The 57,671-nt window shown below is 71.9% G+C and carries 43 protein-coding genes and 3 pseudogenes (1 of these 46 running past the window's edge); 27 read left to right on the top strand and 19 right to left on the bottom strand.

What is annotated here, in order from left to right:
- Positions 1–1,273, bottom strand: partial view of a UvrD-helicase domain-containing protein gene (locus tag ABZ261_RS21345; protein ID WP_356861387.1) — the 5' portion only. It extends 986 nt beyond the left edge of the window; 1,273 of the gene's 2,259 nt are visible here — the first part of the coding sequence; the start codon lies at positions 1,271–1,273; its stop codon lies off the left edge, out of view.
- Complete coding sequence (locus ABZ261_RS21340) at positions 1,270–8,184, bottom strand: DEAD/DEAH box helicase (protein WP_356861385.1); 6,915 nt, start codon at positions 8,182–8,184, stop codon at positions 1,270–1,272. The genes ABZ261_RS21345 and ABZ261_RS21340 overlap by 4 nt, the downstream gene beginning before the upstream one ends.
- A gap of 291 nt (positions 8,185–8,475) precedes the next feature.
- Here ABZ261_RS21340 and ABZ261_RS21335 point away from each other — a divergent pair, with 291 nt between their 5' ends.
- The 8 genes from ABZ261_RS21335 to ABZ261_RS21300 all read left to right on the top strand — a co-directional run bounded on the left by ABZ261_RS21335 (position 8,476) and on the right by ABZ261_RS21300 (position 14,096).
- Entirely contained in the window at positions 8,476–8,916 is a 441-nt protein-coding gene (locus tag ABZ261_RS21335) for a WXG100 family type VII secretion target (RefSeq protein WP_356861383.1), read from the top strand.
- Between the two features lie 55 nt (positions 8,917–8,971).
- The gene (locus tag ABZ261_RS21330; RefSeq protein ID WP_356861381.1) at positions 8,972–9,286 is read left to right on the top strand and encodes a WXG100 family type VII secretion target; all 315 of its coding nucleotides are present in this window, start codon (positions 8,972–8,974) and stop codon (positions 9,284–9,286) included.
- Entirely contained in the window at positions 9,286–11,031 is a 1,746-nt protein-coding gene (locus ABZ261_RS21325; protein WP_356861379.1) for an RNase A-like domain-containing protein, read from the top strand. The genes ABZ261_RS21330 and ABZ261_RS21325 overlap by 1 nt, the downstream gene beginning before the upstream one ends.
- Before the next feature lie 58 nt (positions 11,032–11,089).
- Positions 11,090–11,716: a hypothetical protein gene (locus ABZ261_RS21320; RefSeq protein ID WP_356861377.1), complete on the top strand. Its 627-nt coding sequence runs from the start codon at positions 11,090–11,092 to the stop codon at positions 11,714–11,716.
- A complete protein-coding gene (locus ABZ261_RS21315) occupies positions 11,706–12,428 on the top strand; it encodes a Fic family protein (protein WP_356861375.1) in 723 nt (240 codons plus the stop codon). The genes ABZ261_RS21320 and ABZ261_RS21315 overlap by 11 nt, the downstream gene beginning before the upstream one ends.
- Positions 12,421–12,738 carry an RNase A-like domain-containing protein gene (locus ABZ261_RS21310; protein ID WP_356861373.1) on the top strand — a complete coding sequence of 106 codons (318 nt, stop codon included), beginning with the start codon at positions 12,421–12,423 and terminating at the stop codon, positions 12,736–12,738. Before ABZ261_RS21315 ends, ABZ261_RS21310 begins: the two co-directional genes overlap by 8 nt.
- Positions 12,739–12,760: 22 nt before the next feature.
- The gene (locus ABZ261_RS21305) at positions 12,761–13,486 is read left to right on the top strand and encodes a contact-dependent growth inhibition system immunity protein (RefSeq protein ID WP_356861371.1); all 726 of its coding nucleotides are present in this window, start codon (positions 12,761–12,763) and stop codon (positions 13,484–13,486) included.
- Positions 13,487–13,601: 115 nt separating this feature from the next.
- Entirely contained in the window at positions 13,602–14,096 is a 495-nt protein-coding gene (locus ABZ261_RS21300) for a hypothetical protein (protein ID WP_356861369.1), read from the top strand.
- A gap of 194 nt (positions 14,097–14,290) precedes the next feature.
- Here ABZ261_RS21300 and ABZ261_RS21295 read toward each other — a convergent pair whose 3' ends face one another.
- Positions 14,291–15,184 (bottom strand): DUF2690 domain-containing protein, encoded by an 894-nt coding sequence (locus tag ABZ261_RS21295; RefSeq protein WP_356861367.1) that lies wholly within the window; start codon positions 15,182–15,184, stop codon positions 14,291–14,293.
- Positions 15,185–15,423: 239 nt separating this feature from the next.
- Between ABZ261_RS21295 and ABZ261_RS21290 the strand changes: the two genes are divergently transcribed.
- The gene (locus tag ABZ261_RS21290; protein ID WP_356861365.1) at positions 15,424–16,482 is read left to right on the top strand and encodes a peptidoglycan-binding protein; all 1,059 of its coding nucleotides are present in this window, start codon (positions 15,424–15,426) and stop codon (positions 16,480–16,482) included.
- A 253-nt stretch (positions 16,483–16,735) separates the two neighbouring features.
- On the opposite strand, the gene ABZ261_RS21285 is transcribed toward ABZ261_RS21290, so the two are convergent.
- From ABZ261_RS21285 to ABZ261_RS21270, 4 genes are all read right to left on the bottom strand, one after another.
- Positions 16,736–17,266 (bottom strand): ATP-binding protein, encoded by a 531-nt coding sequence (locus ABZ261_RS21285; protein ID WP_356861363.1) that lies wholly within the window; start codon positions 17,264–17,266, stop codon positions 16,736–16,738.
- Between the two features lie 433 nt (positions 17,267–17,699).
- Positions 17,700–18,338, bottom strand: coding sequence for a hypothetical protein (locus ABZ261_RS21280; protein WP_356861361.1), 639 nt, complete (start codon positions 18,336–18,338; stop codon positions 17,700–17,702).
- A 29-nt stretch (positions 18,339–18,367) separates the two neighbouring features.
- Positions 18,368–19,603: an AAA family ATPase gene (locus tag ABZ261_RS21275; protein ID WP_356861359.1), complete on the bottom strand. Its 1,236-nt coding sequence runs from the start codon at positions 19,601–19,603 to the stop codon at positions 18,368–18,370.
- A gap of 406 nt (positions 19,604–20,009) precedes the next feature.
- The gene (locus tag ABZ261_RS21270) at positions 20,010–21,140 is read right to left on the bottom strand and encodes a hypothetical protein (protein ID WP_356861357.1); all 1,131 of its coding nucleotides are present in this window, start codon (positions 21,138–21,140) and stop codon (positions 20,010–20,012) included.
- 398 nt (positions 21,141–21,538) lie between these two features.
- On the opposite strand from ABZ261_RS21270, the gene ABZ261_RS21265 reads away from it, so the two are divergent.
- Positions 21,539–22,354, top strand: coding sequence for a helix-turn-helix transcriptional regulator (locus ABZ261_RS21265; protein ID WP_356861355.1), 816 nt, complete (start codon positions 21,539–21,541; stop codon positions 22,352–22,354).
- A complete protein-coding gene (locus ABZ261_RS21260) occupies positions 22,351–22,554 on the top strand; it encodes a DUF397 domain-containing protein (RefSeq protein WP_356861353.1) in 204 nt (67 codons plus the stop codon). The genes ABZ261_RS21265 and ABZ261_RS21260 overlap by 4 nt, the downstream gene beginning before the upstream one ends.
- A gap of 67 nt (positions 22,555–22,621) precedes the next feature.
- Here the strand turns inward: ABZ261_RS21260 and ABZ261_RS21255 are convergent, their stop codons facing one another.
- The 4 genes from ABZ261_RS21255 to ABZ261_RS21240 all read right to left on the bottom strand — a co-directional run bounded on the left by ABZ261_RS21255 (position 22,622) and on the right by ABZ261_RS21240 (position 34,424).
- Positions 22,622–27,700 (bottom strand): class I SAM-dependent DNA methyltransferase, encoded by a 5,079-nt coding sequence (locus ABZ261_RS21255; RefSeq protein WP_356861351.1) that lies wholly within the window; start codon positions 27,698–27,700, stop codon positions 22,622–22,624.
- Between the two features lie 25 nt (positions 27,701–27,725).
- Positions 27,726–30,614, bottom strand: coding sequence for a DEAD/DEAH box helicase (locus ABZ261_RS21250; RefSeq protein WP_356861349.1), 2,889 nt, complete (start codon positions 30,612–30,614; stop codon positions 27,726–27,728).
- Between the two features lie 142 nt (positions 30,615–30,756).
- Entirely contained in the window at positions 30,757–32,019 is a 1,263-nt protein-coding gene (locus ABZ261_RS21245) for a protein kinase (RefSeq protein ID WP_356861347.1), read from the bottom strand.
- A gap of 197 nt (positions 32,020–32,216) precedes the next feature.
- Positions 32,217–34,424, bottom strand: a complete 2,208-nt coding sequence (locus tag ABZ261_RS21240) for an N-6 DNA methylase (protein WP_356861345.1) — start codon at positions 34,422–34,424, stop codon at positions 32,217–32,219.
- Between the two features lie 151 nt (positions 34,425–34,575).
- On the opposite strand from ABZ261_RS21240, the gene ABZ261_RS21235 reads away from it, so the two are divergent.
- The 5 genes from ABZ261_RS21235 (at position 34,576) to ABZ261_RS21215 (ending at position 41,092) form a co-directional block, all read left to right on the top strand.
- Positions 34,576–35,802, top strand: coding sequence for a DNA sulfur modification protein DndB (locus ABZ261_RS21235; RefSeq protein WP_356861343.1), 1,227 nt, complete (start codon positions 34,576–34,578; stop codon positions 35,800–35,802).
- A 106-nt stretch (positions 35,803–35,908) separates the two neighbouring features.
- Positions 35,909–36,475 (top strand): hypothetical protein, encoded by a 567-nt coding sequence (locus tag ABZ261_RS21230; RefSeq protein ID WP_356861341.1) that lies wholly within the window; start codon positions 35,909–35,911, stop codon positions 36,473–36,475.
- A 125-nt stretch (positions 36,476–36,600) separates the two neighbouring features.
- Positions 36,601–38,286, top strand: coding sequence for a hypothetical protein (locus ABZ261_RS21225; RefSeq protein WP_356861454.1), 1,686 nt, complete (start codon positions 36,601–36,603; stop codon positions 38,284–38,286).
- Positions 38,287–38,339: 53 nt separating this feature from the next.
- On the top strand, positions 38,340–38,993 hold the full coding sequence (locus tag ABZ261_RS21220; RefSeq protein WP_356861339.1) for a hypothetical protein: 654 nt from the start codon (positions 38,340–38,342) through the stop codon (positions 38,991–38,993).
- Positions 38,990–41,092, top strand: coding sequence for an Hsp70 family protein (locus tag ABZ261_RS21215; protein WP_356861337.1), 2,103 nt, complete (start codon positions 38,990–38,992; stop codon positions 41,090–41,092). The genes ABZ261_RS21220 and ABZ261_RS21215 overlap by 4 nt, the downstream gene beginning before the upstream one ends.
- Before the next feature lie 191 nt (positions 41,093–41,283).
- Here ABZ261_RS21215 and ABZ261_RS21210 read toward each other — a convergent pair whose 3' ends face one another.
- The 3 genes from ABZ261_RS21210 to ABZ261_RS21200 form a co-directional block, all read right to left on the bottom strand.
- A complete protein-coding gene (locus ABZ261_RS21210; RefSeq protein WP_356861335.1) occupies positions 41,284–41,619 on the bottom strand; it encodes a hypothetical protein in 336 nt (111 codons plus the stop codon).
- A gap of 111 nt (positions 41,620–41,730) precedes the next feature.
- Positions 41,731–42,333, bottom strand: a complete 603-nt coding sequence (locus ABZ261_RS21205) for an HD domain-containing protein (protein WP_356861333.1) — start codon at positions 42,331–42,333, stop codon at positions 41,731–41,733.
- A gap of 136 nt (positions 42,334–42,469) precedes the next feature.
- Positions 42,470–43,234, bottom strand: a complete 765-nt coding sequence (locus tag ABZ261_RS21200; protein WP_356861331.1) for a CDP-alcohol phosphatidyltransferase family protein — start codon at positions 43,232–43,234, stop codon at positions 42,470–42,472.
- Positions 43,235–43,341: 107 nt separating this feature from the next.
- Here ABZ261_RS21200 and ABZ261_RS21195 point away from each other — a divergent pair, with 107 nt between their 5' ends.
- The 5 genes and pseudogenes from ABZ261_RS21195 to ABZ261_RS21175 form a co-directional block, all read left to right on the top strand.
- Positions 43,342–44,331, top strand: a complete 990-nt coding sequence (locus ABZ261_RS21195) for a zinc-binding alcohol dehydrogenase (protein WP_356861329.1) — start codon at positions 43,342–43,344, stop codon at positions 44,329–44,331.
- A 111-nt stretch (positions 44,332–44,442) separates the two neighbouring features.
- Positions 44,443–44,841, top strand: a complete 399-nt coding sequence (locus tag ABZ261_RS21190) for a 6-carboxytetrahydropterin synthase (protein WP_356861327.1) — start codon at positions 44,443–44,445, stop codon at positions 44,839–44,841.
- Positions 44,838–46,019, top strand: coding sequence for a glycosyltransferase family 4 protein (locus ABZ261_RS21185; protein ID WP_356861325.1), 1,182 nt, complete (start codon positions 44,838–44,840; stop codon positions 46,017–46,019). The genes ABZ261_RS21190 and ABZ261_RS21185 overlap by 4 nt, the downstream gene beginning before the upstream one ends.
- A 299-nt stretch (positions 46,020–46,318) precedes the next feature.
- Complete coding sequence (locus tag ABZ261_RS21180; protein WP_356861452.1) at positions 46,319–47,224, top strand: class I SAM-dependent methyltransferase; 906 nt, start codon at positions 46,319–46,321, stop codon at positions 47,222–47,224.
- A pseudogene (locus tag ABZ261_RS21175) lies at positions 47,221–48,423 on the top strand (lysylphosphatidylglycerol synthase transmembrane domain-containing protein); the annotation flags it as partial. The gene ABZ261_RS21180 and the pseudogene ABZ261_RS21175, both read left to right, overlap by 4 nt.
- A 215-nt stretch (positions 48,424–48,638) precedes the next feature.
- Here the strand turns inward: ABZ261_RS21175 and ABZ261_RS21170 are convergent.
- Complete coding sequence (locus tag ABZ261_RS21170) at positions 48,639–49,418, bottom strand: creatininase family protein (RefSeq protein WP_356861324.1); 780 nt, start codon at positions 49,416–49,418, stop codon at positions 48,639–48,641.
- Between the two features lie 38 nt (positions 49,419–49,456).
- On the opposite strand from ABZ261_RS21170, the gene ribA reads away from it, so the two are divergent.
- From ribA to ABZ261_RS21150, 4 genes and pseudogenes are all read left to right on the top strand, one after another.
- Positions 49,457–50,128 (top strand): GTP cyclohydrolase II, encoded by a 672-nt coding sequence (gene ribA / locus ABZ261_RS21165; protein WP_356861323.1) that lies wholly within the window; start codon positions 49,457–49,459, stop codon positions 50,126–50,128.
- A 62-nt stretch (positions 50,129–50,190) separates the two neighbouring features.
- Positions 50,191–50,711, top strand: a pseudogene (locus ABZ261_RS21160) (FAD-dependent oxidoreductase).
- Positions 50,708–51,769, top strand: coding sequence for a saccharopine dehydrogenase (locus ABZ261_RS21155; RefSeq protein ID WP_356861321.1), 1,062 nt, complete (start codon positions 50,708–50,710; stop codon positions 51,767–51,769). Before ABZ261_RS21160 ends, ABZ261_RS21155 begins: the two are co-directional and overlap by 4 nt.
- 27 nt (positions 51,770–51,796) lie before the next feature.
- Positions 51,797–51,949 (top strand): annotated as a pseudogene (locus ABZ261_RS21150) (saccharopine dehydrogenase); the annotation flags it as partial.
- Between the two features lie 113 nt (positions 51,950–52,062).
- On the opposite strand, the gene ABZ261_RS21145 reads toward ABZ261_RS21150, so the two are convergent.
- Positions 52,063–53,286, bottom strand: coding sequence for a serine hydrolase domain-containing protein (locus tag ABZ261_RS21145; protein WP_356861319.1), 1,224 nt, complete (start codon positions 53,284–53,286; stop codon positions 52,063–52,065).
- A gap of 227 nt (positions 53,287–53,513) precedes the next feature.
- On the opposite strand from ABZ261_RS21145, the gene ABZ261_RS21140 reads away from it, so the two are divergent.
- Positions 53,514–53,951, top strand: a complete 438-nt coding sequence (locus tag ABZ261_RS21140; RefSeq protein WP_356861317.1) for a PPOX class F420-dependent oxidoreductase — start codon at positions 53,514–53,516, stop codon at positions 53,949–53,951.
- 241 nt (positions 53,952–54,192) lie between these two features.
- On the opposite strand, the gene ABZ261_RS21135 is transcribed toward ABZ261_RS21140, so the two are convergent.
- Entirely contained in the window at positions 54,193–55,071 is an 879-nt protein-coding gene (locus tag ABZ261_RS21135) for an NAD(P)-dependent oxidoreductase (RefSeq protein ID WP_356861315.1), read from the bottom strand.
- Between the two features lie 99 nt (positions 55,072–55,170).
- Here ABZ261_RS21135 and ABZ261_RS21130 point away from each other — a divergent pair, with 99 nt between their 5' ends.
- Positions 55,171–55,842, top strand: a complete 672-nt coding sequence (locus tag ABZ261_RS21130; RefSeq protein ID WP_356861313.1) for a TetR/AcrR family transcriptional regulator — start codon at positions 55,171–55,173, stop codon at positions 55,840–55,842.
- Here ABZ261_RS21130 and ABZ261_RS21125 read toward each other — a convergent pair.
- Both ABZ261_RS21125 and gnd read right to left on the bottom strand, forming a co-directional pair.
- On the bottom strand, positions 55,803–56,477 hold the full coding sequence (locus ABZ261_RS21125; protein ID WP_356861311.1) for a TetR/AcrR family transcriptional regulator: 675 nt from the start codon (positions 56,475–56,477) through the stop codon (positions 55,803–55,805). The two genes, ABZ261_RS21130 and ABZ261_RS21125, sit on opposite strands and share 40 nt — an antisense overlap.
- Positions 56,478–56,659: 182 nt before the next feature.
- The gene (gene gnd / locus ABZ261_RS21120; protein WP_356861450.1) at positions 56,660–57,538 is read right to left on the bottom strand and encodes a phosphogluconate dehydrogenase (NAD(+)-dependent, decarboxylating); all 879 of its coding nucleotides are present in this window, start codon (positions 57,536–57,538) and stop codon (positions 56,660–56,662) included.
- Positions 57,539–57,671 lie beyond the last annotated feature (133 nt).

The raw sequence follows: 57,671 nt of genomic DNA, 5'->3' as shown, positions 1-57,671 counted from the left end.
GCCAGACCTCGGCTCGCTCGGCACGGGTGATCGTGCGTCCCCGTCCGGCGCGACGCGCCCGGAAGTAGTCCGTGCGGGAGGTGACGGCCTGACCGAGGATCACCTGCGTCCACTCGTCGTTCAGGAACTCCGCGTCCCAGCCGTCCTCGCCGAGTTCGTCCAGCAGCGAGCGCCACTCGCGGACCGCTTGCGCCTCATCGATGATCCGCTTGCGGTTGCCCGGCTCCGCCTCCCGGACGGTGCGCAGCGCCAGCTGGTCGACGTGACTGATCTCGACACGGGCCAGCAGCGCCTCGCCGCCCAGGGCGAGCAGCCGCGAACGCAGGTCCGCCGCGAGGTTCTTGTTGTACGTGGTCAGCAGCACCGGCTTGTTCCGGCCGGGCGGGAGCTGCGCGACCAGGTGCTTGACCCGGTGCAGCGCCACGATCGTCTTGCCGGTGCCCGGCCCGCCACCGACGCGCGCGGGACCGCTGTAGTCCCGTGCGACCAGCTTGGCCTGGGTGGGGTGCAGGAACACCTTCCAGCGCCCGAAGTCCTCGCCCTCCAGCGCCTCGCGCAGCGCGTCGTCGGTCGTGGTGACGATGGTGGCGGGACGCTCGACGGCGGCCCGGAAGTCCTCGGGGTCCACGGGTTCCGGCGCCGCGACGGGGGCGGTGACCTGTTCCAGGACATCGTTGTACGACTTGCCGTCGTACAGCGCCAGCAGAACCTCACCGGTGAGCTGGGGCGCGTACTCGACGAGTCCGAGGAGCTGGTCCTCGGTGGTCAGCGCGGCGACGACCGGGATCAGAGCCGGGGCCACGCCCAGATCGGTGAGCTGCTGTTCCGACCACTGCGCGAACAGCGGCTCCGGCGCGGCGGGTTCGGCGGGCCGGGCGGGTTCAGCGGGAGCGGCGGGCCGCGGGGCCGCGGGACTGAGCACCTCCTGCCGTACGACCTGCAGGTCCACGTACTCGATGCCGCCGGTGACGCGGTTGACCGAGTACGTGAGCCGGTCGAGATGCGCGTACACGTCCTTGCGGTGCTTGACGGAGACGATAAGCCAGTCGTCGTCGGCCAGGCGCAGCAGCAGCGCGCGGTACTCGTCGTTGACGCGCGCCGAGTACAGCTTGTCGTGACCCTGCAGCTGCTTGAGGCGCAGGCCTGCCGAGTCGGGGTTGGTCTTGAACTTGTGCTGGAAGTCGTAGATCGCGCCCTTGACCGGGCGGGGGAGCTTGAGGATCTCCCGGTCCGCCTTGTCGAGCAGGCGCAGCGTCACGTTCTTGCCGCTCACGGCCGTTCGTTCTCCCCGCTGTCCGTGGTGGTGCTGTCCGGCTGGTTGCGACCTTCCCGGTCGCCGGATGATTGTGTGCCGTCGAGACGGTCCGCGAGCTCGTCCGGGGTCCAGTCGGCGGCGGGCCGCACCTCCCATCCGGCCGCGCCGAAGGCGCGATCGCGGTCGGCGGCCTCCGCGTCATGGTCCTCGCCCTCCGTCGGGCGGGGGCTGAGGACGACACCGACGCGTGCGTCCGGCCACGCCAGCTCGGCCAGCCAGCCGTTCTCGTCGAGTTCGTAACCGTCCTCGGGGACCGGGACACCGCGCGCGGCAAGACTCTCGGCGAGCGCGAGCAGACCGGGCTCGTCCGGGTCGAGGTACTCGATGACCCGGTCCCACGCCGCGTCCCGGCGGGGAGGAGCGGCAGCCGCCGTGGACGCCTCCGAGGCGGCCGGGACCAGCGGCGAGGGCGCGGCGATCCCGGCCCCCGCCGGTGTGCCGCCGGCGGGCGCGGTGGTGGCGAGCGTGGCGCGGACGCTCTCCAGGACGCCGCCCCCGCCCGTGACCGCCAGGGTCTCGACGGGGAACCCGTCGAGACGGCCGGTCGTGAGCTGGACGGCGTCACCGCCGCCGCCGTCCAGGAACTGGAGCAGGTTGGACCAGTACAGCCACGCCCGCCAACGGCGCTTGTGCGCCTCCTCCTCGGCGTGGACGCCGGGTGTGTCGTCGAGGAGGGCGATACCGGTCCACGCGGGGGGCTTGACCCGGGCGTCCGCGGCGAGCACCAACGGCAGCCCTGAGCCCTCGGTGACCGTGAACAGCTGCACCGGACCGCGGGGTCCCGTGGGCGTTCCGCCGTGCAGCGCCGCTGTGATCTGCTCCCCGAGCACGTCGGACGACAGAGCGACGGGGCGGACGCCGGTGCCCATGAAGCCCGCCAGGGCGGCCTCCGCCCGCCCCTGCCAGCGTTTCGCGTCCGGCCGGCGCAGATACTCCAGGAGCTGCACGGCCGGATTCACCCACACCGTCTCCGCGAGCTCACCGGGCAGTCCGCTCCACACCTTGGCGTAGTAGTCGCGTGCCTTGCCGCGGGCTTGGTCGCCGTACGGCTCCCACACCGGACGGACCGGGCCGGCGCCCGCGTGGCCGGTGTCCCGGATGCGCCGCTGCCACTCCTTGACGTCGCCGTAGGTGAGCTGGAAGACCCTGACGCCCTCCGCGCGGAGCCGCGTGCGCTTGTCGGCGTCGTCGCCGACCCGGTTGTGGTCCCGGCCGGCGTGGAACTCGTAGCCGTCCAGGAAGACCGCGACGCGCGGACCGGGCGCGTCGACCCGTTCGAACAGGACGTCGGGGCGGGTGCCGTCGAGGGCGCGCTGCTGCGACACCCGCCAGCTCAGCGTGGTGCCGTCCGTGGCGGTCAGCCGCAGGTCCAGCGCGTGCGTGCCGGCCGGGGTGATGTACGCGTCACCGCTCGCACGGCTCTCCGGCAGGCCGGCCCACTCGCGCAGCGTGTCGATGAACAGGACTTCGAGATCGCTCTCCGCCTGCCGGTGCATCGGGATGTGCTGGGTGGTGGCGACGGGCGAGGTGCGCCAGCGCTCGCCGTCCGCGCCGAGCAGCTCGTCGAGCATCTGCCGGACCTCGTTGCGGCTGACCCTGTCGTAGTCGGCCGGCGGCACGCGGCGCAGCAGGCAGCGGTGGCAGCCGTCGAGTCCCTTCTCCAGACAACTGCAGCTCTCGATCACCTCCCGGGCCTTCAGCAGGACCTCGCGGAAGCCGTCGGAGGTCGCCAGGCGGTGCAGGTACCCGGTGCCGCCGGGCAGCCGGTCGTACACCACGAGGAACCGCCGCGGCCAGTCGCGGTCCTCACCGTCCGGCATCGACGCGGCGGTGATGTCGATGTGGTCGGGGTCGCCGCCGTAGCGGGCCGCTATGCCCGCGAACAGCGCGGCGGTGAACGAGGCGAGACGCTCCTTGGCCCGCGCCACGGACGCCGGCAGCAGGATGCGGACGGCCTCCGTCGTCAGCTCGTGCGCCAGCAGCAGCGGCACGTCCAGCCCGGCTCCCTGCTCCTCCCCGGCACCGCGCAGTCGCCGGCGCGGGCACCACAGCTGGTGGTGGGCGCTGGCGCGGGTGGCGCGGGCGAGCGAGGCGGTGAGGGCGTGCTGCGACTGGTCGACGACCGGCTGCCCGTCGGCCGTCGCCCCACCGCAACTGGTGCACACGTAGAACGGGTTCAGACGGACGTCGTCTCCGGCCAACGGGACCGTGCTGCTGCCGTCCTGCCGGTCGATTCCCAGATTCAGGGTGCGGACGACGGCCTTGCGGGTGAAGTCGGCGCCGAAGACCGCGGTGTCGTGCCGCCACGATCCGGCCGCCAGATGCGCGGGGTCGATGTCGACGGTGGTGAGGACCGCGTACCGCCTCCGCTCCCGTTCGTCTCGGTCGTCCCGCACCCGTGCGTCGTCCCGCTTGTCCCGGGACATCACCCGACGGGGCTCCAGCACGCGGTGCACGCAGCCCGCGTCGGCGATCTCCCTTGAACCGCACCGCGGGCACGGCGAGGTGTCGTTCTGCGGATCACCGTGCGTACGGGCGTACCCGCAGGCCGGACAGAGGCGCCAGACGGCCCAGGCGCGCCGCTCGGGGCTGCCGATGTCCAGGGCGCGCACGACGTGTCGGTAGCCGTTGACGTAGAAGCTGTTGCCGGGCGCGAGCTCGGTCAGGGCCAGCTTGCGGGAACGGTCGTAGTCACGCACCTCGCTGCGGTAGACCCAGTTCCGGCGCGCGTCGTCGCCCTCGGAGGCTTCCGTGCCCTCGTCGTCCCCGGAGGCCTCCCTCCAGTAGAGCGTCGCCTCCAGCGACGTGGTCGTGTCGGTGAGGCTGTAGTTGGGCAGCAGGCCCAGCTCGACCAGGGCGCCGTGCGCGCTGGTCTGGCTCAGCTCGCGCAGCAGCTCGCCCGTGGCGCGCCGTTCGGCGAGCAGCTCGCGTCGCTCCGCGCCCTGTTCCCGGTCCTCGGCGAGCAGCCCGTCCACGGCGGTGTCGATGGCGGCGAGGCGGCGGCGCAGCTCCTCACGGCGCGCCGTCCACTCCTCCTCGGCCTCCTGCAGGGCGCGCGCGATGCCGCCGGTGGCGTACGCGCGCAGCTCGTCCGCGGCGTGCGCGGACACTCCCCGGTCGTCGTCCGGGCCGCCGGAGGCCCGAGGGAACAGCGCCAGGAACTCCTCCACCAGCCGCGCCCCGTGGGTGAGCGCCGCGTCCGACAGGTCCTGGCACCAGCCGGTCGTGCCGAACAGCGCCGACGACAGGCGCGGCACGGGCATGAGCGGCTCACCGTCTGAGGTGGTCAGCTCGCCGCGCGCCGCCCGGTCCAGCAGGTGCGCCGTGTACTGGCGGCGCAGGATCTCGACGGCCGACAGGTAGCAGCCCGGCGGCACGATGTCACCGGCGATCATCTCGGTCGGGTCGTCCAGGTAGTACCGGTCGCGGGCCCGGCGCCCGCCGAAGGCGACCACCAGGGCGTTGCCGGTCCGGCGCCCGGCCCGCCCGGCCCGCTGCACGTAGTTCGCCGGGCCGCCCGGCAGCGAGCCGAGCAGCACCGCCGACAGGTCGCCGATGTCGATGCCCAGTTCGAGGGTGGGGGTGCAGGAGAGCACGTTGGGGTCGGTGTAGTGGACGCCCTGCCGGAACGTCCGCTCCACCCGCTCCCGTTCGGGTCGGGTCAGCATGCCGGTGTGCTCGGCCGTGACGACCCGGTAGGTGCCTCCGGTCAGGTACAGGCGTCGGTAGTAGTCGGCGCGGTAGTCGCGTTCGAGCTTCCCGCCGAAGCCGCCAGTGCCCGCCCCGGTCGACGACATGCCGTGCTGCGGCGGGGTGAGGATGCCGGTGCAGCGCCAGCGCGGGCAGGGATGCCCGTACCAGCGGGTGCGCCGCTCGGGCGGCACCACCTGCTGCCAGCCGCACTCCTCGCAGGCCACGAACGCCTTGTTGACCAGGTCGTCCGTCAGCAGTCGCACGTGGATGCGGCCCGGCTGCAGCCCGTAGACGCGCGTCGTGCGGTCCTTGGCGGTGCGCACCGACAGCACGCCTTCTTCCGCGAGGACCGGCAGCAGCCTGCGCAGGTACTCGGTGGCCTGGGTCGCGTCCAGGCCGAGGCAGCGCCGCGTCCAGTCCTGGTACCAGTTGCCCTTACCGGTGATCGTGTCGAACTTCGTCTTCTCCTTGGGCCCGTCGAGCAGGAATCGCGGCGGTGCCACGTGACCCTCGGGGAAGGCCGGCATCCCCTCCGGTCGCTGCCCGGAGATCAGGTACTGGTTGACGCCCGCTTCCCTGATCCAGGTGTCCAGCCACCGGTGCCGTACGCCGCCGCGCAGCCGCAGCCGCTCCAGCAACCCCCGCACGTACGCCAGGTACCGGTCGGGCGTGGGCAGGCCGCCGTCCAGCCCCAACTGCCCGGGCAGCGTGAGGTGGAGATCGCGGGCGAGCGCGGCGATACGGTCCGGGTCGGCGACCACCACCTCCGCGGCCGTGGTCCGGGTCAGCTCCAGGGTGCGCCCGAGTCGGGAGCGCAGCCCGAACTCCATGACGGTCGCGAAGGCGAGCCGTTCCCCGATGAGCTTCCAGGTCCGTGCGTCCCCGGTGCCGCGCCCCGACAGCAGCCGGTCCACGCCCGGTTCGTCGTGCAGGTCCGGCGGCACGACCGCGGCCAGCGTCTGCGGATCGTCCACGGAGTCGAGAACGTCGCCGATGAGGTCGTTGAGGGGCAGCGACGCGCCGGCGTCGTCCAGTTGGTGCGCCAGCAGCGAGCGCAGCGAGAACTTGTACGAGGCGTTGGCGACGTATCCGGCCCGGTGCGCGGCGTCCTGCGTGGAGTCGTTGAACAACAGCGTCTTGCGTTCTTCCGGCGCCAGCGCGATCTCCTGGCCGCCGGTGAACAACTGGGTGACCGTGGCGGAGGCCAGCGCGGCGAGCGCGGTGCCGAGGAACCTGATGCCGTTGTCGGTGTTGCACGCCGGGCAGGTGTCGTCCTTGGCGGCCTGGTCGGCGGTCCTCTTGTCCAGGACGGCCCGCGCGAACCAGGCGTCCTGCAGCCCGTCCGCGTCCTCGGCGACGGGCATGCGGTAGGTGCCCTGCGCCCCGTCCAGCACCACCACGGACTGCGGATCCACACCGCCCGCCTGCTTCGGAGCGGTACCGCTCAGCGCCGCGAGGGCGTCCCGTGCCTCGGCGGGCGTCGCCGAGATGAAGTACCGCAGCCGCCGCTTGTCCCGTCCCACGGCGGCCTGCCAGATCCGCAGCGGACTGGTCTCCAGCTTCTGCGGATCGGCCTCGGGGGACAGAGCTGCCCAGCCCGAGCGGCCGCACACGCGGCAGTAGATCGCGGGCAAGTGGGCCTGGGCCGGGCGCTGAACGGTGTCCGCGCCGGGCAGCGCCTCGGGCCGCCGGGAGTCCGCCGCCGGCCATGCGTCGTCGTGGGACGGGTCCTCGGACGCGGACGCCGCGGTGAGCGCGGAGCGCCGCGCGACGGTCCGCTCGTCCTCGTACCAGCGGAATTCGGGCCGGGCGCCCACCCCGCTCAGGATTCGCCCCACCGGCCGGATCCACAGGTGAGCCTCGATGTGCAGCAGCGGTCGCGGGCGGCGCTCGTCGGACTTCGGGTCCCGCGCGGACGACAGCAACGCCACGAAGCGCGACAGTGCCTCCAGCGCGAGCCGCGGATTCTCCCGCGCCGTCCGCGCCCACGCGTACCCGAAGCGGGCCATGCGGTCCCGCAGCCCCCACTCGTCGAGCGGTTCGCCGTTCAGCAGCGCGAGCACGCCGTGGGTGAAGTCGTGCTTTTTCAGCAGTCGCCCGATCTGGAAGGCGTCCAGGCCACGCCGCCCCAGCAGCCGCTCGGCGAGACCGTCCAGGTCGAGCCGGTCCGGGTCGGACTCCACGCCCGGTCCGCCCGAGACATCGATGACCTCCTTGGGGCTGGGAGGCTCGGGCAGCTCGTAGTCGATGTCGCCGACGAATTCGTCGGCGCTCAGCCGCTCCTCGCCGATGACGGCGTCCGGACCGAACGGCACGCCGAACACCTGCTCGGCGACGGTGAGGATGCCCCCGGTGTCGCCACCGCCCTCGCCGAGGGTCGCCGAGGTCGCCACCGGGCAGATCGAGCCGAGCGGCCGCCCCGGCTTCGCGGCGCCCACGGCCGCCGCCAGGCGCCGCAGCAGCATCGCCACGTCGGTGCCCTGCGCGCCGTCGTAGGTGTGGAACTCGTCCAACACGACGTAAGCCGGGTCCGCGCCCTCCCACAGCGGCCGGTCCTCGGCCCGCTGCAGCAGCAGGTCCAGCATCTTGTAGTTGGTGATCAGCACGTCCGGGGGCGACTGGCGCATCTCCTCACGCCGTGTCATCACACGCCGGAAGTTCGTGTCCGGTTTGTCGCCGATGTAGAGACCGGCCGTCACCTGGGCCAGTTCCGGCTGTGCCAGGTAGTCGCCGATACGGCCGGCCTGGTCGGTGGCGAGCGCGTTCATCGGGTACAGCAGAACGGCCTTGACCCCGCGCCTGCCCAGCGCCTTCTGCCGCCGGCAGTGGTCGAGCACGGGGATGAGGAACGACTCGGTCTTGCCGGACCCCGTGCCGGTCGTCACGAGCGTCGGCTCGGCCGCCCCCTTGAAGGTGCTCAGCCGCTCCCACGCCTTCGCCTGGTGCCGCCACGGCGTGAACGACGGCTGCCACTCGAGCGCCGACCGCCATCCGTCGTCGGCGGGGTGGAACGGCGTCCTGATCCGCAGGTAAGGCCCCCGGAAGATTCCCGTCTCCGGATCCCCGAGGAACCGCTCCAGCGCGAGCCGCGTGTCCTCGTCGGCCAGGGCGTACGTCGTCGTGAGGTACTGCGTCAGACTGCCGCGGAGCTGCGCGGCGGCCAGGGTGGGCTTCACGAGGACCTTTCGAGCAGGACGAACACCGGGATCCCCCGGCACACAGCGCCGTGACAGCCGGCGAAGGCACCGTGACGATCAGCGTCAAAAATAGCGCCCACCTCGGACAACGGCACCCATCCGGCCGAATCCCGGACCCCGGCCGCGTGGCACGCAGGGGCGCGGATGCCGTGGATGCCTCCTGGCCGGGGGCCTGACTACCGACTGCCCCCTCGGCCCGCCGTCGGCCTCGGCACCGGAGGAGCACGAGGTTAGGATCACTGTTCACACGCGACTGGTTACGCTGAGGCCATGGGGACGGTGCGGAACATGGGCGTACGTGGGGCGGGCGAGGGCCAGGACGGCGGCGTCGATCTGAGGGCTTCGAGCCAGGCTCTCACCAAGCTGGCCGATGACCTCGACGACATGCAAGGTCACCTCGACAGGCAGGTCAGGCGGATGGACGCGATCGTCGACCGCATCGAGGCCGGCTGGCGAGGGCCGGCGGCGACGGCGTACCGCGAGTTCCACCGGGCGGCGGCAGAGGACGCCGTGCGCATCCGTGAGGTGATCAGACACCTCGAACAGGCGGTGCGCCTCAGCCGGGACGGTTTCACGGAGCAGGAACTGGACGTGGTCGCCCGGCTGCGGAAAATCGCGGTCGACGTCGACAGCGAGGTCGACAAGCTTTCGGGACCGAACCCGGAGACGACCGGGCCCGCCTATCCGCGCAGCAGCCTCGACTCCCTCTGACGCCCTGCCAGATGTTCTCTGCCGAAGCCACGACGACATCTATGGAACGGGGACCATGTCGACCGGGAGCGCCCACGAAGACCGCATCATCGTCTCTTTCGCCGCTCTCCGTGAGCTCGCCGCCGAACTGGAGGACATTCTCAAGAAGCTCAACGACAGTCTGGAAGAACTCCACGACAGGGTCGTGCCGGTCGTGCTGTCCTGGGAGGGAGAGGCCCGCGAGGTCTTCGTCGACAAACTCGACGAGTGGGACCGCTCGGCCCAGGACCTGCAGGCGGCCCAGAAGTGGCTGCACGAGTGCGTGACCACGAGCCACACCAACTACGCGGCTGCGCACCGGGCGGTGCTGCGCGGCTGGGGAGTCGGCTGATGGCGACGCCGGCGCCAGGCCGGAACGGCACCATCGACGTCAAGCCGAGCGACCTCCACCGCGTCTCCGTCGGTGTGGCGAGCCAGCAGACGGTGATGGACAAGGGCGCGAAGAGCCTGCTCGACGATCTGCACAGGTACCCGGACGCCGGCGGATACGGGACCTCGCCTCAGGCGTTCGCGAGGTCGTACGTCAAGGTGGGCAACCGTTTCCTCGAGGTGTGGGCCAGGAGCGTCGTCAGCATCGGCGGTGCGGCAGTCGGTTTCACCTGGACGGCCAATGCCTATGCGAAGGCGGAGGCAGCCAGCGACCCCGCGGGGAAAGCGCAGCCGGTCGTGCAGCCGTTGCCGAGAGTCATCGAGAAGCCGCCCGCCTACGGCCCCGTGCCGAACCTGAAGTGGGGTGACGACGACGGCGGCGACGACTTCGTCCGAAGGCTCCTCGAGTGGGTGCCCGAGCCGGTCCGGGACGTTCTGAGGCCGGTGGTGAAGCACGCCTTCCGCATGGGAAAGGTCGCCGAGGTCTATCCGTTTCCCCAGCAGCACTATCTGAACTCGCTGTCCCAGGCGTGGCTGGCGACCACCACCGCGCTCTCCCTGGCGGAGAGCGGACTGACCGGGAACGTCAGCAGCATCACTCTGCAGACCCACAGCGAGTGGTACGACGCGATGCGCCAGTTCTGCAGCTCGCTGTGGGGCACGACGGCGTGGGGCGGCAGCCGCGAGGGCTACAGGTGGAAGCACGACAGCGCCGCCTCGCAGACCGCCACCCACCCTGTGATGACCGTGCTGTTCGATACGGCGCAGGAAGTCAGCGATCTCCTCCGTGAATTCGCCGAGGTGGCCGTCTACCTGAATCGCGAGGTGTGGGACGTCTACGTCAAGGCCGTGCGCGAGGCGATTCCCGAGCTCGAGTTCGACCTCAAGGACGGGGTCGGCATGGACGACCTCAAGGGTGTGGCCAAGGGCTTGGTGAAAGGTGTCGTGAACAGCGCGAGTCAACTCGGCCAGGGCATCGTCCTTCACATGGACACCGCCAGGTTGGACGCGATCGTGACCACTTACAACCGACGGGTCGACGCGCTCGTTCCGCGACTCGACGCGCTCATTGCCCCGTTGGACGAGGCCCACCGAAGCGCTCCGACGTTCGAGGCGCAGGAGGCGCGTGCGCAGGGCTTCGGGATGCGGGCGCTCAATGAGTTCAAGACCGAGCACGTATGGACCAACCCGGAGGACACCGAGAACGGTGTCTACAGGATAGAGCTGGCCGGCCAGGAATACATGAGCGGGGGGCACACCCTCGACAAGCATGTGGGGAAGACGGACGAGCAGCTTGCCCAACGACTGCGGGACCAAGGCCACCCGCCGACGAACGCGTGGCCGCACGGCAAGCCGGCCATCGCCGCCGCATCCACTTTCACGTCGGCCGAGAAGGCCCAGGAGCTGACCCAGTACAACATCGACCAGAACTCAGCCAAGATCACGAAGTGGCTGGGTCGTCCGCCGAAGTCGGAGAACAACGACCTCAAGCTGCCGATCGACACCATCGCACCGAACGGCGAATACAGTGGCCGCAGCGTGACCAAGCAACCCAATGACGTGAACAACCAAGGGTTCAAGAACAAGGGCATGGACGCCGAGGCCATCAATGTGACGGGCGTGAAAACCGTTCTTAAATATGATGCATCACTTGACCCGCCGTTCGTCGTCCTGACGTCGATGCCGGAGCAGGCGTCACAGCCATAGCGGCACCAACACCCAGACAACAGGAGTAGTCATCAGTTCCGATTGGTACCCGACATCGATGACGTGGCGGGACGTCGATCCGACCACGCATCCCTTCGACCCCGACCAGGCACGCGTCGTGGTGCGTGACGTGGTGTTCTCGCCGGACCCCGAGTCGGGTCGGCCTCGAGGGCTGTGGTCGGCCAATTCGGTCGCCCGGGGCCTTGCCGAGCACTACGGCTCGTGGGCCTTCGGCTGGTACCACGCCGTGGATGAGACTCCCGACTCGGGGGCGATCATCAGGGATCTGCCGGCGAGCGGCCTCGGCAGCGGCGACCTGGAGCAGCAGACACAGCGGTACACCAGCGCCCTGCTCCAGTGGCGCGCTTGGCTGGAGGAACTCGCCGCGGTCTTCGCGCAGTTCGCCCCGGAACCGGACAGGGGCGGGGACGAGACACGGCGCATGCGTGAACGCGCTGTCGCTCCGCTCGTGACACTCGTCGTGGAACGCACCGGAGCCGGCGAGACATGGCGCGGTGCCTGTGCGCAGACACTCACCTGGTACCTCGAGTCGACGGGGATGTCCCCCATGGAGGCCGAGGAACTGGCCGACGAGGTCGTGGACTCGGAGTTCGACAGCTGGATCGCTCCCGACGCGGAGGTGATCGGCCGTGCCGGACAGGCCATCGGAGGGCATGGTGCGTGACGACCTCCAGAGCTGGCTCCGGGTGCGCTCGCAGATCGCGTGGCACGAGGCCTCGGACGAGCTGATCGGTCCGGTCCGGGGCACTCGCGACGCCGTCGACTTGGTCGCGGGCGCGCGCGACGGACACGGTGACACGACGCGTGGGAGCGGGATGCGGGCAGCCTGGCGGTCGGCTCAGAGGGATGCCGCGGCCAACCGGCCGCTGAGCTTCAGCCTCCTCGCCGGGTGGCAGAAGCTCGTCCTCGACCGCCCGGACGTCGCGTTCCGCAGCCTTCCGGCCTTCGCCAAGGGAGGACGCGAACGGTACGGGGTGTGCGAGGGGACACCTGAGCGGTTCGAGGAGTGTCTGTCCCAAGCCACCGCGCCCTCCACGGACGTCCCCCTTCCCGCCCGGGCCGCACGTGCCTATCTGGATGTGTGCTTCTTCCACCCGTTCGACGACGGCAACGGCCGGGCGGCCCTGCTGACTATGGGGTTCGTCCTGGCACGCGAGCAGGTGTTCCTGGACGAGGTCGGTCCCGTCCAAGTGCGACGGTATGCCGATGATCCGGTCGGTGCCCTGTCACTGGCTCGTTTGATCCACGTCCTCGCCGGTGCGGCAGCGCGGCGAGGCGGGGTAGGCGCACACCCGGACTCCGAGGAAGGGGGACGCTCCGATCACGCGCGCGGCATGCGTTCACCTCTTCTCGCGCAAGGCGGTAGCCGTGCCTGATGGTCGCCCCGTACGCACGGCAACTTCGACCTACCCGGACCGCGAGACCGCCCAGTGGGCCACTCAGCAGGTGATCACCGCGAACGAACAGATCATCCACCGCTGGCTGGCCCGGTCCACGCGCCCTCGCCTGACCATCGAGGCGTCCTGGCCGTCCCGGGCGCAGCCGGTAGGCCGGGTGTTGCTGCAGGCGATGATGCTAGCGGGGCGGGAGCCCATCGACGTGCGGGCCGCCCGTGTGATTCTGCGGCGGGACGCGTCCCGTCCGCATGGCTTCGCCGTGCACGCCGCGTTCCCCATCTACCTGTAGCGACCTGTAGAGACTGATCACCATGCCCTTGAGCCCGCGAGAACACGACCGTCGCTACGGCGAACTGGACCAGGTGATGCGCGCCTACGCCGGACAGCCGGCCGACGACACACCGGAGCGTCCGAGTCAGGCGCTGACCGCCTACCTGCGGCACACCTGGCACACCCGCCCGTGGGCGCTTGCCGTCGCCGAGCGGCAATTGCGCGAATATGCCGAGCACCCGCCTGGACGACTGCGTCTGAAGCTGGGGGAGTTCTACGCTATTCCCGACGTCGGGTTGCCCGAGAGCGAGATCCAGCAGTGGCTCCACTGCCTCGCCGACCACATCGAACACAGCGTCGCTGAGGGTGTGGTCCCGCCCCCGGCCCTGCCCGCGACCCGCTGGGAGTGGCACGCGCGATTCCCGGAGCTCGGACAGTTCCTCGGCGGCTGGTTCTCCCAGGACATGCCGGACGAGTTCGACGACCACGACGCGGCGGTCACCGACTACGTAGCGCAGACCGACCCACACCTGGTCGCGCGGCTCACCGGTGAGCTCCACGAGCTTCTCGCCCTCGACCTGGACGAGTCCGACTACGCCCTGGCCACAGCCGAACTGGGAATGGAGGTCGATCCTCCGGCACCGTACAGCCCCAGCGGTTGGCTCGCCGCCGTCGCCGCGCGGCTCGTGAGGCCGCGAGCCCGCCGGTACGGGCGGCCGGTGCAGGGTGACCAGGCCGGTCGCGAGGGCCCGACGAACGACCGGTGACTCACGGCAGGCAGCGCGCAGAGCTCATGGAACGACCGGCCCGTGGAGGAGAAGGGCCGGACGATACACTACGGCATCCCGAAACGACGAGCCGTGACGGATTGAGGCGCTGGCGATGGATCTGGTACTCGACCCGCCGCGCGGGGTGGCGCCGATCCTGCTGGGCATGACGCTCGACGAGGCGCTCGCCGCGGTACCCGACTGGGGTGAGGCCCGAGTGCTGCGCCGCCCGAGCCGGAACTCGGCGAAGGCGTCCTGGACCCTGGACCACGTCGGCGTGCAGGCCTTGATCGAGGACGGCGCCCACGTCACCGCGATCGAGCTGTGGTGGCCCGGTGCGGGCCGCACGTCCAGTACGCGTGTCCTGCTCCAGGGGGACGAGGTGTTCACCACTCCCGCCGACGACCTGTTCCGGCGTGCCGCCGGCCGGGGCTGGACGGTCGACACGTCGCAGCCGGAGTACCCGGTGATCCCGGGGGTGTCGCTCGGCTTCACCCGGCAGACCTCACAGGAGGTCGAGCAGGACGCCAGAGGCCTGCCGAGGTACGTCACCTCGGTCTTGGTGGGCGGTGAGGATTACTACGACCACCGTCACCAGCAGCGTGACTGATGCCCGCCACTTGGCGTGGGCACGTCCCGACAGCGCCGGGGAAGCGGTGAGGAAAGCAGTGACCTCTCTTGGCCTGGCCGAGCCCCGGCACGTGGCCACGCATGGAAGGCGGGCCGGTGTTCCGCGCGGGGGTCGGCACCTCCAGGCGTACAACGTCCCGAGGGCCGCCTCCAAGGGCTTGCCCCCCCTAGCGGTCATCGCTGGGCAGTGCCGGAGGCGGCCTCGGTTGCGCAGACGGTGCCACGCCCCTCGACGATCGCGCAGGCCCGGACGCTGGTGAGGTCGTCCACGTGGGCCATGCGGGTGTGGGCGTCCTTCCCCGACTGCTGCCGGTATTCCTGCGAGGCCTCCTCGTCGTCCCGGAAACGGAGCATGATCCGATCTCCCGGCGAGGTGCCATGCATCCTGGCCCACGCGGCATGGCACCGGGGACTGTGGCGCAGTTCGACGAGCACTCCGTAACCGCGGCCGGTGTACGCGGTGGTCGCGTCCTGCGCGCACACGGTGGTGGTCGGCTCCGCAGACGTGCAGGAGGCGCCGCTGCACGTGGCCGGCGGCGCGGGCCGGGCCGACGCCATCGTCACGGAAGGGTGCTCCGTTTCGCCTTCCGCCTGCGTGGGGCCGGCGAAGTGCTGGACCAGGAAGATCATCACCAGCAGGACGGCCGCAGCGACTCCCGAGGCCGTGAGGATCACCGGTGCCCTTCGCCTGCCACCGGCTTCCGCCGAAGGTGCCGAGACCGCCGTCGGTGGACCTGTGGTTACCGGTCCGGGAGCGCGGCCACGTTCCGTCTCCGCGCGCCGATGCAGGTCCAACGCCTGGTCGAGTTCGGCATCCCCGTCCTCGGGTGCCGTGCCTGCGGGCCCGACACGAATCCGCCAGAGCGCCCGGACGACCTCGGCGGTGGGGAGAGTGGCGCCCGACTCCCATCGTGAGACCGTCGGCTGCCTGGCTCCCAGCTTCTTGGCGACCGCGTTCTGGCTCCGGTTGCTGTCCTCGCGCCATCGTTTGAGCGTGCGCCCCAGCTCGACTCCCGCGGGCGTCGGCACCTGGCCGCTGTCAGCGCCGTTCCGAGGCTTGGTGCCCACTGGCGAACTCCCTGCGTCGAGTTGTGAAACCCCAGTTCAGACCCCATACACGCGGTCCGCGTATATGCGCGTATGGCCGGTGACGCGCACAGCGTAGATCCGGCCTGGAACCTGGTCCAAGGTTGTCGTCAGCCGGTGAGAACGTCCCGGCTCACCTTTTCCCGAGAAGTCCCTGGCCGTGCCATGTCCTGACGCGTCATGGCCATGCCCGGACACATCACACGAAAGGACTAACCATCATGAACGCGAAGTGCCGCACGACTCTGCGGGTCGCCGTCGCCACAACCGCTTCCGCAGCAGGGATCCTCTCCGCGCTCGGCCTGGCCGACCCCGCTGCCGCCCACGACACCCGGGTCTCTTCACCGGCGCGCTCGGCCCAGCCGTTGACCACCGCCCCTCGTACGGCCGCCAAGGCCACCGGTGTCTCGCACGCCCGGCAGTGGCCCACGCTCCGCTCCGGAAGCCGGGGACCGGTCGTCACCGCGGCCCAGCACCTGCTGGCCGCGCGGGGGCACGCCGTAAGGACGGACGGCGTGTTCGGCGTTCGCACCGCGGCTGCGGTGAAGGCCTTCCAGCGTCAGAACCGTCTGCGCGCGGACGGTGTCGTCGGAGTCAACACCTGGAAGGCGCTGATCGTCACCGTGCGCTCCGGAAGCCGCGGGCACGCGGTGACCGCCGCTCAGCGTCTGCTGGCCGCGCGGGGGCACGCCGTGAAGACGGACGGCGTGTTCGGCGTTCGCACCGCGGCCGCGGTGAAGGCCTTCCAGCGTCAGAACCGTCTGCGCGTGGACGGCGTCGTCGGAGGAGGAACGTGGAATGCCCTGGCCGGCGGACACACCGGCACCACGCCGGCCACCCGCGGATACGTACTGAAGTTCACCAAGAACTGGTCTCGGACGGACCACTCGACGCTCGCCCTGTACCGAAACGGCCGACTGGTGAAGAGCTACCGTGCCGGGTCAGGCAAGGGCAGCACGGACGAGTGCGCCAAGGGACGTGGGTGGCTGCCCAGCGGCACCTACAAGATTCTCGGGCACCAGACCAACCGCAACACGAGGATCAAGGGGTACGCGATCCACCTCGCGGACAAGGCCTGTCACCCCAAGCGCGGTCAGAGGGCCGTCACGCGCGGTGATCTGTTCATCCACAGCAACATGACCAAGGACGGTGCCAGCCGTTGGCGCGGCAGTTACAAGTCCGAAGGGTGCATCAAGCTCTCTCCCCCCGACATCAAGAACCTGTTCGCCCACCTGAACAAGGCTCACTGGCCCAGCAACCTGATCCTCAAGGTCAGCTGAAACCTTCGCAGTGACCGACAAGGCGTCTGCCGGGCAGCGTTGCCCGGCAGACGCCCACTCGTGCAGGGCCGCTGGCCGTTGCAGGTCTTTGCCCGGCCGCCTTCGGTGACGTACCTGGTTGTGCCCCCGACGACCGTGACCGGAACGACGCCGCGGCTTCGTCGACCGGGGTGAGCGGTGCCGCGCGGCGGGGCCTGGCGGAGGTGCAGCGCGAAGGCCTCATCGCCGTCCGACGTGTTCACGGCCGCCCTTGTCAGGGACGCGTCGGAGGGGCTGTGCGGGGACCGGGCCGGCCCTGGCGAAGGGCACTGGGCTGGTCGCCGGACGTGGTGCCGACCACGGCCCACACGGTCTTGCCGGGGCCGCGGCGGCGGTCGGTGACTCCCCAGTCGTCGGCCAGGGCGGTGACGAGGACGAGTCCGCGACCGGACTCGGCATCGGCGTCGGGGGCCGTGGGGACGGCGACGGGCGGCCGGCGCTCCGCGCGAGTGTCGGAAACCTCCACGCGCAGCCGCGTGCCGTCCGCCTCGGCGGCCAACCGGACGTGGAAGTCCCGGCCGGGCACCCGTCCGTGCCGTACGGCGTTGGCACACAGCTCGGCGGCGATCAGGGTCAGCGTCTCGTTGACGTGGCCGTCGTAGGGGTGGCCCCAGGTGTCCAGGCAGTGCGCGACGAACAGTCGGGCCAGGCGGGCGCCTCGCGGGGTGGAGGTGAAGGCCATGGCGAACTCGGTGGGCATCGTGGGACCGGAGGGCCGGTTCCGCTGGGGGGAAGGGCTGTGCATGCGGTCAGCGTGGCGGCTGGTCGGGCGTGTCACCAGCAGCGATGCCTGTACGGGAGCGTGCTGTACATGGGGCGGCGCGCCCGTGCGCGCTGTCCCACCGAGAGACGAGTCGGTGGCCGACACCGCGTACGACCTGAGTTTCGGCAGGCGCTGCGCACGTTCTCGCATCGCGCGTTTCCGGCGTACGTGACGCCGGAGAGCGATCGACCAGCAGGGTCCTGTGCGGCACCGCCGCGAACTCGGCCGGTCGGGTCGGGCTCCCGGTGGCGACGTCGCGGCCGCGGCTGAGGCGGTGGCCGGACCGGAGCGCGGCGCCGGGGCCTGCACGAGGGGAGGCCTCCCGGTCACCACCCGGCGGGAGAACGCGTCCCTGACCGCAAACGGGCGAGAGCATATGAGATCGCCCTGCCTCTGGCCTCCCCGCGATCGGTGGTCAGGTCCAACTCGTGAGGTCCCCGACGAAGTCCGCGTACGAACGGTTGCTGCCCCGCGGGGAGGGGATCATCTGGCGCTTCAGCGCCTCGCGGGCGACCGCGGGGCCGTCGCTCTCCCGGAAGACCGGCAGGCCCAGCCCCCGCTTGAGCTCCTCCTTGGCATCCTTGATGCGGCCGGTGTCCTTGTCGAGCAGGCGGTCGGGGACCTTCCAGCGCGGACGGACGTGGGGGAAGGCTTCGGGGAACAGCAGCAGCCAGCCCTCGCTCTCCCATGCGGCGAGGGCGAGTGCCGTCCGGAACCCCTGGCATTGGTCCGCGAGTTCGGCGGTGAGCGTTTTGCGGATCCGGTCGTAACCGGCGTCGGCGTAACCGTCCAGGTCCTCGTGGACGACGAACCCGATCAGCTCGGCACGCTGCTGGCGCGCCTTGGCCCGCGCCTTGCCGACCAGCGCTTTCACCGCGGCGGCCAGGTCCGGACCGGACTTCCTGCGCAACCGCACCGGGTCGTTGATGCGGACCAGCTTGGCCGCCGCGCTCAGGTCGGGCCGGTGCGCGCGTATCAGCGCGGCCAGGATCTCGCAGTCGTTCTGGTCCTCGCCGGCCAGTACGATGACGCCCCGTTCCTGCGCCTGGGACACCCGCCCGCCGCCATGCCGTCCTCTCGGAGTCACAGTTCACCCCCGGTGAGGTCGCCGCCCAGCACCCCGGAGAACCACAACTCCCCGAGGGGCTGTTCACCGGACTCCTCGACGATCTCCTTGACCTCGTCGACGGTGAGGGCGGGGATGATCGACGCGCCGTCCTCGTCGCGGTCGCACACGACGAACTCCTCCGGATACAACCGGTTCACCAGGGCGGGGGAGTGAGTGGCGACGATGAACTGCGTCCGCTCGGCGGCCTCCCGCAGCCGTTGCACGACGAGTTCCAGGGCCTGCGGGTGCAGCCCGTGGTCGATCTCCTCGATGCAGGTGAACGCGGGAGGGTTGGGGTCGTACAGCAGGGCGAGCAGTCCCAGAAGGCGGACGGTTCCGTACGACGCGTCCGCGAGAGGCGTCAGTCGGCGCAGGCCGCGCTCGCGCAGCACGACGGTCAGCTGGTCCGTGGAGCCGCCGACCTCCTCGAACTCGATGTTCTCCAACTGAGGCAGGACGGTCCGGGCGTCCGCGACTAAATCGTCCCAGATCTCCTCACGACCGCTCAGTTGGATCAGGAACCCGGCCAGGTTCTCGGCGTGCGGCGAGAGCGTCTCGAAGTCCGCCCCACGCAGACGGGTCGGCTGACGGGCGGCCGCCACGTCGACGTCGAAGACCCGGAACGACGACAGCCGGTCCGCGACCCGTGTCACCTCGTCGCCGCCGTCGGCGGGACCGAGCCGGGGCAGCGTGGACAGACCGCTGCTGAGCCTTCGGATGCCGAAGCTGCCGCTGTCCTTCGTCTGTCCCGCCCGCTCGTCGACGACGCGAGCTTCTTCGCCGGAGATGGTGATGCGGCGGCCACGCCCCTGTTTGCGTTTGAACGCGAAGCTTTCCTCACGCGACAACGTGTACCGCGTGCCTGCGCCGTCCCGGTTCGACGGCAGGGAGCGACGCCGGATGACGAGGTTGTACTCGTCCGGTGCGTTGAGCGACGCGTTGCTGGTCCAGGTCGCCTTGAGCTGGATGCGCATCGAGGTCGGCGGCCTGCTCCCGCCCCAGAAGGCCACTTCGTCGAACCCGCGGCGCGAGTCCAACGCCGGCTGGAGGTCGGTGCGGATGATGTCGGCGAGGAAGTCGAAGACCGCGAGCACATTGGACTTGCCCGCGCCGTTCGGGCCCACCAGCACGGTGAGGGGGCCGAGTGGCACGGTCACGTCCCGCAGGCTGCGGAAGTTCTCGACATGGAGTTCTAGCAGACGGCCGGGCATGGGCAACCTATCGAGTCGATGCACGGTACGGCGGTGACGGTGGCGCGAACGGCGGCGACGGGGCGTGCGTGCCGCCGCCCGAGCGATGCTCGTGGACGTCCCGGTGAGCGGGCATCGCGCCTCCTCCGTCGTGTCGTGCGTCCATGGACGGACGATGATCGACCGTCCGTGGACGATCGTGGCTCAGCGTATCCGCCCCACCTGACATCGGCTCAGCGATCCGCCACGGTCGCCTCCACCGGGCGTCGGCCCGTCCGCAGCGAGACCCGGACCGTCTTGCCCGGGGCCACTACGGCGGTCGATGACACCCCAGTCGTCGGCCGGCGCCGCCGCGACGAGCAGGCCGCGGCCCGGTTTCGGCGTCGGGCGGCGGGGGGCGGCGTCCGCGCGGTGGCGCCCGACGGCGTCAGCCCCGGCGGCACCGCTCCCGGAGTTCCGCGAGGACCGCCTTCTCACGGGAGTTGAGGTCACCGTCCACGGTGGCGACCCGCTCCGCCGCGTCGACGACGTCGCCGAGATCGCCCGGCTCGGCGTCCACGCGCTTCCACACCTCGGCCGGGTCGATGTCGACGACGTGCGCGAGCTGCTCGTCGGCCACCTCGTGCCGTTCCCGGACCAGCCGCACCAGGTGCCGCATCAGCAGCGCCTCGTCGTCCGCGATCTCGCGGTTCGCCCTGATGACGAGCCATGCGACCCACAGCATCAACTGCGGGTGCCGGCTGCGCTCGCTCATTCCCTCGGCTAGTTCGATCACCCGCGCCTCGTTCCGGAACACGGCACGCGCGTGCCGGCCCGCGAGCAGCGTGGTGTAGCGGTTCAGCAGGACGGCGAGGGGGACGCCGACCAGGGGGATACCGATCTTGATGACGTTGCGCTGCAGGAGGTGCTTCCCGACGACGGGGAGCGCCCTCCCGGCGCTGAGAACCGATTTCGAGTAGAAGCGCTTGACCAACGGTCGCACCAGGGCCGGGATCGCCTTCGCGACACCTTCGCGGGCAGCTTCCCCGCTCTTGATCGTGAACGCCACGCGGATGAGCTTCCACAGGTCCTCGGGGTCGTGCACGTCGAGCGGGACCCGGTAGAGCACGGAGATGTCGTAGGCCAGGCGGAGCTGGAGCTGGGTGAGGAACGCGACGTCGACCATCATGGTCGCCACGGCCGCGGGGACGGTCGCCGGTGAGGCACCCCCGAGACTCCCGATGGTGGCGGCTACGGTCGCCGTGTAGGCCCCGGCGGAGAGCCCTCCTTCGAGCGCGGCGTACCGGGCCGCCATCTTGATCCGCTGATCCACGATGGCATCCGCGGGCACGCCCGCGTACCGGTCCTGGAAGTACTGCCAGTCCACCTTCTCGGTGTACGAGTTCATGGCATGAGCGGCGAGCTTGGTGAACCAGTTGCCCGACTTGATGTCGTTCGCGCTCAGACTTTTGACGAAGTTCTTGATCTCGGCCTGCTCCTGCTCGACGACCTTCCGGTCGGCGGCGTCGTCGGCTTCGTCCGCGTCGATGTGGGCGGCGTCCGTGGGCGCGTCGGTCATGGTGAGTCCGCGTCGGTCATGGTGAGTCCCCCCAGGCTGTTCCGCGAGTGACCGAGGTACGGGGCGCGGACACCCCTGCTTCCCCGTCTCCGCGCGGTGATTCGGTGAGCGGCGCAACGGCTGCTCGTTGTCCCCTCCCTTGAGGCACAACTTGAGGCGCAACCCTAGCGCGCCGTCAGGCGGCCGGTGCCCTGATGGGACATGCGGGTGCGGGTGTACAGCCGGGGGCTGTACGCGGGAGGGCGGGCGCTCGTACGCGGTACGGGGGAAGCGGGGCCAAGCGGAGGGAAAGCGACGGAGGGTGTCCCTACAGTGAGCCGTGAGTGACGGACGGGTGCGGCGCCTGCGGCGGGACGAGGAGCGGGCGCCACCCGGCGGGCGGGTGAGGTGAGGGCACCATGGCGGTGCACGGGGAGAGCGAGACGGGCATCCTGCGGTGCTTCGGGCAGCAGGTGCGGTTGCTGCGGACGGCCCGAGGGCTGACGCGGGCGGAGCTGGGCGCGAAGCTCGGGTACAGCGAGGACATGATCGCCTCGGTGGAGCTGGGGCGGCGCATTCCCCGGCCGGAGTTCATCGACCGGGTGGACGAGGTGCTGGGGGCCGGCGGACTGCTGGTGGTGATGAAGGAGGAGGTGGCGCGGGCGAGGTATCCCGCCTTCTTCCGAGACGCGGCGAAGCTGGAGGCGGAGGCGGTGGAGCTGCACGTGTACGCCAGCAAGGCCGTGCCCGGCCTGTTGCAGACGGAGGAGTACGCACGGGCGGTCTGCGAGATGTGGTTGCCTCTGCTGGACCCCGAGACCGTCAACCAGCGTGTGAGCTCCCGTCTCGCTCGCCAAGTGATCTTCGACCGCCAGCCGTCCCCCACCATCAGCTTCGTCATCGAGGAGCATGTGCTGCGTAGGCCCCTCGGTGGGCATGCGGTCATGCGAGGCCAGTTGGAGGAAGTGCTGCTTCGCGCACAACAGAGGAACGTGGTCGTCCAGGTCATGCCGATCGGGTGCGTGGAACACGCAGCCCTGGACGGGCCGTTCACTCTGTACGAGACGCAGAAGGGGCAGCGGCTCGCGTACGTCGAGGCACGCAACGACAGCCGACTCTTCAGCGAGCGGAGGTCGGTGCGCGAGTACGAGGAGCAGTACGGCATCCTGCGTGCTCAGGCCCTGACTCCACGTGAGTCCCTGGGGCTCCTCGAGAAGATGCTGGGAGAGCTATGAACGCGGAAAGCGGGACGCAGGCTGAGACCAACCTGTCCTGGCGCACTAGCAGTTACAGCACGGGGTCGGGCGGAGAGTGCGTCGAGGTCGCTGTTACGGCTGCGGGTGTGCACGTGCGTGACTCGAAGCGGGTTACGCAGGGCGGCCCGGTGCTGAAGGTGGGCTCGGCGGCGTGGATAGCGCTGCTCAGGGCAGTCTGAACCGAAGGATTCGCGATGGTGGGTGCTCCTCGTGAGGGGCGCCCACCATCACTGTTGGGTATGTGCCTCAGCGCTTCGGCGGAGTCCAACGCCCGGCAGCGATCTCCTTGTCCAAGCGAGCTTGGAAGTGCGCGTGCGCGGCGCGCATCTCGGCCTCGCGGTCCGCCTTGTAGAAGGGGGGAACGTATCCCTCGGGAGGCGGAGTGGTATCAGGAGATTCGAGATACGCGAGAAGGTCGGGGTAACTTTCCTTGACTTGTTTTACACCCTGGGCATAATAGTCCCGCGTGATTCGATGCCCGGACGCGTCGAACCACATGGCGGACTCGTAATTCGAAAGCACTGGAAATCGAGCTCTATACATAGAAATAAGCGCGTCCGGGGGAATTCCAAGCCATACGGCTACGAGTGCATCAATTTCTACCAAAGCGGAGCGTCGAGCCCGTTCTGACCTCAACGGAGTTTCATATTCCCAGTTGTTCGATACTGCTCCCAGTGGTGAACTATCCGAAAGGCCAGGCCAAGGGATGGCCCAGTCCTCATATGCGGGCCATTGTGGGTCATAGAGTTCTGTCCAGAGAGGGGCGTAAGCGGCTGTCAAACAGTTCAATCGGAGCGTTCGGAGGAGAAGAGCGGAGGTCAGGGGATGCTGGGGATCTGCTCTCGGCATGGAGTAAGCATCGTTAACGTCGACGTGCTCGCGTCCTGAAGCTCGTAGAAGGTAATCGAGTGGGATGCTTGCCCAGAACCCTGCGTTCAGCGCAGTCCTTCGATTGTCGGCAAGCGCCATGGAACGAACGGCGTGGATGTGAGTAGGGCCGGGAGGAATTAGTGCAGCGAATAGGCTGCGTTCATTGCTTGATCCTGCCATTTCGCGCCACGCGAGTCGGAAATACTCGGTGTAACGCTTACCGTTCCATTTGTCTACCGACTTATCGAAGAAGTTGTAATCGCTGGTTGCTCTGTAGTTTGATCGGGGTACTGCATCCTCGGCGGTTTCCGGGAGGGCCCATGCGGTGTAATCTTTATTGCTCTTGCATGGAATATTTGGCTGCTTAGCTAGGGGAGTGGCGATAGAGATATGCGGCCCTTGGAGGACTACATCATGCCACGTAGATGCGTCAAAGGTGTCCCACTTGATGAGGCCAGACTCTTTGGCGCCTTTTTCGTCGAACCCTCTAGAAATATAGGGTTTCTCCGTCCCGAGTCGCTCTCTGATGCGCGCAAGTGAGGCAATCGCTTCCTGTTCGGCATTCGTGACTGGCGTGAGAAGCTTTGTTTCGTCTGTGGATCGTGTCTCTTCATTCAGGAGGCGGCTCCATTCGGCGAGCGTGAAATCCGTTACCTGAACGAGACGCTCGCGGTGCGGACGGAGATCCCATCCTCCTGCGTGTTTGATCCCGGGCAGGGGGCCCGTGCCGTCGTGTGTGAAGGAAGCTACTAGTGTCTGCGGATCGTAGAGCCAGTTGATGCTAGTGAAATTGACCGATTTGAACGCCCCGTAAATATGGATTCCAAATTGGATTTTCCAGTCAATCTCAGAGAATAGCTTGCGCATATTCTGAAAATGGGCGTGGAATTGCAGATGGTGGTATGCTGCCGACCTTAGCGCCCCCTCTTTTGTTCCGTTGAAATGGCTGTCAGGGTGAATCAAGCCGGAAATGCCGGTATGGGATGAGTTGTGCCATGTGCGGCACATGAAGGCTCTGTAGAGATCCGGTTGTGTGCCGGTTAGACGTGGGTAGGTAGACTCTTGGCTAAGGAATGAAACCATGCCAGCGTTGGAGCAGAGTTCATTTGTGAAAAAAATGCACCCGGGGTGGTTGAGAACCTCCGATTTTCGATTTCGCCATTCCGTCGAATTCGGCTTTTCTGTCAATGCGAACCAAGGTTCCAGCTCTGCAAGGACTAGCCTCTCCTCCCACCGAGGCCGAACCCAAGGCGGATTCCCCACCTGCAAATCAAACCCGCCCGCAGCAGCGAAAACGTGCCCGAACTCCAACTCCCAGTGAAAGAACCCCTGCCGCTCGGCCACATCCCGCGCGACCGCCGCCCACGGATACCGGGACTCCAGCGAGTAGAACCGCTCCATGCCCATCCACTCGGGCAGTTCGTCCTCGTACCGCTCCAGCTCATCGAGCGTGTCGAACTGGGCCACCAGGGAGTCCGCCGGCACGTCGTGCGTGCCCAGCAGGGATTCGGCGAAGTCAAGCCAGTCGTCCAGGGAGGCCAGCGGGATCACCGGGCGGCGTTCTCCCTTGATCCGCTCCTTGCGGCTGCCGCCCCGCGTGCCCTTGGACTTGACCTCGACGACCTGGACGTCGCCGAACAGGTCCGCCGCCTCGTACGTCTCCGGCGCGGGCGCGCCCGACTGGCCAGGAACCGAGGCCGGGGCCGACGGCACGACCCACTCGCCCGACTGCGCGGCGACCTGCGCCGCCCGCGCGTACGCCTCGTGCGTGCCGTCCAGCAGCGCGGCCTCCTGCACGGGCCAGAACCACAGCGCGCACCACGCGTCCATCAGCGTCTTCAGCCGCCAGTACGGGGTGTCGACGGCCTCCAGGTCGGCCTTGACCTTCTCCCTGGGCACGGCGACCTCGGGGGAGCGCAGCCAGCCGTTCTCCGCGCCCCACACGTCGATGCGGCGCGAGATCTCCCGTTCGGAGATCTCCAGTCGGCGCACGACCAGCCCCCACAGGTACTCGGCCCGCCGCGCGAGTCCTTGGAGCCGCTTGGTCTGGGTGGCGTTGGGGGACTTGGTGATCGCCTTGCGCCAGGCGGCGAGGGCCTTGGCCTCCTCCGGGGCCAGCGCCTTGGCCTCCTTCTCGGCGGCGACCGCGCCCCACTCCTTCGCCGGGAGGAGGAAGTGGTGCACCGCGCCCTCGAGGAGCGGGGTGCCCGCCAGGGCCTCCGACAGCGGGAAGCGTTCCGGGGTGGTGCCCAGCCAGCCGCCCTTCTTCAGCTTCTCCGCCGGGTAGATCTCCCGCCGGCCGCCGATGAGGGAGTTGCCGCGCCGCAGGTGCAGGCCGAACCAGGGGGCCTCCATGCCGGGGTGCATGGTGTTCAGCCACAGCGACACCTCCGCCAGCTCCACGGCGGTGTCGTTGAGGTCGACGCCGTAGGAGTTGTGCAGGGCGATGTACGCCTTGACCTTCTGGAGTTCGACCGCGTACTTCTCGGTGTCGATGGCGGTGCCGAGTTCCTCCTGGCGGCGGCGGAGGTACTCCGCGGCGACCTGGTTGATCGCCTCGTTGAGGAACGCGCCCGAGCCGAGCGCCGGCTCGCAGATCTTCCACTCCAGCAGCTCGCGCGCCTCGGTCTTGGTGCCGTCCTGGTCCAGGCGGTGCTGCAGGGCGAGCTGCACCGTCACGCGGGTCAGGGACTCCGGGGTGTAGTAGGAGGCCGAGGTCTGGCGGTCGCGGCCCGACAGGCGGTACACGAACTGGCCCGGCGCGTACCGCACGCGCCGCTCCTCGCCGGTGTCCTCGTCCCTGTGCCGGACGAACACCTCGTCCGGGTACTCGTCGGCCTTGGACGCCGGGATGAGCCAGGAGCCGTCCTTCGGGTCGCCGTTTCTCGCGACCTCGTACAGCTCCTCGCCCGCGACGAAGCCGGTGTAGGACATCAGGCCCTCGTACACGGCGCCGAGCTGGTTGATGCCGAGCTGGGCGTAGGAGATGAAGCCGCCGCGCTCGCGCTTCTTGCCGCGGGTCAGCATCAGCAGGCGCAGCACCCGGTACAGGGTCTCGTTGCGCAGGCGGGTGTCGATGAAGCGCTCCTGGCCGTCGGCAACAGCGTCACCCTCAATGTCGACGCGCGGGTCGGGGACGCCGTACCGGCCGATCAGCCGGATCGCGTCCGGCTCGAAGAGCTTGGAGTGCAACGGCTCGAAGCGCAGGCCCACGTCCTCCGAGGTCTTGCCCGGCACGATGTTGGCCGACTCCGCGTCCGTGCCGTGCGTGCGGCGCGGGCGGTGGCCCTCCTGGACCTTGCGGAACAGCAAGTCCAAGGACTCGTAGAGGTAGAAGCCCTTGCGGGACTTCTCGTCGACGAGGTCGCGCTCGGCGATCAGCTCGCCGAGGCGGCCGAGGCCGTAGCCCATCTGGTACTCGGGATAGTCCGAGGGCAGGATGCCCAGTTCGGGGCGGGCCTCGGCGTACAGCAGGAACAGGATGCGGTACAGGTAGCGCAGCGACTCGCGGGTCAGCTGGCGGCCCAGTTCGGGGAGCTCCTTGACCTGCTCGGGGCGGACGCCGGCCTCGCGCAGCCGGTCCAGGACCTCGTTGGCGATCAGTTCGACGCTCAGCCGCAGGCCGTCGCGCAGCTCGCTGGAGACGCCCACCGCGTGCTTGGTCGACTTGTCCAGGAGCGTGGCGAGGGGGTTCTCGCCGCCCTCCTCGGGAGTGCGCAGCGAGTCGGCGCCGAACAGGGCGGCCACCGTGTCGAGTTCGCCGCCCGCCTTGGTGTCGTTGCGTTCCAGCGCCGTGTCCAGCGACACCGCCAGGTAGCGGCCCTCGCCCCAGGCGGCCCGGTCGGCGAGCACGACGACGCCGCCGACCAGCAGCAGGACGTAGCGGGGGGCGTCCTCGCAGGCGAACAGGAAGGAGGCGAGCTTGGAGCCGGTGGTGAGGGTGTGCTGGCCGTCCAGGCGCACCTCGTCCAGGAGGCGTCCGGCGCCGTCGGGGTCCAGGGCGTCGTCGGGCTCGGCGGACCAGCCGCAGTCCAGGGCGACGAGGTCCTTCTCCGCGTGCGCGACTGGCACCTCGTAGGTCTGGTCGGCGCGCACGACGGTGAGTGTCCCCGGCTTGGCGTCGTAGCCGAGGGCGCGCAGCACCTGCGCGTTGAGCGCGCGGACGCGGTCGCGCCACTCGGGGGCGTCGTACGTCACGGCGTCGTCGCCGGTCGCCGCCTGCTCCTCGGCCATCGTGAAGTAGGAGCGGGCCGCGAAGTAGGGGCGGCGCAGCGCCCGCAGGCCCGCGCGCGGGGTGACCGGCAGCGCGCCCTCGGGCCGCTCGGTGCCGGCGGCGTCCTCCTCGCGCTGCTTCCACTCGGCGAGCAGACCGGACTTGAGGTCCTTGGGGAGGACCTCGGCGAGGTAGTGCGCGGAGAAGTAGTCGCCGCGGTTGACCAGGCTGTCGTACGTCATCTTCAAGAACCTCTGGGAGATGCGGTCAGGCGGCGTGGGCCGTGGTGGGGGCCAGGACGGCGAGCAGGCGCAGCATCGGGCGGCCGGTGGTGAGCAGGGAGTCCGCGAGGGAGGCGAGGCGTTCACGGGTGCCGGTGGACGCGCCGCCGCTCGTCAGCGTCGGCTGCTCCCACGAGCCCAGGCGGGCCTTGTACTCCTCGATGGGCTTCCTGAGCGGCTCGTCCCACGCCTCGCGGTGGAGCTCCAGGAACGCCTCCGCGGTGTCCAGGACGCCGGGGATCGCCTCGGCGAGGCGGGCCGTGTCGTGGGCGAGGCCCGGGTTCGCCATCGTCGGGCCGACCTTCGCGCGGCGCAGCACCGCCACCATGTCGTCGTCGACCCCGCCGTCCGCGGTGACCGCCATCCACTTGACGACGGTCGGGCGGCCCAGCGCGTTGGAGTAGATGCCCTGGACGAGGTAGGTGGGCTGCGGCACGTCGGCGGTCAGCACCGGCGCCTCCTGGCGGTCCAGGCGGACCAGGACCTTGTCCGTGAGCCACTCCATGACCGGGTGCAGGTCGGTCAGCAGCGAGATGTCGGGCCAGCTGGAGGTCGCCGAGGCGCGGGCGCGCTGCAGGCTGTGCTCGGCCAGCCGCCGGTTGAAGGTGACCTTCAGACGGTCGCGCAGGCCCTGCTCGCGGACGTAGTCCGGGGGCAGCGCCTTGAGGCGGTGGACCAGGTCGGGGGGCGGGACGAAGGAGAGCAGGCCGGTCTCGGGGTCGACGGACAGGTCCAGCCGGTCGTGGGCGTCCGGGTAGACCTCGCGCAGTGCCTCGTCGAGGAACTCGCGGGCGGAGGCGAACAGCCGGGGCACGTGCGCCCTGGGCACCGCCCCGCCGCCGTCGCCGCCGCCCGCGTCCGTGGTGGCGGCGTCCTCCTCCGGGTCGTCGTTCACGGCGCCGAAGAAGTCGGCGAGGAAGTCGTCCACGCCGTCGTCGGCGCCGGCGCCGGAGGCGCGGTGGGTGTCCAGGGACTCGTCCACGGTGCGGCCCCGCAGCAGGTCCTGGATGAGGGACTTCTCCTCGGCCTCCGCCCGGTACAGGCCGGAGACCGCCTCCGCCGTGCCCAGTGCCTGGTGGGCCTGGGCCTCGCGCTCCAGCAGGCGCTCCGCGACGAGCGTGTCGTCCTTGGCGCCGTCGACGGAGCTGGTGAGGATCAGCGCCCGGAACTGCGGCTGGTGCGCCTGCCCGTAGCGGTCGATGCGGCCGTTTCGCTGCTCGATGCGGATCAACGACCAGGGCACGTCGTAGTGGACGAGCTGGTGGCACTGGCGGTGCAGGTTGACGCCCTCGGAGGCGACGTCGCCGGTGAACAGGATGCGCACGGGCGTGTCCGCGAGGCCGAAGTCCTCCACGCACTGCATCTGCTGCTCGTCCGACAGGCCGCCGTGCATGACCCGGGCCGCCTCCTGGGCGGCCTTGCCCTTGAAGCCGAGGGCCTGGGGCACGGTCCGCGCCAGCCACTCCAGGGTCTGCACCCGCTCGGAGAAGACCACCACCCGGGTGTCGGACTTCGGTCCGACCCCGATCTCCCGCAACTGCTCCAGCAGGGCGCCGAACTTGCCCGAGTCCTCCTCCGTCATGCCCGACGCCAGCTCCAGGAGCCGGTGCAGGGCCGCGCGCTCGGCGGCCGTCACCTGAGGATCGTCCTTCTTCTCCAGGGTCTTGATGCGCGTGGCGACCGTGGCCTTCAGCGCCGCGTGGGAGGAGAGGAAAGACTTCAGCAGCGTGTACGGGAAGAGGGGGACGTCGCTGACCGACTTCGCACCGTCGGACGGCAGCCAGACCGCGGCCAGCTCCTCGAAGATCCTCTCCTCGGCGGGCGTGGCCGCCACCCGGATCGAACGGGAGGGGCCGCGGTCCGCCCACTGTCCCTTCATCTGCTCCCGCACCTCGGGGCTGACCTTGGTACGCCTGATGAACAGGTGCTTGATGTCCTCGGCGCGGTAGTGCTCCGGGTCGCGGATCGCGGCCGGGTCCAGCAGGGAGATCAGCTCGGCGAAGGAGCGGGCGTCGCCGTTGTGCGGGGTCGCCGAGGCCAACAGCAGGGCGTCCGTGTGCGGGGCCAGCGTGCGGGCGAGCTGGTTGCGCAGGGACCCCTTGTTGATGAGGTTGTGCGACTCGTCGATGACGACCGCGTCCCAGCTGATCCGCTCCAGGTGGTGCTTGTACTGGTCGGTGTTCTTCAGTGTGTCGATGGAGACGATGACGCGCTTGAAGTACGTGAACGGGTTGCGGCCCGCGGGGATCTCCCGCTGGATCCGTTCGATGCCCACCGAGTCCAGGCGCACCAGCGGGATCGCGAACCGCGTCCACAGTTCGTGCTGGAACTGCTCCAGGACGTGCTGCGGGGTGACGACGAGGATGCGCTCGCCGCGGCCGCGGCGGATCAGCTCGGCGAGAGTGAGGCCGATCTCCAGGGTCTTGCCGAGGCCGACGACGTCCGCGATGAGCATGCGGGGGCGCAGATTGCGGCCCGACAGGGCTAGCTGCGCGGGGCGCTGCTGGTAGGGGAGCGGGTCCAGGAGGAAGGAGTCCCTGAACGCCAGGCCCCGCTCGGCCTGCGGCAGCGGCGTCTTGCGCAGCACCGCCTCCAGGAACAGGCGCGAGCGGCGGAAGTTCGGCGAGTCGTCCCGCACCAGACGGGTCCGCCTCGGGTCGAGCAGCTCGATCCGGTCCAGAGCGGTGAAGAACACCGCCTCCTGGTCGCGTACGAAGTCCGACGCGCCCACCGCCTCGATCCGGGCGCCGTCGTGCTCGGTCCGCGTCGCATTGCGCACCAGCCACACCTCGTCCCTCACGAGGATCTGGGCGCCCGGCGGGAACAGGGCGTCCTGGTCGCTCGTCGCGGGGGCGGTGCTCAAGTCGGCGGTCACGCGGGTGCCTCCTGTGGGCGTTCGTGTCGATGGGGTGGGCGCGTCCCGGCACGGGTGGCCGGCGGGGGCGGTCGTCGAACCGGCGGTACGCGTCGTCGGGGAAGGGGCCTTGCGGCTCGGCGCGGCAGGGGCCGGATCGGTCTCAGAAGGGAGCCGCCGCCGCGTATGCGGCACGGAGGCGCTCGGCCGTTCTACGGGCCTGGAGGGAGTGCCGAAGGGTGTGCGTGCCTTCCTTGGACCGCTTGGGCGCCGTTGGCGGCCGGCTCGGTACCGGCTGTTCGCGACGGGTGCCGTCGATGGGACCACGCCGAACGGGAGGCGTGTGGCCGGAGGAGTCCTGGACCGCCGGGTCGGTGGGGCCGGGGGTCTCGTCCAGAGCCGGGGCGGCCGGGGAGCCGGAGCCGGGCATGGTCGGCGCGTGCTGGGCAGCCGGGGCGACCTCCGTGTCCGGGGCGTCGGTCGCGGGGACCGACCAAGGGGAGGTCGGGGAGGCGAGGGAGTCGCCGGTCGGAGCGGCCTTGTGCCGTTGTCCCGCGGTGTGCGCGGTGAGCCTGCGACGCGCCTGGGCGATCTTCATGCCCTGGGCCTCGATCACTGAGCGGCACTGCTGCACCACATCGGTCAGAGAGGGCCGGTCCTCGGCGCTCTGGGCGAGCATGCCGGTCAGGAGGGGCATCAGTTCGTCGGGTGCACCGGAGAGGTCAGGCGCCGTGTCGGGGTCGGTGACGAGGTGGAACACCATGTACGGGGTCGCCGCCTCGTGCGGGTAGTGGCCCGTCGCGGCGAAGAGCAGCAGCGCGCCCAGCGCGTAGACGTCCACGGCCGCCGTCAGCGGCTTGACGCCGGCGGCCTGCTCCGGGGCCATGCAGATCGGGGTGCCGACGACCTGGTGAGGGGCGGTGAGGGAGACGTTCGACTCGGTGAAGGCCGCCAGGCCGAAGTCGATGATCTTCGGGCCGTTCGGTCCGAGCAGGACGTTGGCCGGCTTCAGGTCGCGGTGGAGCAGTCCTTGCGTGTGCACGGCCGCCAGCGCCTCGGCGAGGACCGCGCCGAGCGCCGCGGTGAGGACGGACGGCAGCGGTCCCTGCGTCTTCACGTGCCGGGCCAGGTCCGGGCCGTCCACGTACTCGGTGGCCAGCCACGGCTGCTCCGCCTCCGCGTCGGCTCCGAGGAACGCCGCGATGCGGGGACCGTACACGGTCTTCAGCACCTCGATCTCCTGCGCGAACCGCCGGCGGGACTCGGAGTCCACGACCGATGGCTTGATCACTTTCACCGCGGCGGGCTCACCACCGGGCGACTCCCCCAGGAAGACCTGGCCCATGCCTCCCTGGCCGATCCGGCCGAGGAGTTCGAAGTCGCCCAGCACGGGCGGGTCCTCGGGGTTCAGGGGCGTGATCTGCACGTGTGTCCTCGAAATTCGTTCATGGCGAGCGTCCGATCAGCCGCGATGCGCGCCTGGAACACGGTAGTGGATGCGGTCGGGAGCGGGAACGCCGTTTGCGGAACGGGGATGTCAACCTCTGCGGGTGAAGAAAGTGTGAAGCCTCCTGTTCGTACGTTGGGCCGCGCGGGGATGTGGTCGTGGTCACACGGCGCGGCCTAATGGGACGCGTCGCCGCTCGGCGGAGATGACGTCGCTTTCCGCGACGGCAGCAGCTGCCCGCCCGTGAGCCCGCCCGCCAGCAGCCGTGCCGTCTCCTCCGCCAGCAGGGTCGCCCGCCGTGCCTCCGCCCGGAGCTCGTGCACGTGCCGGAACGCCTCCCCGTACCGCCGCTGCTCCTCCAGCGGCAGCAGGGGCACGCGCAGCCGGCCCGGGCTGACCGTCAGCACCGTGCTGCCCGTCGACGCGCCCGCGATGTTCTCCTTCGCGCCCAGGAACCCGGCGAGGAACCAGGCGTCCAGGCGTGCCGGGTCCGGCCGGAACAGGTGGACGTGGGGGCCGAGCAGCGCGCCGGCGTCCTCCTCGCCCGCGACCCGGGCCATCGGGCCGTCCCCCCTCGCGACCGCCCGCACGAGGACGTCCCCGACGGCGATCACGGGGGCCGTGTCGTCGTGCAGCCCCGTCGAATCTCCCGTGGGGCCCGATCCGGCCGCGATGTCCGAGCCGGTGAGCACCGCCCGCGTCTCGGGTTTCCGACCCCCGCCGGTATCGCCGCCCGCGGCCTGTGCCCGGGTGCGTACGCCGTCCGGCTGGGTGCGCAGCAGGGTGAGCGCCCCGCCGCGCGCGAGATCGGACGCCGTCGCCGTCCGCCACTCGCGGGCCGCGGCGCCCGCCGCGCTCCACTCCTCGTGGCCCGCCGTCCGCGCGAGGGATCGCGCGGCCTCGACGAGGTGCCGGCGGGTGGCGCTGACCTCGGCCGACAGTTCCGCCGGGTCGATCTCGGCCCGTGACGCCCGTACGAGCCGCGCCGGGGTCAGGTCCACCACCTCGTCCAGCAGGTCCACCACGCCGACCGCGTGCGCGACACCGGGCTCGCCCTCGAACGTGTCCGGGCTCTTCGTGAACGCCCGCCACGCGTCCAGGGCGCGCGCCGTGATCCCCTCCCAGTCGACGGAGGCGGACCGGCTTCCGCCCCGAGTCCGCCCGGTCACCGCCGTTCCCCCGCGTCCCGCCGCCGTCGCCGTGCCGGTCGCCGCGTCCGCCGCCGTGTCCACGAAGAGCACCGACTTGCGTTCCGGGCCGCCCGGTTCGGGTCGCTGCAGCACCCACACCTGAAGCCCGATGTGCAGCGGCACCGACGCGCCGGGCGGCAGCGCGATCACCGCGCGCAGGGCCCCGCTGCGCACCAGCTCCGCCCGTACGCGACGGCCCGACGCGCGGCCGGCCGTGGCGGGCGGCAGGAGCAGGGCCGCGTAGCCGCCGGGGGCGAGGTGGGCGAGGGCATGCTGCACCCAGGCCAGCTCCGACTCGGCTCGGGGCGGCACGCCGTACGCCCAGCGCGGGTCGTACGCCAGCTCGTCGTGGCCCCAGTCGCGGACGCCGTACGGCGGGTTGCACAGCACCGCGTCGGCGAGCAGGTCGGGGAAGGCGTCGGCGCGGAGACTGTCGGCGGCGCGCACGGTGACCGTTGCCTCCGGGGCCGTCAGCAGCAGGCTCACGGCGCTTCGCCGTGCCTGCACCGGAAGCGCGTCCTGGCCGCACAGCTCGTGCGCGCCCCGGCGGGCGGCGGCCGCCAGCAGGGTGCCGCTGCCGCAGGCCGGGTCCAGGACGCGGGCGGGGGAGCCGGGGATCAGGTGGGCGAGCAGGTCCGCCAGCGGTGCGGGGGTCCGGTACGCGCCGGAGGCGGCGCTGTCCTCCAGCTCCCGCTCGGCGAGCACGCCGAGCGCGGCCTGGCCGCCCTCGTCGCGTACACACGCGTACAGCGCGCGCAGCACCGCCGCGTCGTCCGCCTCGAAGCGGACCGTCTCCGCGGCCGGTACGACGTCGGCCGCCGAGGCCGCGTCCTGCTGGGCGCGGGCGGCGAGGTCCGCGTCCGGCAACCGCGTGACGGCCGTCAGCTCCTGCGGTGGGCGGCCCGCCGCCGCCAGGACGAGGAGCGGCAGGCCCTCCGACGTGCCGCCGCCGCTCTGCGCGTGCAGGCGCAGGACCGTGCGGAGCTCCTCCGCGGGGCTCGCCGCCGAGGCATGGCCGCGCGAGGCGAGCCAGGCCCGCACCGCTTCCAGGTCGTACAGCGGACTGCTCTCCGTGCCGCCGGACGGCTCGGGGAAGTCCTCGTGCCGGCGGCGCCAGTTGCTGACCGTGGCGCGCGTGACCCCCGCGATGCGGGAGATCTCGGCGGCGGTCACCTGGGCGGATGGCTGGGGCATGACGGAAGTCCTGAGCCTCTCGGTAGCGAACAGTCAACAACCTACAGCACCCGTCAAATCTGTCAACGTGATTGACGATGCTTTCAGTGGTGTGGTTCTCTGGCTCTGCTTCCGAGTGGAAGCCGCTCACCGCAACTCCGGGGGGAGTCCCATGCGCCTGTCCATGCCGACCGCCGTCGTCGAAGGCACCCAGCTCACCGTCATGCCGTTCCGCGGCGACGCCGTCGTCGGAACGATGTCCGTGCCGACGCTCGTCCAGCTCGTCCCCTCGCCCCGCGCCGAGGAGGACCCGCGCAGGCTGAAGAACGCCCCGGGGCTGGTGCGCCGGCACGCCGAGCTGCGGGCCACCGTGCAGCGCACGCTGAAGTCCTCGCAGAAGGGCAAGAACGTCGGCCCGTACGCCGAGTACATCGCCGCCGGCATCAAGGGCGAGCTCGGCGCCGCCTGGTCCACCCCGCCCGTCACCCTGTGGCACGCCGGACCGCTCGCCGCGCTCAGCGATGAACTCGTCCCCGGCACCGGCCTGCGCACCCTCACCGTCGCGCCGGGCACGATGGTCATCGCCATCGACGGCGAGACCCAGACGACCGCCTGGCACGACCTCTACGACGACCCGGAGGCGTACGGCCTGACGTACCCCGAACTGGCCCAGGTGCGCCTCCCGTTCGAGATGTACGTCGACCTCGCCCCGGCCGACGCGCGGCAGATCTTCTACGACCGCAACGTGCAGGGCGTGGCCGTCGCCAAGAACCTGGCCATGTCCATGGACCAGCGCGACTTCGGCACCCGGCTCGCGCACCTGGTCGCCGACTCGGTCAAGGTCGACGTGGACGGGCAGCGGGTGCCGTTCGCGCGACTCGTGAACGTCAGCAAGCGGCAGGTGTCCGCGGGCGACCGCGAAGTCGTCACCCTCTCCGCGCTGCGTGCTCTCGTCGTCACCGCGCTCTACGGGCGCAACGGCCTCCAGCGGTCCGCCGAGTCCGTGCACGAGGACGAACTGCCGACGGGGTACCGGCCCGAGCAGGTGGAGGCCGCGGTCGTCCCGATCCTCGGACAGCTCATCGGCCGCCACGCCCGCGACTTCACCGAGCGCAGCGCCATCACCGCGCCCGCCGTCCTCGCCGGCCTCGGCATCGCCGCCCACCACACCATGCCGTGGGCCGACCCGGCGACCGCCTTCCGCGCCGACGACCTGGTCCGCCTCCTCGACGGGATCCGCTGGGAGCGGGAGGCGAAGTACTGGGACGGCGTCGCGGCCAAGACCGGCACCTCCGGCCGTCTCAACTTCAGCGGCGGGGTGAAGGACTCCGGCGGTCGGGTCGCCGACGCGATCCTCTACCCCGCCACCGAGGCGGGCCGGAAGATCCGCGGCCGCTGAGCCCGGCCCGCGCCCAGGACGTCCCCGTCACGAGCTCGCATCACCGCATCACCGCATCACACCACCGCATCGCACGCACCGCGCACCAAGGAATCGGAGCACGACCATGACCTTCCAGCAGCCCTCCCCGCCGGCCGGCCACGAATCGCAGGGCCCCTTCGGCCCCGGCGCGCCCGCCGGCCCGGGACAGCCCGCCCCCAGCCGCAGACGGTGGCTGAAGTACGGGGCTGTCGTCCTGGTCTCCCTCTTTGTCGGGGTCGGCATCGGCAACAGCGGCTCGGCGGAAACCGGCAAGGGGGCCGCGGAGGCCGGGCCCCGGCCCAGGGTCACCGTCACCGAGAAAGCCGACGCGGCCGCCCCCAAGGCGGCCCCCACCGTCACCGAGACCGAGACGGTCACCGCCAAGCCGAGGAAGACCAGGAAGCCGGGACCGGCGACCGGCTTCCCGGGCGAGGGCGAGTACCTCGTCGGCGAGGACATCAAAGCCGGGACCTACAAGACGGCCGGTCCGGACGGGGGGTTCGGCTGCTACTGGGAGCGGGCCAAGGACGCCAGCGGCGAGTTCGGCTCCATCATCGCCAACAACAACCTCGACGGGCCGGGGCGCGTGACGCTCAACGACGGCGAGTACTTCAAGACGAACCGGTGCCAGGAGTGGAAGAAGGTCGGCTGACGCCCGGGCCGGGGCGACCGTCACCGTCATACACCATCGACAGGCACCCTACCTGCGCGTTCATGCTTTCCACGGGGGGAGTACGTGAAGTCTTCACACACGGTTACTCTGTCGGCGTGTACGACATGACCGACCCGGTCGCCGCCCGCCGCGCGGCGATAGCCGCCGAGAAAGAGCGCCTGGCGAGGGCGCGGGAGCGCCGGCTGAGCCGTGAGCCGGCCGGTGCGAGCGGCTTCGCCCAACGCAAGTGGCGCTGGCTGGGCGTCAACGGGGGCGAGGCCGTCGAGACCGTGCTCGCCGTGCTGAAGGACGTCGTCGAGGTGTCCACGCTGACGGACGGCCAGCGGGACGTCCTGGAGCGGGCCTTGGGCGGGACGCCGGACCGGGAAGCGCTGCTTCCGGCGGTCCGGGCCGGTCTCGCGGCGCTGGAGCCCGAACGCGTCCTCGGCCACCTGCGTGCTCTCTGGGACGCAGGAGTTCGCTGGCTCAACGAGCCCGGGTCGGAACGGTGCCGCGTTCTGTGCTCGACCGCCCCGGGGACCGAACTCGTCAACGTCCGACACCGGGCGATCTCGGGAGGGCCCGCTTTCTCCCTGTTCGCCGCGGCGGCCACCCGGGGCGTGATTCCCGTGCCCAACGCGCATCTGCCGCACGTGCTGCCGTGGGCGCCGCTGTCCGTGATCGACGATCTCGTGGACCACGGCGGCCTGATGGCGGAGGACCGGCCCTGGGAAGTCCGGAACGAGGCCGACGCGCTCTATCTGCGCGCTCGACTGGCCCCTTCGTCCATCGGTCCGCAGGAAGCCGCGCGACTCGGCTGGGAGGACTTCCTGCGTCGCCGCGCCTTCCTGAGCGGTGACACGATCGTCCGTCGGGAACCGGAAGACGTCTGGGACCTGCTGTACGACGTGCTGGCCGATGCCCACCTGCCGTCCCTCGACGCTCTGGACGCCGTCCTGCCGCGCGCCCAGCAGATCGAGCTGCGCAACCTGAAGTCGGGTGCCCTCAACGGGCAGTGGGCCATGGAGACGGTCCGCGACAAGGGGCTCTGGAAGCTGATGGCCGCCCTGTGGCGACCGGCCGAGCCCGTCGATCCGGCCCGCAGTGCCTTCCATGCCCTGGTCGCCCTCAGGCGCGCGTACGACCTGGTCAAGTCCGGGGACATGGAGGCGGCCGACCGCCAGGTGGACGCCTTCCTGCGGAAGCGCGCCGCCGAGTCGCTCCCGGCGGAGCTGATGAGGGAGGCATACACCCTGGCGGCCTACGTGGCCGCGGTCACGTCTGCCGGCGCCGACGGGAGCGCGAGACTCGCCCTGGCGGAGGAGCACGCGCTGAAGGCGGCGGAGAGGGGCGGTGCCGTGGCGGAACGCAACCTCGCCCTCGTCCGGACGTGGAGGGACACGCCGAAGAACCGGCGGGGGCAGGTGACGAACCCGTTCCTGGAGCTCGGCCTGGACCATGCCGCCGACGGATGGGAGCGACACTGCCGGGACCTCTTCCGCCGGTACGAACGCGCGGGGGACCAGGCGAGCCAGGCACGGGTGAACCAGGCGGAGGACCGCATCCACGACGCCCTCCGCCATGAGGCCGGCCTGGACGTGTTCTTCCGGCTCCCGCTCGACCGCTCCCTCTACGAATTGCCGGAAGCCGTGCCCCGGCAATTGGTGCCCCCACTGGAGCCGATCGCCCGCCGCACCTCGCTCACCAGCGGTGCGGACCTGGAGACCATCCGTGCCCGGGCGGCCGTCGAACTGCTCGACGACTTCCGAAGCACTGCCCCCCACCTCGACCGGCACGGCCCCACCCGCTGACGGTCCATCCCCCGACAGACGACGCACGACGGTGAGCGAGGCGCAACCAGCCCATGGCCCCGAACAGAAGAACCGCGGCACGCCGTGGTGAGAAGAAACCCCCCAAGAACGAGCGTGCCCATCGCCGCTGCCCGCACTGCGGGCAGATACAGCCGGGCAAGGACCGCAAGGACGCGCCGCACAAGCCCGCAGGGCTGAGGCACCGCAGAGCGAAGCAGCAGGCTGCCGAGCAGCCCGCCGTCGCACAGCAGCGGGCCGTTCCTCGGGCGCCGGAACCCATCGACGCCAAGACGATCATCCAGGGCGTGGTCGAACGGATTCCCGCAGCTCTGGAGGACACAGCCGTGGGCGGTGACGTCCCGGCCACCGGCCTCAACGTGGCTGTGCGCAAGGCCGTGCTGGACGAGTTCCGGACCCGGACCCAGTTCGCGGGACGGCTGGCGGAGATCGACGCGCTGCTGTGGGCGCAGACGGACCACGGTGGCGAGCTCGTCAGCGGCACGCTGCTGGACCATCTGCGGCAGATGCGCATCATCAGGATCACGGAACCGGAGGAGAGTGACCGGTTCGTCGTCACGGAAGGCGAGGGCGAAGGCCTCGAGGTGCTGCGTCCGGCATACGTGGACGAGCTGACCGGCAAGGTGATCATGGCCGGGCATCTCCGGAGGGTTTCCGCGCGCACCGGCGCAGTGGGGGGAGAAGAGTGACGACCGGCATCGACTTCGGCACCACCAACTCGGTGGCCGCACAGTGGAACGGCGAGTACGTCGAGGTCCTGGAACTCGGCGGACAGGGACTCGACGCCGACTGGAAGCGGCCCGGCTTCGAGCTGCTCTACCCCTCGGTGGTGGGCACCAGTTCCCTCCGTGACGGCGCCCTGTTCGGCTGGGAGGCCAAGCTCCGCTCGGAACAGGCCGTCGAAGCGTGCAAGCGCATGCTGCGCGAAGAGCCCCTCGTGACGATCGGCGGGCGGCGGTTCGCCGCGACCACCGCCGCCGCCGGGGTCTTCCGCTCCATGGCCGCCGCCGCGGAGGACGAGGCCGCGACCGAGATCACGGAAGCCGTGATCACCGTCCCGGCCAACGCCACCGGAGCGGCCCGGTTCCGTACCCGTGAAGCGGCGCGCGCGGCGGGCATCACGGTCAAGACACTGCTCAACGAGCCCACGGCCGCCGCCATCGCCTACGCCCACGCCGTGGAGGAGGACGGGGAGTTCCTCGTCTTCGACTGGGGCGGCGGAACCATGGACGCCACGCTGCTCCTGCACGACGACGGCTTCTTCGACGAGAAGGCCAGCCGCGGCGTCAACCGGCTCGGCGGCCTGGAGATCGACGCACGCCTGCGCCGCATGGTCCTCGACCGGGCGCCCGCGCGCAGGGCGTGGTCCGAGTCCGAGCAGCGCCAGTTCGCTCTCGACCTCGAACGCAACAAGATTTTGCTGTCGTCCCAGGAGTCCGTGCGCGTCACCACCCCGGACGGGACCGTCGTGGAGATCGGCCAGGACGAGTTCTCCGCCGAGATCCAGGACCTCATCAGCCGGGCCCTCGACCCCGTCGAGGCATGCCTGGAACAGGCCCGCATCGACCCGCGCGAGCTCACGGCCGTCCTGATGATCGGAGGCAGCAGCCAGATCCCCGCGGTGCGCGAGGCCGTGGCCGAGGCGCTGGACTGCGAACTGGTCGCCCCGGAGCTGTGCGACCCGATGACCGCGGTCGCCGAAGGCGCCGCCATCACCGCGGCGGCCATGGACGGTGAACTGAAGAGCATCATCCGCGTCGTCAACACCCATGCGCTGGGCACGGTCACCAAGGACCGTCACGGCAAGCGCGCATTCAGCGCGCTCATCGACCGCAACCAGCGGCTGCCCCAGCAGCGGACCAAGTCCTACCAGCCGTCCAAGGACGGAGTGCGCAGGCTGACGGTGGAGGTATGGGAAGGGGACCCCGACCGGCCCGTCGACCACCCCGACAACGTCAAGCTGACCGAACTCGTCCTGGACTACCCGCAGCGGTCCCAGGCGGAGGACGGTGTCTTCGACCTGGAATACACCTACAGCAAGGAAGGGTTGCTGACGGTGAAGGCAACCCTGCAGAAGACCGGCGAGGTCGTCCTCGACGGCGAGGTCAGGGTCTTCGGCGACAGCACGGTCCCGCCGGAGATCGAGAAGGAGCTGAAGGCACTGTTCGCTCTGCGCTCCGCGGAGCGTACGGCGCCCAGACCGACCCACCCCCAGCGGGCCACCGCCACCGCTCTACCCGGCGCGCGGCCCGGCGGCCCTCAGCCGAAGAACACGTCACCGTCCCCGGCCGTGCTGGCCGCCCTGGCCAAGAAACCCGCTCCGGCGACCATGCAGCAGCCCGCCGCCCTGGTCGTCGACGGGTCGAACCTGGCATGGAACGGCCGCCCTTCGCGCGCCGCGGGCGGCCGCCCGAGCTTCCTCGCCCTTCAAGCGGCCGTCAAGTCACTGCGCTTCAAGAACCCGGACAGGGACATCCACGTCGTCGTCGACGCCACGCTCCGCCATGACGTCACCCCGGAGGAGCGCCCCTTGGTGGAACAGGCCATCGCAGCCGGCACCGTGGTCCAGCCGCCCGCCGGCACCGAGGGACGCGGAGACGCCCTGGTGATCAGCATCGCGGAGGAGATCGGCGGCGTGATCGTCTCCAACGACAACTTCGCGCCCTTCCAGAAGGCCCACCCCTGGCTGCTGGACGTCGGCCGGGTGCTGGGCGCCACACAGTCCCAAGGGGTCTGGGTGTTCAACCCGCGCAGACCCAATCCCGTGGGGACACGGCGCCCCCACTGAGAGAGACTCCGCCGTCGGCTGGGGTGTGTGGCGAGCGGGCGGGCGGCCCGGACGGGCTGCCGGCCGGCGCCGTCAGACCGCCTGCACGGCGGGGGCCGGGCGGACCGGTCCCCCCGTCGTCGCCGACGGACCCCGGTCCGCGAGGGCGCGCGGGACCGGTGGGTGTGCTGGCGCTGCGGACCGGGAGCTCGTCAGAGCTCCGTTTCCCGTGCCTGCTCGCCGGTGGCGACGGCGTGCGCCTTCTTCACGTGGTTGGCGATGCTCGCCGGTGCGCCGGTGTAGTCGCACGACGGACACTTCCGCCACACGCCCTCGGAGACGGCGCGCGCGCTCACCGAATGCCCGGGGCCGTACCCGTGCCCGTGGAGCAACTGGGCGACCGAGGAACCGTATTCCACCGCGAGCAGGGCCGCCTCCGCGACCTTGTCGTGGCCGGGAGCGAAGAAGGACCCCGGGCCGACCTTCCTGGCGCAGCCGCACCAACAGGTGCCGGTCGGAGTCAGCTGAGGAAGAGGCTTCGTCGTCATGACGTCACGGTAGGTCAATCAAGCCGCGCACACGGTCACTTCGCTGTGTTCGCGGTGGCCACAGCGGTGCCGTCCGGCACCGTACGGCGTGTGTGGGGCGGCTGGGTCCGGTCACGTGCGGGCGGAGGCGTCACCGCCCGGCACCGGCCGGGCCAGGTCCGGGTCGCCGAACTCGGCACGCAGGGCCTGGAACGCGGCGACCTTGTCCGCGCCGAAGCGGCGGACCTGGGCGGCGTACTCGTCGGCGGTGAGGAACGCCGACGGGCGGGACTTGGAGTGGAACTTGTCCGCGTACATCACCAGCCGCTCCTCCTCCGTCTCCGCCAGGTAGTCGGCCGGAGGCAGGGGCAGACCCTGGCTCAGGACGTCGTGCCGGGTGAGGCCGACCCCGGTGTGGTGGGAGCAGAACCGGCGCAGCGGCTCGGGGAAGCCCTCCTGCTCCAGGATCTCGTGGCCGAGCAGTCCGTGCCGGATGTACCGCGCGTGGTCCAGCCGTCCGGCGGCGTCGTAGAGGCGGTACACGCCGATGTCGTGGAGGAGGCAGCCGGCGCGGACCAGTTCGGCGTCGAGGTGACGCAGGCGCGGGGCGGACAGGAGCTGCTCGGCGATGCTCCAGACGATCTCGCAGTGCGTGTGGACGAGGGCGAACGCCTCGGCGGTGGGCGCGTACTTCTCGTGCAGCGCACGGATCTCGTCGGGTCCCGGAATGCTCATCCGGCGAGCCTAACAACCGCCGTGGAACGGCCCGTACCGTCCTCCTGCCCCCGGGCGCCCGGCCGGTCCGGGCGGGGCAGCAGCCGGTCCGGGACGCAGCGGCCGGGACCTGGCAGCACACCGGTGCCGGTCGCCGTCAGCGGCCCGAGGGCACCAGTTCCCGTACCCGCCGGACCGGCGCCGGGCGCACGATCCGCGCGTTGCGCCGCAGCCACAGCACGTCCCGTCCGAAGGACCACAGCAGGGAGCCCAGGGCCAGCAGCACGATCGCCAGGTTCGCCGGGCGGGGCAGCAGGCCGGCGCCCGCGACGAGCAGGCAGACGCCCTGGATCGCGGCGACGGTCTTGCGGGCGAACGACGGCGGCAGCGGGGCGGTCAGCCAGGGCGCGACCCGGGCCGCGGCGACGAACGCGTACCGCATGCCGCCGATCAGGAGGACCCAGGGGCCGAGCTGCATGGAGACGTACACGCTGAGCACCAGGATGAGGAACGCGTCGACCTCCATGTCGAAGCGCGCGCCCAGCGCGGAGGAGGTGCCGGTGCGGCGGGCGACCTTGCCGTCCACGCCGTCCAGCAGCAGTGCCACGGCGGTCATCGCGACCAGCAGCGTCACCGGCGGCGCGCTCGCGAAGGAGTCCGCGACCAGCGCGGTCACCCCGCCGACCAGGGTCGCCCGGCCGAGCGTCACCCGGTTCGCGGGCCCGAAGGAGCGCAGGGGGGAGCGGTGCAGGGCGCGGGAGAGGACCGCCCAGGTGGCGAACGCGAACGCCAGCCCCGTCAGCCAGCCGGCCGGCCCCATGCCGATCGCCGAGCCGAGCAGGGCGAGCAGCAGGACCTGCACGCCCGCTCCCACAGCGGTCTCCTGCTGGAGCCTCGCGCCATATGTGTTGTTCAGGGCCACCGCACACCCTCCGGCCGAATGACAGAGTCGATCAACGCCGCGTACTGTGCGCGGCCTGTGCACTTCTCGGTACGTGAACAACTTGCCGATCGTTCAGGAGGATGCCGATGAACCGTTCCGCCCGTGCGTTCTGGCTGCGCTCGCCCGGCCACGGCGAGCTGCGCGACGTCACCCTCGCGGAGCCCGCCGAGGACGAGGTCCTGGTGCGCGCGCTGTACTCCGGGGTCAGCCGGGGCACGGAGACGCTCGTCTTCCGCGGCGGGGTGCCGGAGAGCCAGCACGCCGTGATGCGGGCGCCGTTCCAGGAGGGCGACTTCCCGGGCCCGGTGAAGTACGGCTACCTCAGCGTCGGCGTGGTGGAGGAGGGACCGGCCGCGCTGGCCGGCCGCACCGTCTTCTGCCTGTACCCGCACCAGAGCCGCTACGTCGTCCCGGCGAGCGCCGTCACCGTGGTGCCCGAACGGGTGCCCGCCGGGCGCGCCGTGCTCGCCGGCACCGTCGAGACCGCCGTCAACGCCCTGTGGGACGCGGCCCCGCTGATCGGCGACCGGATCGCGGTGGTCGGCGGCGGCATGGTCGGCTGCGCCGTGACCGCCCTGCTCGCCCGCTTCCCCGGCGTCCGCCTCCAGCTCGTCGACGCCGACCCGGCCCGCGCCGGCGTCGCCGAGGCCCTCGGCGCGGACTTCGCCACGCCCGCCGACGCCCTCGGCGACTGCGACCTCGTCGTGCACGCCAGCGCCACCGCGGCCGGCCTGACCCGGGCGCTGCAACTCCTCGCCCCGGAAGGCACGGTGGTGGAGCTGAGCTGGTACGGCGACCGGAGCGTGACCGTGCCGCTCGGCGAGGCCTTCCACTCCCGCCGGCTCACCGTGCGCAGCAGCCAGGTCGGCACCGTCTCCCCGGCCGCCCGCCCCGGCCGCACCTACGCCGACCGGATGGCGCTCGCCCTCGACCTGCTCGCCGACCCGGCGCTGGACGCGCTCGTCACCGGGGAGAGCGCCTTCGAGGAACTCCCGTCCCTCATGCCGAGGCTGGCCTCCGGTGAGATTCCCGCCCTGTGCCACCGGATCCGGTACGCCGAGAACGGCCTGACCTGAGAAAAGAGTGAGAGACGACTGAACACGGGGAAGCGAGGAGCCGTACTACACGGCATCCCCCTGCGGGCAAGGGCGGGGGGACCAGAGGCGCCGCACCTGGAGGGTCGTCCGTTGTTCAGCATCACCGTCCGCGATCACATCATGATCGCCCACAGCTTCCGCGGCGAGGTGTTCGGGCCCGCGCAGCGACTGCACGGCGCCACGTTCCTCGTGGACGCGACGTTCCGGCGTGAGCAGCTGGACGAGGACAACATCGTCGTCGACATCGGCCTGGCCACCGAGGAACTGGGCGCCGTCGTCGCCGAGCTGAACTACCGCAACCTCGACGACGAGCCGGAGTTCGCCGGCGTCAACACCTCCACGGAGTTCCTCGCCAAGGTCATCGCGGACCGGCTCGCCGAACGCATCCACAAGGGCGCCATGGGCGAGGGCGCCAAGGGCCTCGCCGGCATCACGGTCACCCTGCACGAGTCGCACATCGCCTGGGCGAGTTACGAGCGTGGCCTGTGACCGACCTGACCGTGGAGCGGGCCCGCCTCGCCTATGTGCCCGCCCAGCCCACCGCCGTTCAGAACGCCGGAATCATCCCCATGTCCCTGCGCACCGTGCACTTCGTGATGCCGGGCGGCGTCGACGACCCGGCCGCGCCCAGCGGCGGCAACGCCTACGACCGCCGGGTCTGCCTGGACCTGCCGGGCTTCGGCTGGCAGGTCGCCCGGCACGCCGTCCCCGGCGCCTGGCCGAGCCCGGACGGCGCCGCCCGCGACCGGCTCGCCCGCACCCTGCGGGACCTGCCGGACGACACGGTCGTGCTGCTCGACGGCCTCGTCGCCTGCGGCGTCCCGGAGATCGTCGTCCCCGAGGCCGCACGGCTGCGGCTGGCCGTCCTCGTCCACCTGCCGCTCGGCGACGAGACCGGCCTGGACCCGGCCGTCGCCGCCGACCTGGACGCCCGCGAGCGGGCGGTGCTGCGGGCGGCGCCCGCCGTGATCGCCACCAGCGACTGGGCGGTCCGCCGGCTCGTCTCCCACCACGGACTCGCCCCCGGCCGGGTGCACGTGGCCGCGCCCGGCGCCGACATCGCGCCGCTCGCGCCCGGCACCGACGGCGTCTCCCGGCTGCTGTGCGTGGCCGCCGTGACCCCGCGCAAGGGGCAGCACCGGCTGGTGGAGGCGCTGGCGGCGGTCCGGGACCTGCCGTGGACCTGCGCGTGCGTCGGCGGCCTCGGACACGACCCCGAGTACGTGGCGCACCTGCGCGAGCTGATCGCCCGGCACGGCCTCACCGACCGCCTGCACCTGACCGGCCCGCTCGCCGGCGCCGAACTGGACGCCGCGTACGCCGCCGCCGACCTGATGGTCCTCACCTCCTACGCCGAGACCTACGGCATGGCGGTCACCGAGGCCCTCGCCCGCGGCATCCCCGTCCTCGCCACCGACGTCGGCGGTCTCCCGGAGGCGGTCGGCCGCGCCCCGGACGGGGGAGTGCCCGGCATCCTCGTCCCGCCGGAGGACCCCGCCGCGCTCGCCGCCGAACTGCGCGGCTGGTTCGGCGAACCCGACGTGCGCCGCCGCCTCAAGGCCGCGGCCCGCGGCCGCCGCGCCGCGCTCGACGGCTGGGCGGCCACCGCCCGCAGCCTGGCCGTGGTCCTCGGCCGGCTCCCGCAGGCCCAGGGGAGGACGGCATGAGCGGACCGGGTGCGTCGCAGCCGGTGACCGCCGCAGCGGTCCCCGCAGCGCCGGCGGCGGGCGGGCCCGTCCCGTCCCGGCCGGCGCCGGGCGGACCCGCGCCGAGCGGGCCGGGTCAGGAGGAGTTCCCGCACCGTGCCGGGGATTCGAGGAGCGAGGAGGTGGCGGCCGTGGCCGTCGGCGTGAACACGGGCGTCCGCGACGGAGAGCCCGGTACGGGCGGCCCCTCGGACGCCGGGGCGCGGACCGGCTCCTCGGGGGCGGCGGCCGGCGGCAGCGGAGGCGCCGGGTCCCCGGTCATCCCCGGCGCCGGCCCCGTGGCCCGCCCCGGTGAGCGGCCCACCGTACGGCTGCGGGACGGCGACCCGGAGGAGCCCCCGCGGTACGCGCCCGAGTGGCTGCAGCTGCGGGAGGCCGCCGACGCCGCCGCCCGCGCGCCCGAACTGCTCGACCCGCTGCGGATCCGGCTGGCCGGCCTGCCGGGCCGGACGGGCGGACTCGCCGTGCACGACCTGGGCTGCGGCACCGGCTCGATGGGCCGCTGGCTCGCGCCGCGCCTGGACGGCGCCCAGCACTGGGTCCTGCACGACCGCGACCCCTACCTGCTGCACTTCGCCGCCGTGGCCTCCCCGCGCTCCGCCGCCGACGGCAGCCGCGTCACGGTCGAGACCCGGCGCGGCGACGTGGCCCGGCTCACCCCGGACGCGCTGACCGGGGCCGCGCTGGTGACCGCGTCCGCGCTGCTCGACGTCCTCACCCGCGAGGAGGTCGGGGCCCTGGCGGACGCCTGCACCGGCGCCGGCTGCCCGGCCCTGCTCACCCTCTCGGTCACCGGGCGCGTCGAACTCGCCCCCGCCGACCCGCTGGACGCCGAGATCGCCGAGGCGTTCAACGCGCACCAGCGGCGCACCGGGCTGCTCGGCCCGGACGCCGTCAGCGTGGCCTGCGAGGCGTTCGCCGAGCGCGGGGCGACGATCCGCGTGCAGCCCAGCCCGTGGCGGCTCGGCCCCGAGCAGGCCGCGCTGACCGAGCAGTGGCTGCGCGGCTGGGTGGGCGCGGCCGTCGAGCAGCGGCCGGAGCTGCGCGAGCGGACCGAGCGGTACCTGGAGGCCCGGCTCGCCGCCTGCGCGGCCGGCACGCTGCGGGTCACCGTGCACCACAGCGACCTGCTGGCGCTGCCCCGGCCGACGGGCGGCGGGGCATGAGCGCGCGGGCGGCCGGCACGGCGGCCGCCGGCGTACGCGCCCGCACGGCGCCCGCGGCCCCCGCCCGCACCCGCGCGGTGGCCACGGAAGCGGCGCCCACGGAAGCGGTGCGCGGGCGCCCGGAGTCCACGGACGCGGCCCCCGCGCACCCCGCCCGCCCCAGAACGGCGGCGACCGACCCGACCCCCACCCGCGTGCCCCCCACGGCAGCACCGCACGCGCGCGTGGTCGGCGCCGCCCCCCTCCCCGGCGCGGCAGCGGACGCCGGCACCGTCCGCACCGCCGACCCGGACGGGCCCCCCGCTCCCGAGCCGCCCGCCACCCCCCGGCGGCCCGGCTCGCGGGCGGTGCGCGCCCACGTCGGCACCGTCGTCGGCGCGGCCATCCTCGGCGTGCTGCTGTGGCGGCTCGGCACCGGCGTGCTGGTCGACGGGCTGCGCCGGATCGACGCGGGGACGGTGCTGGCCGCGCTGGGCATCGGCGTGGTCACCACCGTGTTCAGCGCGTGGCGCTGGCAGTTGGTGGCCCGGGGGCTGCGGCTGCGGCTGCCGCTGGGCCCGGCCGTCGCCGACTACTACCGCGCCCTGTTCCTGAACGCGGCCCTGCCGGGCGGGATCCTGGGCGACGTGCACCGGGCGGTCCGGCACGGGCAGAGCGCGGGCGACCTCCGGCGCGGGGTGAAGGCGGTCGTCCTGGAGCGGGTCGCGGGTCAGGCGGCGCTCGCCGTGGCCGGCGCGGCGGTGCTGCTGACCCTGCCGTCGCCGGTGCGCGCCGACGCCCGCGGCTTCGCCCCGCCGGCGGCCCTGGCCGCCGTCGGCGCGCTCGCCGTCGTCCTCGCCGTCCGGATGAACCGCGCCCCGGCCCGTGGGCGCGGCGCACTGCGCCGGACGCTCGGTGAGGCCCGCCAGGGCCTGGCGTCGCGGCGGAGCGGGCCGGGCGTCGCCCTGTCCTCCGGGATCGTCCTGGCCGGGCACCTGACGATGTTCGTCGTGGCGGCCAGGGTCGCCGGCTCGGCCGCCCCGGTGGCGGAGCTGGCGCCGCTCGCGGTGCTGGCGCTGCTGGCCATGAGCCTGCCGCTGAACGTCGGCGGCTTCGGTCCCCGCGAGGGCGTCACCGCGTGGGCGTTCGGCGCGGCGGGGCTCGGCGCGGACACCGGTGTCGCGGTGGCCGTCGTCTACGGCGTGCTGAGCTTCGTCGCCAGCCTGCCCGGCGCCGTCGTCCTCGCCCACCGCTGGTACGAGAGCCTGCGCACCGGAACCCCCACGCCGGCGCAGGGTCCGCGCACCGGGACCCCCGCCCCCGCGGAGGGTTCGCGCACAGGAACCGCCGCGCCGGACGCTCGTCCGGTGTTCGCGGACGGTCTGCCGTCCGGGGCCGCCCCCATGGGTCCCGGCCGGCAGGCCCTCGTCCCGGCCTATTCCCGCCCCGCGGCGGCGGAGGTGAGCAGCGCGAAATACGGTGCGAACGATTCCGTCAGGCTCGCCAGCAGTTCCTTCCCCTTTTCCGCCGAACCGAGCGAAGGACGGCCGATGACACCCGATTCGGTATAGGCGGACATTCCCACGGTGAGCAGATGACGGCGGTCGTCGGCGATGAAATCGGCGGACTCGTGACCAGGGCGGACGAATTCGGGGTGAGCATGCAGCAGGATCGACGTCTCGATCTCCCCCGCGTGCATGTCGGTGAGGAGCGAGGTGACCACGCCGGCCCGTTCCCGCGCCGTCTCCCAGTCCTCGGCGGCCGGGTACAGCGCCATCCGCTCGCCCCGCGCGGACGCCTCCTGGACGACGTTGCCCAGCACGTAGTTGCCGCCGTGCCCGTTGACCACGACCAGCGCGTCGACCCCGGAGCGGCGCAGCGACGCCGCGATGTCGGAGACCACCGCGTGGAGGGTCACCGAGGAGATGCTGACGGTTCCCGGCCATGCCGCGTGCTCGTGCGAGCAGGAGATGGTCACCGGAGGCAGCAGATGCACCGGGTACGCTGCGGCGATCTCCCGTGCCACGGCGCACGCGACGAGCGTGTCGGTCGCCAGCGGAAGGTAGGGACCGTGCTGTTCGAAGCTTCCGACGGGAAGGACGGCGACCTGTGCTGACACGCCCGCCCCCCGCGTCCGCACGTCCTCCGCGGTGTCCGTCGGCACCACGCCGTCCGCCACCCCGTGTGCCGCCGTACGCGCGCCCGAACCACTCATCTTTTTCACGGCCTTTCGTCTCTGCTTAGGAACAGATCATGACAGAAAACACCGGCGTCGACATCGGAGTGCTCGGCAAGAAGACCCCGCGGCGATCGGGCGCGGAACGCGTCGTGAATGCGCCGCTGCCCACCGTCTACGGGGATTTCCAGGCGATCGGTTACCTCGACCACGACCGCGGCGACGAGCAAGTGGCCCTGGTGTACGGCGAAATAGGCGCCGAGAACGTTCTGGTGCGGCTCCACTCGGAGTGCCTGACCGGGGACGCGTTCGGCTCCCGGCACTGCGAGTGCGGCGACCAGCTGGAGGCCGCCATGCGCTCGGTCGTCGACGAAGGCAGCGGCATCGTCGTCTACTTGAGGGGCCACGAGGGCCGCGGCATCGGACTGCTCGCCAAACTGCGCGCGATGGCCCTGCAGGCGGAGGGCCTGGACACGGTGGAGGCCAACCTGGCGCTGGGCCTGCCCGTCGACGCCCGCGACTACGGCGTCGCCGCGGAGATCCTGCGCGACCTCGGGGTGCGCTCGGTCCGGCTGATGTCCAACAATCCGCGCAAGCGGGAGGCGCTGATCCGGCACGGCGTCCAGGTCACCGAGCAGGTGCCGCTGCTGATCGAGCCGTGCGAGTCCAACATCACCTACCTGCGGACCAAGAGGGAGCGGATGGACCACCACCTGCCGCACCTCGACGCCGTCGCCCACGGCTCCTGACCCCCCGCGGCCGGACGCCGCGTCGCCGATCGGGCGGGCCGCGCGGCGCCGGAGGCGGCGGCGTGATCCTTCGGGCCCAAGTGGTCATCTCCGGCGGCGGGGTGATGGGCACGAGCATCGCCTGGCGCCTGGCGCGCGCCGGTGTGCGGGACGTCGTCCTCGCCGAGCGGGCGAGCTCGCCGCCGGGCGTACCTCCAACGAGGCGGGCGTGCGGCTGCAGAACTCCCTCGGGGGCGCCCAGCCGCCTGCTCGCCCCCGAGGACGCCGGCCGCCCCTGGGCGCGGGCGGTGGGGGCGATGGTCGGCGCGGATCTGCCGGTACGGCCGCTGCGCCGGCCGATCGCCGTCACCGGACCGGTCCCGGGCCCGCCCTCGCACGCTGCCCGCGACCATCGACCTCACCACCGGCCTGTACGGCCACCGGGAAGGCCCCGCCCTGCCGGACCTGCCCCGCACAGGCGCCGGCGGTCGGCGAGGTCGTCCGCGCCCTGTGCCTCGGCCGCGTACCCTTCCTGGACATCCGCCCCCTGAGCGCCGACCGGTTCGCGGCCGGCGCCCCGCGCCCGGAGGTCGACCTGGTATGACCGAGCTGCACCTGTGGCTGCGCCACGAGCCCCGCGCGACCGAGCGGCGCACCCCCGTCGTCCCCGCCGACGCCCGCCGCCTGGTCGACGCCGGGGCGACGCTGACCGTCGAGGAGTCCCCGCAGCGGATCTTCCCGATCGAGGAGTACGAGGCGGCCGGCTGCCGGCGCGCCCCGGCCGGCTCATGGGTGTCGGCGCCGCGCGACGCCGTGATCCTCGGCCTGAAGGAGCTCCCGGACCGGCCGGCCGCGCTGGTGCACCGCCACGTCTACTTCGGGCACGCCTACAAGCGGCAGCCCGGCGCCGCCGAGCTGCTGCGCCGGTTCGCCGCCGGCGGCGGGGCGCTGCTGGACCCGGAGTACCTGGTGGACGACCAGGGCCGGCGGCTGGCCGCGTTCGGTTTCTGGGCGGGCTACCTGGGGGCCGCGCTCGCCGTGCTCCAGCACCGGGGCCGGCTGCCGGCCCCGCTCGCGCCCACGACCAAGGACGACCTGGACGCGGTGCTGCGGCCGGCCGCCGGTGACGCGGAGTTCACGGCGCTGGTGATCGGCGCGCTGGGCCGCAGCGGCCGGGGCGCCGGGGCCGCCTTCACCACGGCGGGCGTCGAGGCGACCCGCTGGGACCTGGCGGAGACCCGCGACCTGGACCGCGCGGCGCTGCTCGGGCACGACGTCATGGTGAACGCGGTCCTCGCCACCACCCGGGTGCCGCCGTTCCTGCGCGCGGAGGACCTGGACTCCCCGGACCGCCGGCTGCGCACCCTGTGCGACGTCACCTGCGACGTCGGCTCCCCGTTCAACGTCCTGCCCGTCTACGACCGCACCACCGACTGGACGCAGCCCGTGCGCCGGCTGCGCACACGGCCCCCGCTGGACCTGATCGCCATCGACAACCTGCCGTCCCTGCTGCCCCGCGAGTCGAGCACCGACTTCTCGGCGGCGCTGCTGCCGCTGCTGCTCGCCTTCGGCACCGGTGGCGCCTGGCGCCGCTGCCTCGACCGGTTCCACCGGGCCTGCCGCGAACTCGGCATCACGGAGGGGGAGTCCCGTCATGACTGACCGCGTCCCGGGACCGGGTGGTGCCCGGTGCCCCTGGAGGTGGACGCGGGCGACGGCGGTGGCTGGACCGGCGCCTACCTGCTGGACCTGACCGGTGACGCCGAGGAGTCGGCGACGGCCCGCTGCGCCTCCCGCCCGCTCGCCCTCGGCGTCCGGCACACCCTGGACGGCAGCCTGCCCGGCGAACTCGCCGATAACGGACCGGAGTTCACGCTGGCCTCGGCCAGTGGCCGGAGCGGCCGGAGGGGCGGGAGGGGCCGAGTGGCCGGTGGCCGGATCGGCCGGCCGGCGGGTCAGTCCGCCAGCGCCGCGTGCACCAGCCGCCGCAGCTCCGGGAAGACCTTCAGCGCCTTCGGGCGCACCTGGCTCATGAACTGCACGGTCAGATCGTGGGCCGGATCGACCCAGAACGCGGTGGTGGCCACGCCGGTCCAGCCGTAGGAGCCCCGGTGGGAGGGGGCAAGAGTGCGGGAGGGGTCGGTGACCACCGAGACGTTGAAACCGAAACCGAGTCCGTCGTTGCCCGGCTCCCGGTGGACCGGGGCGCCGAACGAGCGGATGGTGGCCCCGCCCGGGAGATGGTTGCGGGTCATCAGCGCGACCGTCTCCGGCTGGAGCAGCCGTATGCCGTCCAGCTCGCCGCCCCGGCGCAGCATCTCCATGAACCGGTGGAAGTCGTGGGCGCAGGAGACCAGGCCGCCGCTGCCGGACAGGAACCGCGGCCGGCCGTGCACCGGCAGCCCCGGCACCGGCTCGATGCCTCCCGCGTCCGTCTCGCCGTACAACTCGGCCAGCCGCCCGGCGTGTCCGGGCGGCACGTGGAAGCCGGTGTCGCGCATGCCGAGCGGGCCGAGGATGCGCGCGGCGAAGAACGCGTCCAGCGGCTGCCCGGACACCACCTCGATCAGCCGGCCCAGCACGTTGGAGGCGACCGAGTAGTTCCACTGGGTGCCCGGGTCGAACTGCAGCGGCATCCGCGCGTACAGCTCGACGGTCTCCGAGAGGTCCTTGCCCGGCGGCACCGAGAACTCCAGGCCCGCCTCGCGGTAGAGGGCGTCGACGGGGTGGCGGTGGTAGAAGCCGAACGTCAGTCCGGCGGTGTGGGTGAGCAGGTGCCGGATCAGGATGGGCCCGGCGGCCGGGCGGGTGCGCACCGCCTCGCCCGTTGTGCCCTCGTACACGCGGGGGCCGGCGAACGCGGGCAGATGGCGCTCCAGCGGGTCGTCCAGGGACAGCCGGCCCTCCTGCGCCAGCAGCAGCACGGCGACCGCGGTGACCGGCTTGGTCATCGAGTAGATCCGCCACAGCGTGTCCGGCTCGACCGGCAGCCCGGCCGCCACGTCCCGCAGGCCGTACGTGGTCAGGTGGGCGACGCGGCCGCCGCGGGCCACCGCCACCAGATAGCCGGGCAGGCGCCCGGCGTCGACGTGACGGGCGAAGTGCCGGTCCAGCCGCTCCAGCGCGGTGGCGTCCAGCCCCGCCTCCTCCGGTTCCACGTCCTGCCGCAGCTGTGCCATCGCTTCCCTCCGGTCGCCTCGTCCGCGTGCGTCCCGGCAGGCTCCGCCGGACCGCACCCGCTCCTCATCGTCGCGCACGACCGCCCGCCGGGAGCGGTGCGCCGGGGGTGCGTGAGCGACGCGACGCCCCGCGGGCCGGGCGCCGGCGGGGCGTCACGGCGGGGCCGGGCCCAGCGGTGCCGGGATCGCGGGGAATGCGCGGACCGTGCCCGCGGGTTGACCCGGATATGACTCAGGACCCCACGCAGGACGCGCTGCTCCGGCTGCTCTCCGAAGGCCACGGCGGCGTGCTGGTCACCCTCCGGCGGGACGGCCGCCCGCAGCTGTCCAACGTCAGCCACGCCTACAGTCCCGAGGAGCGGATCATCCGGATCTCGGTCACCGACGACCGCGCCAAGACCCGCAACCTGCGCCGCGACCCGCGTGCCTCCTACCACGTCACCAGCGCGGACCGCTGGGCGTACACCGTCGCCGAGGGCACCGCGGAGCTGACCCCGGTCGCCGCCGACCCCGGCGACGAGACCGTCGAGGAACTGATCCGGCTCTACCGGGACGTCCTCGGCGAGCACCCGGACTGGGACGACTACCGGGCCGCCATGGTCCGCGACCGCCGCTTGGTGGTGCGGCTGCACGTGGACCGCGTCTACGGCATCCCGAAGAGCTGACCCGGGGCCCGTGCGATCCCGGCGCGCCGCCACGGACCCGCCCGCACCAGCGGCGCTCACGGCCCGCCCGCACCGGCGCCCCGGCCCCGCTCACGGGCTCACCGCCACCGCCTTCGGGGCACCGGTGGCAACGTAACCGGCCGCGTTCACGGGCCCGCCCCTCCGGGACGCGCCGACGGGCTCACCGGCCGGGCCCGCCGCTCGGGGCGGTCGTCGCGTCGGCCGCGGTCTCGGCTCGCGCTCACGCTGTCCCGGCCGTCCGCGCCTCGATCGCCCGCAGCACGGCGACCATGTCCTCACCGCCGTACCCCTGCGTCACCGTCTCCTCGAACAGGCTGTGGCAGACGTCGAGGAGCGGCGAGGCCAGGCCGGACTTGCGGGCCGCCTCGGCGATGAGCCGGTTGTTCTTCAGCACGTCCAGGGCCGCCGCCTGCACCGAGAAGTCCCGCTCGCGCAGCTTCGGCGCCTTCATCCGGGAGACGCCGCTGGCCATCGGGCCCGCGTCCAGGACGTCCAGGAACAGCCGGCGGTCCAGGCCCTGCCGCTCGGCGAAGTGGAAGGCCTCGGCCAGCCCGGTCACCAAGGTGATCAGGAACAGGTTCACGGACAGTTTCATCAGCAGCGCGCCCGGCGCCGGGCCGCACACGAACGTCTCCCGGCACATCGGGGCGAGCAGCGGCCGCACGGCGGCCACGGCGCCCTCCTCCCCGGCGAGCATGGCGACCAGCCGTCCCTCCTCCGCCGGCACCCGCGACCCGGACACGGGCGCCTCGACGTACCGGCCGCCCGCGGCGCGGACCTCGGTCTCCAGGGCGTGCGAGTACTCCGGCGAGGTCGTGCCCATGTGCACGACGGTCCGGCCGGCGACCCGTGCGGCGAACGCGGGGGTGCCGCGGCCGAGGACGGCGTCGACCGCCGTCTCGTCGGCGAGCATCAGCAGCACCACGTCCGCCCGCGCGAACACCTCGCCGGGGTCCGCGGCGACCTCGGCCCCGGCCGCGCGCAGCGGACCGGCGCGCTCCGGGGTCCGGTTCCACACCACCAGAGGGACGCCCGCGGACGCCAGACGCAGGGCCATGGGCCGGCCCATCACTCCGAGACCGATGAAACCGACCTGCATGGGACCGCCCTCCGCTGCCGCGGGCCGACTATGACAGTGGTCATAGTAGCGGGCGTTATGACACCGGTCATAGGGTGGTCGTGAGGAACGGAGGTCGGCATGGCACAGGCGCGGCACGGGCCGCGGGAACGGATGGTCTTCAGCGCGGCCCAGCTCATTCGGCGCGACGGGGTCACCGCGACCGGCATGCGCGAGGTCGCCGCCCACGCCGGCGCACCCCGCGGCTCGCTCCAGCACTACTTCCCGGGCGGCAAGGAGCAGCTGGTCAACGAGGCGGTCGGCTGGGCCGGCCGGTACGCGGGCCGGCGCATCGCCCGTTTCCTCGCCGGGCTGGAGGAGCCCACGCCGAGCGGCCTGTTCGCGGCGATGGCCGCGCAGTGGACGCAGGAGTACGACCGGGACGGCTTCGCGGCGGGCTGCCCGGTCGCCGCGGCCACCGTCGACTGCGCCTCCTCCGGAGACTCCACCCGCGCGGCCGTCGCCGCCGCGTTCGACACCTGGCGGACGCCGCTCGCCGAGGCCCTCACCGGCATGGGGGTGCCGGCGGCCCGCGCCGAGTCCCTGGCCACGCTGATGATCAGCGCCCTGGAGGGCGCGATCCTGATGGCCCGCGCCGAACGGGACGTCGGGCCCCTGACGACGGTCGTCCGCGAACTCGGACCGCTGCTCGACGCGGCCGCGGCCCCCGCCGGACGACCGCGCGCGGAACGGGAGGCCTCGCGCGCGACGGCTCAGGAGCCCGGCACCGCGGACCCTTCCGCCGTCAGGTAGGCGATCACCATGTCCCCGAGCATGGTCCGGTAGTGGTCGCGCTGCCGCGGATCCCCCAGGTCCCGGCCGAACAGGATGCCGAACGCGCGCCGGCCGGCGACCCGGGCGAAGCAGAAGGCGTTGATCATCGCGTACAGGTCGACCGCGTCCACGTCGGCCCTGAACACCCCGGACTCCCGCCCCGCGGCGAGGATGCGGCGGATCACGCCGAGCGCGGGCGAGCCGGGCCGGCCTAACTCCCCGGCGGCCGCGAGGCGCCCGGCGCCCTGCACGTGCCCGGCGCCGAGCAGCCGGATGAGGTCCGGGTGCCGCTCGTGGTGGTCGAAGGTCAGCTCGGCGAGGCGCCGGATCGCCGCCACCGGGTCCGGGTGCTCGACGTCCAGCCGCCGCTCGGCGTCCCGGAGCACCCGGTGCGCCCGCTCCAGCACGGCCCTGAACAACTGCTCCTTGCCGCCGAAGTAGTAGTAGATCATCCGCTTCGTGGTGCGGGTGCGGGCCGCGATCTCGTCGACCCGGGCGCCGTCGTAGCCGGCCCGGGCGAACTCCCGTGTGGCCACGTCGAGGATCTCGGTCCTGGTGCGGGCGGCGTCACGCATCCTGCCGCCGGCGCACACCGGTTCTTCGACGCTGGTCATCGGTTCCCTTCGGGCCGGGGGACGCGGGCGGGCGCGCTCGCGGGCGCGCCGGTGATTGTAGAAGCAGGGCGTCCCGGCGCCCGGTCCCACCGGCGGCCGTGCGGTCCGCTCACCGCGGGGGCGCCCGCACGCCCCCGCGGCGCCGGGGGAGGACCGGCGGCAGGCCCCCCCGGGCGGGCGGATCAGCCCTTCTTCTCGACCGCGTGGCCGCCGAACTGGTTGCGCAGCGCCGCGATCATCTTCATCTGCGGGGAGTCGTCCTGCCGGGAGGCGAACCGGGCGAACAGGGAGGCGGTGATCGCCGGGAGCGGGACGGCGTTGTCGACGGCCGCCTCCACGGTCCACCGGCCCTCGCCGGAGTCCTCGGCGTAGCCGCGCAGCCCCTCCAGGTGCTCGTCCTCGTCCAGGGCGTTGACCGCGAGGTCCAGCAGCCAGGAGCGGATGACGGTGCCCTCCTGCCAGGAGCGGAACACCTCGCGGACGTTGTCCACCGACTTGACCTTCTCCAGCAGCTCCCAGCCCTCGGCGTAGGCCTGCATCATCGCGTACTCGATGCCGTTGTGGACCATCTTGGAGAAGTGCCCGGCGCCGACCCGGCCCGCGTGGACGTAGCCGTACGGGCCCTCCGGCTTGAGCGCGTCGAAGATCGGCTTCAGCCGCTCCACGTGCTCCTTGTCGCCGCCGACCATGAGCGCGTAGCCGTTGCGCAGGCCCCACACCCCGCCGGAGACGCCGGCGTCGACGAAGCCGATGCCCCTGACGCCGAGTTCGGCGGCGTGCTTCTCGTCGTCCGTCCACCGGGAGTTGCCGCCGTCGACGACCGTGTCCCCGGGCTCCAGCAGGTCCTTCAGCTCGTCGATGACGGTCTGCGTGGCCGTGCCGGCCGGGACCATCACCCACACATGGCGGGGCGCGTCCAGCTTCTCGACCAGTTCGGCGAGGCTCTTGACGTCGGAGACCTCGGGGTTGCGGTCGTAGCCGACGACCTCGTGGCCGGCGCGGCGGATCCGCTCGCGCATGTTGCCGCCCATCTTGCCGAGACCGATGAGGCCCAACTGCATGGCTGTCATGTGCATCACTTCCTGAGAGAGCGGTAGGCGGCGACCAGTGCCTTGGTGGAGGGGTCGAGGCCGGGGACGTCGGCGCCTTCGGTGAGGGCGGGTTCGACGCGTTGGGCGAGGACCTTGCCGAGTT

The organism is Streptomyces sp. NPDC006193 (assembly GCF_040613915.1).
Taxonomy (GTDB): Bacteria; Actinomycetota; Actinomycetes; order Streptomycetales; family Streptomycetaceae; genus Streptomyces.
Note: the sequence above shows the minus strand (reverse complement) of the source record. Positions and strands in the feature narration are given on the sequence as shown.

Excerpts from the sequence above, each read along its gene's own strand:
- ABZ261_RS21335 (WP_356861383.1), top strand. The coding sequence starts at position 8,476 with ATGGGGACGGTGCGGAACATGGGCGTACGTGGGGCGGGCGAGGGCCAG.
- ABZ261_RS21330 (WP_356861381.1), top strand. The coding sequence starts at position 8,972 with ATGTCGACCGGGAGCGCCCACGAAGACCGCATCATCGTCTCTTTCGCC.
- ABZ261_RS21325 (WP_356861379.1), top strand. The coding sequence starts at position 9,286 with ATGGCGACGCCGGCGCCAGGCCGGAACGGCACCATCGACGTCAAGCCG.
- ABZ261_RS21320 (WP_356861377.1), top strand. The coding sequence starts at position 11,090 with ATGACGTGGCGGGACGTCGATCCGACCACGCATCCCTTCGACCCCGAC.
- ABZ261_RS21315 (WP_356861375.1), top strand. The coding sequence starts at position 11,706 with ATGGTGCGTGACGACCTCCAGAGCTGGCTCCGGGTGCGCTCGCAGATC.
- ABZ261_RS21305 (WP_356861371.1), top strand. The coding sequence starts at position 12,761 with ATGCCCTTGAGCCCGCGAGAACACGACCGTCGCTACGGCGAACTGGAC.
- ABZ261_RS21300 (WP_356861369.1), top strand. The coding sequence starts at position 13,602 with ATGGATCTGGTACTCGACCCGCCGCGCGGGGTGGCGCCGATCCTGCTG.
- ABZ261_RS21290 (WP_356861365.1), top strand. The coding sequence starts at position 15,424 with ATGAACGCGAAGTGCCGCACGACTCTGCGGGTCGCCGTCGCCACAACC.
- ABZ261_RS21285 (WP_356861363.1), bottom strand. The coding sequence starts at position 17,266 with ATGCACAGCCCTTCCCCCCAGCGGAACCGGCCCTCCGGTCCCACGATG.
- ABZ261_RS21275 (WP_356861359.1), bottom strand. The coding sequence starts at position 19,603 with ATGCCCGGCCGTCTGCTAGAACTCCATGTCGAGAACTTCCGCAGCCTG.
- ABZ261_RS21270 (WP_356861357.1), bottom strand. The coding sequence starts at position 21,140 with ATGACCGACGCGCCCACGGACGCCGCCCACATCGACGCGGACGAAGCC.
- ABZ261_RS21265 (WP_356861355.1), top strand. The coding sequence starts at position 21,539 with ATGGCGGTGCACGGGGAGAGCGAGACGGGCATCCTGCGGTGCTTCGGG.
- ABZ261_RS21260 (WP_356861353.1), top strand. The coding sequence starts at position 22,351 with ATGAACGCGGAAAGCGGGACGCAGGCTGAGACCAACCTGTCCTGGCGC.
- ABZ261_RS21255 (WP_356861351.1), bottom strand. The coding sequence starts at position 27,700 with ATGACGTACGACAGCCTGGTCAACCGCGGCGACTACTTCTCCGCGCAC.
- ABZ261_RS21240 (WP_356861345.1), bottom strand. The coding sequence starts at position 34,424 with ATGCCCCAGCCATCCGCCCAGGTGACCGCCGCCGAGATCTCCCGCATC.
- ABZ261_RS21235 (WP_356861343.1), top strand. The coding sequence starts at position 34,576 with ATGCGCCTGTCCATGCCGACCGCCGTCGTCGAAGGCACCCAGCTCACC.
- ABZ261_RS21230 (WP_356861341.1), top strand. The coding sequence starts at position 35,909 with ATGACCTTCCAGCAGCCCTCCCCGCCGGCCGGCCACGAATCGCAGGGC.
- ABZ261_RS21225 (WP_356861454.1), top strand. The coding sequence starts at position 36,601 with ATGACCGACCCGGTCGCCGCCCGCCGCGCGGCGATAGCCGCCGAGAAA.
- ABZ261_RS21220 (WP_356861339.1), top strand. The coding sequence starts at position 38,340 with ATGGCCCCGAACAGAAGAACCGCGGCACGCCGTGGTGAGAAGAAACCC.
- ABZ261_RS21210 (WP_356861335.1), bottom strand. The coding sequence starts at position 41,619 with ATGACGACGAAGCCTCTTCCTCAGCTGACTCCGACCGGCACCTGTTGG.
- ABZ261_RS21205 (WP_356861333.1), bottom strand. The coding sequence starts at position 42,333 with ATGAGCATTCCGGGACCCGACGAGATCCGTGCGCTGCACGAGAAGTAC.
- ABZ261_RS21195 (WP_356861329.1), top strand. The coding sequence starts at position 43,342 with ATGAACCGTTCCGCCCGTGCGTTCTGGCTGCGCTCGCCCGGCCACGGC.
- ABZ261_RS21170 (WP_356861324.1), bottom strand. The coding sequence starts at position 49,418 with ATGAGTGGTTCGGGCGCGCGTACGGCGGCACACGGGGTGGCGGACGGC.
- ribA (WP_356861323.1), top strand. The coding sequence starts at position 49,457 with ATGACAGAAAACACCGGCGTCGACATCGGAGTGCTCGGCAAGAAGACC.
- ABZ261_RS21155 (WP_356861321.1), top strand. The coding sequence starts at position 50,708 with ATGACCGAGCTGCACCTGTGGCTGCGCCACGAGCCCCGCGCGACCGAG.
- ABZ261_RS21145 (WP_356861319.1), bottom strand. The coding sequence starts at position 53,286 with ATGGCACAGCTGCGGCAGGACGTGGAACCGGAGGAGGCGGGGCTGGAC.
- ABZ261_RS21140 (WP_356861317.1), top strand. The coding sequence starts at position 53,514 with ATGACTCAGGACCCCACGCAGGACGCGCTGCTCCGGCTGCTCTCCGAA.
- ABZ261_RS21135 (WP_356861315.1), bottom strand. The coding sequence starts at position 55,071 with ATGCAGGTCGGTTTCATCGGTCTCGGAGTGATGGGCCGGCCCATGGCC.
- ABZ261_RS21130 (WP_356861313.1), top strand. The coding sequence starts at position 55,171 with ATGGCACAGGCGCGGCACGGGCCGCGGGAACGGATGGTCTTCAGCGCG.
- ABZ261_RS21125 (WP_356861311.1), bottom strand. The coding sequence starts at position 56,477 with ATGACCAGCGTCGAAGAACCGGTGTGCGCCGGCGGCAGGATGCGTGAC.
- gnd (WP_356861450.1), bottom strand. The coding sequence starts at position 57,538 with ATGCAGTTGGGCCTCATCGGTCTCGGCAAGATGGGCGGCAACATGCGC.